Genomic DNA, 56,704 nt, shown 5'->3' with positions numbered 1-56,704 from the left:
CTCCCGCATCGACGAGCGGGAGATGCCCAGTTGCACCGCCAGATCGCGCTCCGTGGGCAGCCGTTGGCCCGGCTCCAGACGGCCGCCGCCGATCATCGCCTTGATCTGCTCGATCGCCCGCTCCGTGACAGTTCCCCGCTGGGGTGCGGTCTGCTCCACGATGACGTCCTCCCACACAGGATCCGCTGCCGGATGCCGCGCAGTCTAACCAGCCGAGTGGTCCGACCACTACCAAGGTGGTCCGACCTTTCCGCAGTCTCGGAGGCGTAAAAGCCGAGAAAATTGCCGCCGAAGGGTGTTGAGGAAGCGAAGTGGTCTGATAAATCTCTGGGCGCGGCCGGTGCCTGGACGGGCAGGAACCGGCCCGTCCCCCTGACCTCCGGAGCCGAGGAGCGGTCCGATGACTGGCACCACGAAGGGCACGAAGAGCACGAAGGGTACGAAGAGTTCAAGAGCCGCGACGAGGTCGGGCGGGCGGACGGTGCGCGCGGCGGCCGTCGCGGGCTGCATCGCCCTCGCGCTGAGCGCCTGCGGCAGCACGAAGGACACCGCGGCCGGTTCGGGTGGGTCGGGCGGCGACGGCACCGGCAAGGTCGGGGTCATCCTGCCGCTGCTGACCTCGCCGTTCTGGCAGTCGTACAACGACTACGTGCCGAAGATGGCGAAGTCCGAGGGCGTCGACGCGCTGAAGACGGTCAATTCCAACAGCGACCCCTCGCAGCAGATCACCGACATCAACAACCAGCTCAACCAGGGCGTCAAGGGTCTCGTCGTGGCACCGCTCGACAGCGCCGCCGTCGCCGCAGGCCTCGACCAGGCCGAACGCAAGGGAGTACCCGTCGTCGCCGTGGACGTCGCCCCCGAGAAGGGCAAGGTCGCCATGGTCGTGCGCGCGAACAACGTTGCGTACGGCGAGAAGGCCTGCGACTACCTCGGCGGACAGGTGAAGTCCGGCAAGGTCGTGCAGATCATGGGCGACCTCGCCTCCGTCAACGGACGCGACCGGTCCAAGGCGTTCCGCGACTGCGTGAAGAAGAAGTACCCGAAGCTGAAGGTCCTGGAGATTCCCGCCAAGTGGGAGTCGGACACCGCCGCCTCCAAGCTGGACACCCTCCTCAACGCCAACCCCGACATCAAGGGCATCTACATGCAGGCGGGCGGCGTCTACCTGGCGCCCACCCTGCAGACCCTGAAGGCCAAGGGGCTGCTCAAGAAGGCGGGCGCGGCCGGGCACATCTCGATCGTGTCGAACGACGGCATCCCGCAGGAGTTCGACGCCATCCGCAAGGGCCAGATCGACGCGACCGTCTCCCAGCCCGCCGACTCGTACGCCAAGTACGGCATGTACTACATCAAGGCGGCGATGAAGGGGAAGACGTTCAAGCCCGGGCCGACCGATCACGACTCCACGATCGTCAAGCTCCCCAACGGCATCCTGGAGGACCAGCTGCCCGCCCCGCTGGTCACCAAGGAGAACGTCGACGACCCCAAGCTGTGGGGAAACACGGTCAAATGACGTCTCCCACAGCGCCGTTGGTCGAAGCCGACGGCATCGCCAAACGGTACGGGCCCACGGTCGCCCTCGCCGACGGCCGGCTGACCGTGCGCGCGGGCGAGTCCCACGCGCTGGTCGGCCGCAACGGCGCCGGAAAGTCCACCCTCGTCACCGTCCTGACGGGCCTTCAGGCGCCGGACGCGGGAACCCTGCTGTTCGACGGCGAGCCCGCGCCGGCGCTCGGCGACCGCGCGGCCTGGCGGGCCAAGGTGGCCTGCGTCTATCAGAAGCCCACCGTCGTGCCCGAACTGACCGTCGCCGAGAACCTCTTCATCAACCGCCAGCCCGAGACCCGGTACGGCTTCTTCAGCTGGAAGAAGCTGCGCGCGGAGGCCGACCGGCTGCTGCGCACCTGGGACATCCGTGTCGACCCCGACGCGCGCACCGCCGACCTCAAGGTCGAGGACCGCCAAATGGTCGAGATCGCCCGGGCGTTGAGCGGCGGCGCCCGGTTCATCGTCCTCGACGAGCCGACCGCGCAGCTCGACAACAAGGAGATCGAGCGGCTCTTCGCCCGCATGCGGGCGCTCCAGGAATCCGGCGTCACCTTCCTCTTCATCTCCCATCACCTGCAAGAGGTCTACGAGGTCTGCCAGACGGTCACCGTGCTGCGCGACGCCCGCTGGATCACCACCGCGCCCGTCGCCGAACTGCCGCGCCCCGCCCTGGTGGAGGCCATGGCGGGGGAGGCGGTCGCGGAGCAGGCGGCCGCCGCAGCGGAGGCGGTCGTCGAACAGGACGGGGTGGACGCCCCGGTGGTCCTCTCCGTCGAAGGGCTCACCTCCGACACCTACGCCGATGTCGACCTGACCGTCCGCCGCGGCGAGGTCGTCGGCCTCGCCGGGTCCAGCGGCAGCGGCAAGATCGCGCTCGCCGAGTCACTGGCCGGACTGCACACCCCGGCCTCCGGCACGGCCCGGATCGACGGCGCCGAGCTGCCGTTCGGCGACGTCTCCGCCGCCCTCGGCGCCGGAGTGGGCTGCGTCCCCCGCGACCGGCACGACCAGGGCCTCGTCACCGGCATGACCATCGGTGACAACGCCACGATGTCCGTCCTCGGCCGCCTGGGCCGGTACGGATTCGTCGGCACCGACCGGCGGCGTACCGTCGCCCGGGACCTGATCGACCGGCTCGACATCCACGCCGAAGGCCCCGACCAGCCCGTCTCCGACCTCTCCGGCGGCAACGCCCAGAAGGTCGTCATGGCCCGCGCCCTCGCCTCCGAGCCGCACCTCCTCGTCCTCATCAACCCCACGGCCGGCGTCGACGTGAAGTCCAAGGAATCGCTGCTGCGCCGCGTCGACAGCGCCCGCGACGACGGCACCGCCGTGCTCGTGGTCTCCGACGAGCTGGATGATCTGCGGCGCTGCGACCGGGTGCTGGTGCTGTTCCACGGGCGGGTCGTCGCCGAGCATGCGGCGGGCTGGTCCGACCATGAACTCATCGCCTCCATCGAGGGAGTTGACCGTGACTGATGTCAGGCCGCGGGGCTCCGCCCCGGACCCCGCTCCTCAATCGTCGCAGAGGCTCGAAAAGCCCCCGACCGCCGCCCCCGCCGCCAAGGCCGTCCTGCTGCGACGCGCCCGCGAACTCGCCCTCGTCCCGGCCCTGTTGCTGATGCTCGTCCTGGGCTCGGTGCTCAACGACGCGTTCTTCACCGAGGCCAACCTCATCTCCATCCTGAGCGCGTCGGCCGCCATGTCGATGGTCGTCCTCGCCGAGTCCCTCGTCCTGATCAGCGGCAAGTTCGACCTGTCCCTGGAATCGGTCGTCGGCATCGCACCCGCGGTCGGCGCGCTGCTGCTCCTGCCCGTGGCGCAGTCCGGCTTCGGCACCGAGTTCCCCGCCTGGCTGGCGATCCTCGCGATCCTCGTCGTCGGCGCGGCCATCGGCGCCTTCAACGGCGTACTGGTGGTGAAGCTCAAGCTCAACGCCTTCATCGTCACCCTCGCCATGCTCATCATCATGCGTGGTCTGCTGGTCGGCGCCACGAAGGGCAAAACCCTCTTCGGACTGCCCGACTCGTTCTTCGCCCTGGCCACCACCACGTTCCTCAAGATTCCGATGTCGGTCTGGGGCGCCGGCGCCTGCTACCTCGTCGCCGGCCTGCTGCTCAAGTACCACCGCTGGGGCCGCTCCCTGTACGCCATCGGCGGCAACCGGGAAGCGGCCCGCGCCGCAGGCATCCGGGTCGACCGCGTGATGCTCGGCGTCTTCGTGCTCGCCGGAGCGCTCGCCGCCGTCGGCGGCATCATGCAGACCGGATACGTGGGAGCCATCGGAGCCAACCAGGGCAACAACTGGATCTTCACCGTGTTCGCCGCCGCCGTCATCGGCGGCATCAGCCTCGACGGCGGCAAGGGCTCCCTCCTCGGCGCGCTCACCGGCATCCTGCTCCTCGGTGTCGTCAAGAACATGCTGACCATGGCGCAGGTGCAGTCCTTCTGGATCGACGCCATCTACGGCGGAATCATCCTGCTCGCGCTGATCATCGCCCGCCTCACGTCCGGCAGAGCCCAGGACTGATCTCCGCCCCCGCCCCGAAAGGCAGCCCGTGCCCCCAACCACCGCTCGCGTCACCGCCGTCGACACCTTCGACATCCGCTTCCCGACCTCCCGGGAACTGGACGGCTCCGACGCCATGAACCCCGACCCCGACTACTCCGCCGCCTACGTCGTGCTGCGCACCGACGCCGCCGACGGACACGAGGGGCACGGCTTCACGTTCACCATCGGCCGCGGCAACGACGTCCAGGTCGCCGCGATCCACAGCCTGCGCCACCACGTCGTCGGCCGCTCCGTCGACGAACTGTGCGCCGACCCGGGCAGCCTCAACCGCGACCTGATCGGCGACAGCCAACTGCGCTGGCTGGGGCCCGAGAAGGGCGTGATGCACATGGCGATCGGCGCCGTCGTGAACGCGGCGTGGGACCTTGCGGCCAAGCGCGCCGGGAAGCCGCTGTGGCGCCTGCTCGCCGACGCCGAACCCGCATGGCTGGTCTCCCAGGTCGACTTCCGCTACATCGCCGACGCCCTCACCCCCGAACGGGCCCTGGAACTGCTCACGGCGGGCCGCGAGGGCGCCGCCGAGCGGACGGCGGACCTGCTGGCGCGCGGCTACCCCGGCTACACCACGTCCCCCGGCTGGCTCGGCTACAGCGACGACAAGCTCGGCCGGCTCGCCCGCGAGGCCGTCGCCGAGGGCTTCACCCAGATCAAGCTGAAGGTCGGCGCCGACCTCGACGACGACATCCGCCGCTGCCGCACCGCACGCGAGGTCATCGGTCCCGACATCCGGATGGCCATCGACGCCAACCAGCGCTGGAACGTCGGCGAGGCCATCGAATGGACCCGCGCGCTCGCCGAGTTCGACCCGTACTGGGTGGAGGAACCCACCAGCCCCGACGACGTCCTCGGCCACGCCGCCATCCGCCGCGCCGTCGGCCCCGTCAAGGTCGCCACCGGCGAACACGTCCAGAACCGCATCGTCTTCAAGCAGCTCCTCCAGGCCGGCGCCCTCGACATCCTGCAGATCGACGCGGCCCGCGTCGGCGGCGTCAACGAGAATCTGGCGATCCTGCTCCTCGCCGCCGAGTTCGGCGTGCCCGTCTGCCCGCATGCGGGCGGCGTCGGCCTGTGCGAACTCGTCCAGCACCTGTCGATGTTCGACTACGTCGCGCTGTCCGGCACCACCGAGGACCGCGTCATCGAGTACGTCGACCATCTCCACGACCACTTCACCGACCCGGTCGTCATGACCCGCGGCCACTACACGGCGCCCACCGCACCCGGCTTCTCCGCCACCATGAAAGCCGGATCCATCGCCGAATTCACCTTCCCCGACGGCGAGTTCTGGGCCCGCGACCGCGCCGGGAACCACGATCCGCACACGAACGGAGCCGCAGCATGAGCGACACCACCTTCAAGGACTTCACCGGGCTCAAGGCCCTCGTCACCGGCGGCGCCTCCGGGCTCGGCCGCGCCACCGCCGAACTCCTCGCCGCGCGCGGCGCCGACGTCGCCGTCCTCGACCGGGACATCACGGGCGTCGACAAGCCGCTGCGCGGATACGCCGCCGACGTCACCGACGACGAGACCGTGCGGGCCGCCGTGGCCGCCGCCGTCGCCGAACTCGGCGGGCTCGACATCCTGGTCAACAACGCGGGCATCGGCGCCCAGGGCACCGTCGCCGACAACGACGACGCCGAATGGCACCGGGTCCTGGACGTGAACGTCATCGGCATGGTGCGCGTCACCCGCGCCGCCCTGACCGCGCTGCGCGCCTCCGACCACGCCACCGTCGTCAACACCTGCTCCATCGCCGCCACCGCGGGCCTCCCGCAGCGCGCCCTGTACTCCGCGTCCAAGGGCGCCGTCCAGTCCCTCACCCTCGCCATGGCCGCCGACCACATACGCGAGGGCATCCGCGTCAACTGCGTCAACCCGGGCACCGCCGACACCCCGTGGATCGGCCGGCTCCTCGACAAGGCCGACGACCCGGCCGCCGAGCGCGCCGCCCTCGAAGCCCGCCAGCCCAGCGGCCGTCTCGTCTCCGCCGACGAGGTCGCGGGCGCCGTCGCCTACCTGGCGAGCCCGCTCTCCGGCGCCACCACCGGCACCGCCCTCGCCGTCGACGGCGGCATGCAGGGACTGCGGCTGCGCCCCGCGGGACAGTGACCCCGATGCGCACCCGCACTCTCGGCCGCACCCGCGTCCCCGTCACCGAACTCGGCTTCGGCGCCGCCGCGATCGGCAACCTCTACACCCCGGTCGGCGACGACGAGGCGCACGCCGCGCTCGACGCCGCCTGGGACGCCGGCATCCGCTACTTCGACACCGCCCCGCACTACGGCGTCGGCGTGTCCGAGCGCCGCGTCGGCGACTTCCTGCGGACCCGGCCCACCGCCTCGTACACCCTGTCCACGAAGGCGGGCCGGCTCCTGGAGCCCACCGGCGACGCGGGCGCCGGGGGAGACGACAGGGCTTCCGGCTTCGCGACCCCGGCCGCCCACCGCCGCGTCTGGGACTTCAGCGCGGCGGGCGTGCGCCGCTCCCTCGAGGACAGCCTGGAGCGGCTCGGCCTCGACCGGATCGACGTGGTCTACCTGCACGACCCGGACGACCACGCCGAGCAGGCCTTCGGCGAGGCCTACCCGGAGCTGGAGCGGATGCGCGGCGAGGGCCTCGTCGACGCCATCGGCGCGGGCATGAACCAGGCCGCCATGCTCACCCGGTTCGTGCGGGACACCGACGTCGACGTGGTGCTCTGCGCGGGCCGCTACAGCCTCCTCGACCAGCGCGCCCTGCACGAACTGCTGCCCGCGGCCGCCGAGCGCGGTGTGTCCGTCGTCGTCGGGGGCGTCTTCAACTCGGGGCTGCTCGCCGACCCGAAACCCGGCGCCACCTTCGACTACGCCCGCGCCCCGGCCGACCTGGTGGAGCGCGCCCTGAGCTGGCAGGCCCTCGCCCGGTGCCACGGCATCACCCTGCGGGCCGCGGCCCTCGCCTTCCCGTACGGGCACGAGGCCGTCACCGGCGTCCTCGTCGGCAACCGCTCGGCCGCCGAAGTCAACGACACCGTCGAGCAGTTCACCTCCTCGGTGCCCGCCGCGTTCTGGCAGGAGGCCCGCGAGGAGAATCTGCTGCCCGCCGACGTCCCGACCCCCACCGTCCCCGGAGAGGAACAGCCCGCGTGAGAGTCGCCCTGCACACCAAGGTCCGCGCCGACCGCGTCGAGGAGTACGAGGCCGCCCACCGCGAGGTCCCCGCCGAACTCGTCGCCGCGATCCGTGCGGCGGGCGCCGAGCGGTGGACGATCTGGCGCAGCGGCACCGATCTCTTCCACGTCCTGGACTGCGCGGACTACTCCCGGCTGCTCGCGGAACTCGACCGGCTGCCGGTGAACATCGCCTGGCAGGCCCGCATGGGCGAACTCCTCGACGTCGTCCACGACTACTCCGCCGAGGGCGCGGACGCCGGCCTGCCGGTCGTCTGGGAGCTGCCGTGACCGGGATCGTCGACGCCCACCACCACGTATGGGACCTCTCCGTACGCGACCAGGACTGGATCACCGGCCCCGAACTCGCGCCCATCCGCCGCGACTTCGGCCTTGACGACCTGCTGCCTCAGGCGCGCGCGGCCGGTGTGACGGCGACCGTCCTCGTGCAGACGGTCCCGGTCGCCGAGGAGACCCCCGAGTTCCTGGCCCTCGCCGCCGACAGCGACCTCGTCGCCGCCGTCGTCGGCTGGACCGACCTCACCCGCCCCGACGTCGCCGACGAACTCACCCGGCTGCGCCAACTCCACGGCGGGCAGCACCTGGTGGGCATCCGTCACCCTGTACAGGGCGAGCCGGACCCCGACTGGCTGCTCCGGCCCGACGTCGCGCGCGGCCTGTCGGCGGTCGCCGACGCCGGACTCGTCTACGACCTCCTGGTGCAGGCGCACCAGCTGCCCGCCTGCGTGAAGGCCGCCGCCGCGCACCCCGAACTCACCTTCGTCCTGGACCACTTGGGCAAGCCGGAGATAGCGGCCGGCCGGCTCGACCCGTGGCGCGCCGAGGTCCGCGCGCTCGCGGCGCTGCCGAACACCGTCTGCAAGCTCTCCGGCATGGTCACGGAGGCCGACCCGGCCGCCTGGACCGTCGACACCCTGCGCCCCTACGCCGACACGGTCCTGGACGCGTTCGGCCCCGAGCGCGTCCTGTTCGGCTCCGACTGGCCGGTGTGCACCCTCGCCGCGACGTACGGGCAAGTCGTCGACACGGCGGTGGAGTTGGTGGGCGGCCGCGACGAGGACGTGTTCGCGCGCACCGCCGAACGGATCTACCTCAGCCGCGTCGGCGGCAGGAACTCCCGCACATAGGTCCGCTCCCACCAGGCCCCCGACGCCCGCCGCTCGGCCCAGGTCGTGTACCGGTAGCGGAACACCCGCGCCCGCACGTACAGCGGCGGCGCGTCGGGGAACGGGCAGGTCCGCAGCAGCCGCAGCGTGTCCCGGTCACCCGCGAGCAGCCGCTCCACGAACGGCTCGAACCAGGAACGGGCGTACGCGGGCGACAGCGCGGCGAACCACATCATCCAGTCGAGCCGCAGATGGTACGGGGCGAACTGCCGTGGCATCCGGCGCGGATCACCCGGCTTGCCCTTGAACTCGTAGGCCCGCCACTCGGACGCGGGCCCCGGCTCCGGGTCCGCCGTGCCCTCCACCACGATCTCCTGCCGGACCCGGCCGACCGTGCCGAACGCCCCGTACGTGTTCACCAGGTGCAAGGAGTCGTACGAACGGTTCATGGACTGGCGCCGGGAGAGCAGATTGCGCACGGGCCGGCAGCTCAGCACCGCGACCAGGAGCACGAGCGCCAGGACCACGACCTCGTACCAGAGCGGGGCGGCGGGCAGCGCGGGCGGCGTGTGCGGGGGCGACAGGTCCAGGACGGAGGACGCCAGCACCACGGTCAGCCAGTTCAGCCAGGCGAAGTTCCCGGACAGGATCAGCCAGAGCTGGGTGACGATCATCAGCGCGGCCGCGGCGGACGCCACCGGCTGCGGCGCGAACAGCAGGAACGGCACCACGAGCTGCGTGACATGGTTCGCCGCCGCCTCCGCCCGGTGCAGCGGCCGGGGGAGCCGGTGGAAGAACCAGCTCAGCGGACCGGGCATCGGCTGCGTCTCGTGATGGAAGTACAGGCAGGTCAGCTTCCGCCAGCAGGCGTCCCCGCGCAGCTTGATCAGCCCGGCCCCGAACTCCAGACGGAACAGCACCCAGCGCAGCAGGAACAGCACGAGCACCGGCGGCGCGACGTCGTCGTTGCCGAGGAAGACCGCGAGGAAGCCGACCTCCAGGAGCAGCGACTCCCAGCCGAAGCCGTACCAGGCCTGCCCGACGTTCACGATCGACAGATACAGCGCCCAGGGCACCAGCCACAGCGCCATGGCGCCCCACAGCGGCAGCAGCCCGTCCACCCCGGCAAGGAGCGCCGCCGCGACGGCCGCGCCGCCCCACGCGCACCCCGCGAAGAACCGGTCCGAGAAGCGCAGCCGGAACACCGTCGGCGCCCGCCGCCACGGCACCCGCTCCAGGAACCGCGGCACCGGCAGCATCCCGCGCTCCCCGATCAGCGCCCGGAACTGGAGCGCCGCCCCGGCGAACGCCACCAGGTACAGCGCCGCCAGACCGCGCTGGAACACCAGGCGGCCCAGCCAGGCGGAATCGGACGCCGGGAACCAGTGCACGCCCTCAGTGTGGGCCCGCGCACCGCAGGGTTCACGACTTGCGGCTCCCGCGCGCCGGGCCCAGACATGGAAGGGACATATCGCTGGTGCACAGGTGGGAGAGCTGCGTGCGCGCACGGAACAGGACCAGAACCTACGTCACGGCCCTCGGCATATCGGCGGCCCTGCTGCTCGCCGGATGCTCCGGGGACGGGGAGAAGAACACCGCCGACGGCAAGGGCGAGCTGTTCCTCCAGCCCGTCGCCGCGCAGGGCCCCGACCCCTTCACCGACTCCACCGCGACCTCGGACGCGAGCAGCCCGCCCGTCACCCGAACGCCGCAACCCTCCCCGACCGGCACCCCCTCGGCCACTCAGCAGGGCGCCCGCGAGATCTCCGGCGCCACCCCCGGCCTCTACGGCGGCACCCACGCCCTGGGCAGCTGCGACGTCGAGGCGCAGGTCCGCTTCCTCGTCTCGGACCAGGCCAAGGCCGGCGCGTTCGCCGACGCCTCCGGGATCTCCCGGGCCGACATCGCGGGCTTCCTGCGCGGGCTCACCCCCGTCGTGCTGCGCGCCGACACCCGGGTCACCAACCACGGCTACCGCGACGGCCGCGCCACCACGTTCCAGTCGGTGCTCCAGTCCGGCACCGCCGTCATGGTCGACGGCCACGGCGCGCCGCGCGTGCGCTGCGCCTGCGGCAACCCGCTCAGACAGCCCGTCGCCCTCAAGGGCAGCCCGAGCAGGCAGGGCCAGGCGTGGAACGGCTACGAGCCGACCAAGGTCGTCGTCGTGACCCCGGCGCCGACGGTCATCGAGAACATCACCATCGTGAACGTCGTCAACAACACCTGGATCGAGCGGAAGGTCGGCGACGACGGGCACAAGGACCGCGTGGTCCCGGCGCCGCCCCGAACGCCCACCCCGACCCCCACCCCGACCCCCACGCCGAGCACCACATCTCCGAGTGCCACGTCGCCGAGTGCCACGTCACCGAGCGCGAGCGACTCGCAGTCCGAGAGCGCCACCGACACCGGCACGCCCAGCGAGTCCACCTCCAGCACCGCCTGCCCCACGGCCACCGCGACGGACAGCAGCGGCAGCCCGTCGCCGTCGCCCTGGCCGTCCGGCTGCCCCACACCCACCCCGTCGACGTCGGAGCCCACGAGCTCCGGGACGGACGTGTCACCGGACGACTCCAGCGACGTACCCACCGGTGACAGCCCGAGCCTCGACGAGCCGTCCGACACCACCGGGGACACGTCGGGCAGCGGTACGACGGACGAGGACACCGGCCCCGGCACGGTCCCCGACACCCCCGACCAGCCCGACAGCGGCGGCCTCGTCCCGGACGCCTCGGACGGCACCTCCCCGTGACCGGGCGCAGACGTGCGGCCCCCCGGACCTGCGCATAGCGTGGCTTCATGGACGCGGACAGCGGGGACGACTCGCCGCGCGGATTCCTGGAGGCCTACGGGCGGGGCTTGCGCATGGGCAGCTTCGAGTGGGACCTGGCCAGCGGTCTCATGCACATGGACAGCAACGCCCACGACGTGTTCGACCTGCTGCCGCAGGAGTACGACGGGCACCCCGAGAGCCTCGGGGTGCGCGTCCCGACCGCCGACGGAGGCCGCCTCGACGCGATCGTCTCGCAGGCGCTGAAGAACGGCGACGAGAACTACGGCGCCTACTTCCGCATCCGCACCCGCGACGGCGAACTGCGCTGGACCCACACCCGCGGCTACATCCGCCGCGACGACGACGGCCGCCCGCGCCGCATCGTCGGCGTCATCCGCGACGCCACCGACGAGCTGAACGACGCCACCGTGCAGCACGAGCGCGCCGCCCGCGCGGCCGTCCGGCGGCGCGAGACCAGCGTCGTACAGAACACCACCGCCGCCCTCGCGCACGCCCGCACCGTCCGCGACGTCATCGACGTGCTGCGCGAGACCCACGGCATCGAGCACCTGGGCGCCACCAGCTTCGTCATGGGCCTGGTGCGCGCGGGCCGGATCCATCTCGTCGCCGAGGGCCCGCGCGGCAGCTTCGTGCCGGGCACCCACGTCACCCGCGTCGACGACCCCTACCCGATGAGCGAGGTCGTGCGCACCCTCACGCCCCGGTTCATCGAGTCGCCGGAGGACTTCGCGGCCTCGTACCCGGTGCTGTGGCCGCACATCACCCACCTCGGCATCCGCTCCGCCGCCTACCTGCCGCTCATCGCGCAGGCCCGCCCCATCGGCGTCGTCGGCCTGCTCTACCACGACCGCAAGGGCTTCTCCGAGTCCGAGCGCAACGTCCTGGTCGCCCTCGGCAGCTCCATCGCGCAGAGCCTCCAGCGCGCCATGTTCTACGAGCAGGAGAAGGACCTCGCCCAGGGGCTGCAGCAGGCCATGCTGCCGCGCACCATCCCCGACGTGCCCGGCGCGGACATCGCCGTCCGCTACCGCTCCGCGTCGCTGGGCCGGGACATCGGCGGCGACTGGTACGACGTGATACCCCTGCCCGGCGGCCGGGTCGGCGCGGTCATCGGCGACGTCCAGGGGCACGACACGCACGCCGCCGCCGTCATGGGACAGCTGCGCATCGTGCTGCGCGCGTACGCCGCCGAGGGCCACACCCCCGCGACCGTCATGGCCCGCGCCTCCGTCTTCCTCCACGAACTCGACACCGAACGCTTCGCGACCTGCCTGTACGCGGAGACCGACCTGTCCACCGGCGTCGTGCAGTTCGTGCGCGCCGGCCACCTCGACCCGATGCTGCGCCGCACCGACGGCATGTGCCGCAAGGTGCCCGTCGAGGGCGGCCTCCCGCTCGGCCTGTCCGCCGAGTTCGGACGGCTCGACTACCCCGTCACGACCGTCGAGCTCGACCCGGGCGAGATGCTGCTGCTCTGCACCGACGGCCTCGTCGAACAGCCCGGCACCGACCTCGACGACGGGATGCAGGCCCTCACCACGCTCGTCGGCAACGGCCCCGCCGACATCGACCGGCTCGCCGACCGGCTGTGCGGCTCCGTCGACGAACGCGGCGGTGACGACGACGTGGCACTCCTGCTGCTGCGCCGCCGCGGCGCGGGCGCGGCCCGCAGCGGCGGCCGGCTCACCGAGCACGTGCCGCCCGGCGACCCCGAGGCCCTCACCGCGGCCCGGCACATGATCCGCGCCGCCGTCCGCGCCTGGGGCGCGGCCGAACGCGCCGACGAGATCGAACTCGTCGCCGACGAACTCGTCACCAACGCCCTCATGCACACCGAGGGCCCCGCCGTCGTCACCCTGCGCGTGCTGACCGGCACCGACCGGCGGCTCAGGGTCGACGTCGAGGACACCTCCAGCGCCCTGCCGCGCCGCCGCGAGGCGGGCGAGGACGGCGTCTCGGGGCGCGGCCTGCTCCTCGTCGACCGGCTCGCCGACGTGTGGGGCGTGGAGGCGCGCGGCGTGGGCAAGTGCGTGTGGTGCGAGTTCGTCGTGCGGGCCCGCGGCTGACAGGAGGAGGAACCCCGTGCCGGAACTGCCCGAGGTCGAGGCCCTGAAGGACTTTCTCACCGAACACCTGGTGGGGCGCGAGATCGTGCGCGTGCTGCCCGTCGCGATCAGCGTCCTGAAGACGTACGACCCCGGGCCCACCGCCCTCGAGGGCCGCACGGTCACCGCCGTCGCCCGGCACGGCAAGTTCCTCGACATCGACGCCGACGGGCTCCACCTCGTCACCCACCTGGCACGGGCGGGCTGGCTGCACTGGAAGGACCGCCTCCCCGACGGCCCGCCGAAGCCCGGCAAGGGCCCGCTCGCCCTGCGCGTCGCCCTCGCCACGGGGGAGGGCTTCGACCTCACCGAGGCCGGCACCACGAAGAAGCTCGCGGTGTACGTCGTCCAGGACCCCGCCGACGTCCCGGGCGTCGCCCGCCTCGGTCCCGACCCGCTCGCCGACACCTTCGACGAAGAGGCCTTCGCCGCGCTGCTCGACGGTGAACGGCGCCAGATCAAAGGGGCGTTGAGGGACCAGAAGCTGATCGCGGGCGTGGGTAACGCCTACAGTGACGAAGCCCTGCACGCGGCCAAGATGTCCCCCTTCAAGCTGGCCGCCACCCTCACCCCCGACGACGTGCACACCCTCTACGAGGCGCTGCGCACCACCCTCACGGACGCGGTGGAGCGCTCGCGCGGGGTCGCCGCGGGCCGCCTCAAAGCCGAGAAGAAGAGTGGCCTGCGCGTGCACGGCCGCACCGGCGAGCCGTGCCCGGTCTGCGGCGACACCATCCGCGAAGTCAGCTTCAGCGACAGCTCGTTGCAGTACTGCCCGACCTGCCAGACGGGCGGCAAACCGCTGGCCGACCGCAGGATGTCACGCCTGCTGAAGTAGGCGTCGGCGACAGACAGGCGTCAGGACGGCACCGGAAGGGACAGCAGCCGTCCGCCGCCGACCGCCCGCACCTCGAACCGTGCGATGGCGTCCGGCCGTTCCGCCGCCCCGCCCGTCACCGTCACCCGGTCCGTGCCGTCGCCGCGCACCGCCCAGCTCGCCACCGTCTGCTCCGTGCCGTCCCGCCCCACCGCGACCAGCCGGCACACCCGCGGTCCGCCCGGATCCCTGACGTCCAGGGCGACCTGGCTGCCCCAGCCGCGCTCGTCCGCCGTGAGGGCGGCCGCCACCCCGGACGACATGTCGCGCCCGTGCAGTGCAAGGTCCTCACCGCCCGTGGCTGGATGCCGGAGCACGGCGCCCGCCCCGGCCGCCGCCACGAGCAGCGCCAGCGCGGCGAGCGCCGCCCACGCCCGTCGGCGCCCCGCGCGGTGCAGCGCGCCGAGCCGGTCCACGGCCCGCTCCACGAGCGTCGGCGCGGGCCGTGCGCACCACTCCACGCACGGCGGCGTCGACCGCGCGTACATCCCCAGCAGGCCCGTGGTGGGCCGGTGTTCACCCAGATATGCCGCGCACGCGGCGCAGTCCACCAGATGGTCCTCGAAGCGGAACCGGTCCGCCGGGTCGAGAACCCCCAGGGCGTAGGCGCCCGCGTCGCGATGCCGTTCCAGGGACCTCATGCGTTCCTCCCGCTCTCGACCACCGGTACGCACGGGGCAGCCGATTCATTCAAGCGACCGCGCGATTACACTCCGCCGCATGCTGCGCGTACTGGCCGTCGACGACGAGGAACCCGCCCTCGCCGAACTCCTCTACCTCCTGCGCGCGGACCCCCGCGTGCGCGCCGCCGAGGGCGCCACCGATGCCACCGAGGCGCTGCGCCGCATCGGCCGCGCCCTGGAGGAGGGCCCCGGCGGCGACGGCGCCATCGACGTGCTCTTCCTCGACATCCAGATGGCGGGCCTCACCGGCCTCGACGTGGCCCGCCTCCTCGCCGGGTTCGCCCGCCCGCCGCTGGTCGTCTTCGTCACCGCCCACGAGGACTTCGCCGTCCAGGCCTTCGAGCTCAAGGCCGTCGACTACCTCCTCAAACCGGTGCGCCGCGAGCGCCTCGCCGAAGCCGTCCGCAGAGTCGCCGAACGCGTCACCCTGGCGCCGCCCCCGGCCACCGTCGCCGACCGGATACCCGTCGAACTCGGCGGCGTGACCCGCATGCTGGCCGTCGCCGACATCACGTACGCGGAGGCGCAAGGGGACTACGCCCGCCTGCACACCGCGGACGGCGCCAGCCATCTCGTCCGCATCCCGCTGACCACCCTGGAGGAGCGCTGGCAGGCCCTCGGCTTCGTCCGCGTCCACCGCAGCCATCTCGTCGCCCTGCACCGCATCGACGAACTCCGCCTCGACGGCGCCGGGATGACCGTGCGCGTCGGCACCGCGCAGATCGCCGTCAGCCGCCGCCACACGGGCCGGGTGCGGGAGCTGCTGATGCGCCGCTCCAGCGGCTGACCAGCCCCCTTCCTCAGACACGCCCCTGATGCCTACACTCCGCCCGTGTCCGAACCACGACGTCAGGTGGTGACCGGCGAGCCGCGCACCGTGCACGGCGCGACCGGTCCGCCCGGCCTGCGCACCCAATGGGAGATCGACGAACAGACGACGCTCGGCGCCGCGTACGTCCGCTCCCTCATGCGCAGCCAACTGCGCGCGGGGATCGCCGCCTTCGTCGTCCTCGCCGCCCCCGTGGCGATCCTCCCGCTCTTCTTCGGCGCCCTGCGCAACGCCACCGTCGAATGGCTCGTCCTCGGCTTCGGCTGCTACCCGTTCCTCGTCCTCATCGCCTGGTGGTACGTCCGCCGGGCCGAACGCAACGAACGCGACTTCGCGGCCCTGGTCCGCGGCCGGGACACCACCGACCCCGGAGCACCGTGAACGAGGCGTACGCGATCCCCGCGGTGGCCGTCGTCGTCCTCGCCACCGTCCTCATCGGCGGCTTCGGCCTGCGCATCTCCCGCACCACGTCCGACTTCTACGTGGCCTCGCGCACCGTCGGACCCCGTCTCAACGCCGCCGCCATCAGCGGCGAGTACCTGTCGGCCGCCTCCTTCCTCGGCGTCGCCGGTCTCGTCCTCGTGCACGGCCCCGACATGCTCTGGTACCCGGTCGGCTACACGGCGGGCTACCTGGTGCTCCTGGTCTTCGTCGCGGCCCCGCTGCGCCGCTCGGGCGCGTACACCCTCCCGGACTTCGCCGAGGGCCGCCTGGAGTCCCGTCAGGTCCGCCGGGTGGTGAGCATGTTCGTCGTCGGCGCCGGCTGGCTCTATCTCGTGCCCCAGCTCCAGGGGGCCGGCCTGACGCTGCAGATCCTCACCGGGGCGCCCCGCTGGTTCGGCGCCGCGCTCGTCGCGACCGTCGTCGTCCTCGCGGTCGCCGCCGGCGGCATGCGCTCGATCACCTTCGTCCAGGCCTTCCAGTACTGGCTGAAGCTGACGGCGCTCCTGGTGCCCGCGTTCTTCCTGCTGCTCGCCTGGCGCGGCCAGGGCGGCCACCCGCCCGCCCCGGCGGCCACGGACCTGCCCACGGCGGGCGCGGGCGCCGGGCAGCCGCTCGCCACCAGCCGCGCCGACCACCCGCTCTACGCCACGTACGGCCTGATCGTCGCCACGTTCCTCGGCACCATGGGCCTCCCGCACGTCGTGGTCCGCTTCTACACCAGCCCGCACGGCCGCGCGGCCCGCCGCACGACGGTCGTGGTCCTCGCCCTCATCGGCGTCTTCTACCTCCTGCCGCCGCTCTACGGCTGGCTCGGCCGCCTCTACGTCCCCGAACTCACCTCGGCCCAGGACGCGGACGCCACCGTGCTGCTCCTGCCGGGGCGGATGATCGACGGCGTCGCGGGGGACCTGCTGGGCGCGCTGGTCGCCGGGGGCGCCTTCGCCGCGTTCCTCTCCACGGCGTCGGGCCTGACCATGGCGGTGGCCGGCGTGGTCAGCCAGGACGTGCTGCCCACCCGGGGAGTGCGGCACTTCCGGCTCGGCGTGGTGCTGGCCATGGCGGTGGCCCTGGGCGGCGCCCTCCTCGTCGACGGCGTCCCGGTCGCGGACGCCGTCGGCATGGCCTTCGCGGTCTCGGCGTCGTCCTTCTGCCCCCTGCTGGTCCTCGGCATCTGGTGGCGCCGCCTCACCCCTCCCGGCGCGCTCGCGGGCCTGTTCCTGGGCGGCGGCTCGGCCCTCCTGGCCGTCACCCTCACCGTCTCCGGAGCGGCCACCTCGGGCTGGCTCCACACCCTCCTGGCCTGGCCCGCGGTCTGGTCGGTCCCGGTCGGCTTCCTCGCCATGACCCTGGTCTCCCTGGCCACCCCCGACGCGATCCCCCCGCACACGACGGCGACGATGACCCGCCTCCACCTCCCGGAGTCCCTGAACTCCCTGCGGGCAAGCGTCCCGAAGGGGCGCGGGGAACTGCGCGAGCACCCACGCCCGGCCGTCACCCGCGAGACGTCACCACCCCCCACGGCGAGAGGCGACGACCAGTGACAGCGACCGGCACGGTCACAGCGACCCTCCTGGCCCTCTGCCCCCTGCTCCTCGGCGCGGGCTTCCTCCTGGGCCGCAGAACGGCCCACCCCACCGGCCGCAGCGACGTGGGCACCCCCGTGGAGCGCGCCACCTTCGAGACGCTCCACACGGCGTCGCTGGCCGCCCCGGCCCTGCGCGCGGGCCTCAACCAGGACACGGCCCGCAAATCGGCCCGCCGCCTGCGCAGCCTCCTCGGCACGGAGGCCCTCGCCCTGACCAACCGCTCCGCGGTCCTCGCCTGGGACGGCACGTCGGAACACCCGCACGCCAAGAACGTCATGCCGCAACTGGAACCCCTGCTGGCCGGCGGCCGCACCGTCGCGTTCGACTGCGGCTGCGACACCCTCGACTGCCCCCTGCGCTGGGCGGTCGCCGCCCCGGTGGTGGCCGACGGCCGCGTACGAGGCGCCGTCGTCGCCTACGCGCCCCGCGAGTCCGCGGTCCTGGCCCGGGCCACCGACGAGGTGGCCCGCTGGGTCTCGGTCCAGCTCGAACTCGCCGAACTCGACCGCTCCCGCACCCGCCTGATCGAGGCCGAGATCAAGGCCCTGCGCGCGCAGATCTCGCCCCACTTCATCTTCAACTCCCTGGCGGCGATCGCGTCCTTCGTCCGCACCGACCCCGAGCGCGCCCGCGAACTCCTCCTGGAGTTCGCCGACTTCACCCGCTACTCGTTCCGACGGCACGGCGAGTTCACGACCCTGGCCGACGAACTCCACTCCATCGACCAGTACTTGGCTCTCGTCCGGGCCCGCTTCGGCGACCGCCTCACCGTCACCCTGCAGATCGCCCCGGAGGTCCTCCCGGTCACCCTCCCGTTCCTGTGCCTGCAACCGCTCGTGGAGAACGCGGTCAAGCACGGCCTGGAGGGCACCGTCACCCGCAGCCGCATCTCCATCGGCGCCACCGACGCCGGAGCGGAGGCCGAGGTCGTCATCGAGGACGACGGCGTCGGCATGGACCCCGACCGGCTGCGGGCCATCCTGCGCGGCGAGGGCGACCGTTCGACGGGCATCGGCCTGTCGAACGTGGACGAACGTCTGCGCCAGGTGTTCGGCGACGCGTACGGCCTCGTGATCGAGACGGCGGCGGGCGCGGGTACGAAGATCACCGTCCGCATCCCGAAGTACCGGGCCGGTGTCTACGCACCCTGACCGACCCGCGCCGGAACACGTGATCAGAACACATGGTCAAACAAATGGTCAGAACAGATGGATCGCCAAATGACCAAGAGGCAGCCCGAGTTGCCACGCGGGCGTCCACACCTGCGGTCCGTCCTCCTCCTCGGGCACCGGAACGGCGTCGAGGTCGGGTGCCAGCAGCTCGGTCTCCTCCAGCCATCTCCACGCCGCGACGGCGAGCCGCAGATCCGGCGACCGGTGCCCCGCGCCGCGCGCCCGCGCCTCACGCTCCCTGAACCGCGCCCGCACCCAGGCCTGCCACGGCTGGTCGTACGCGGTCAGCGACGACCAGGTGTCCAGCTGCGACACGACACGGATCCCGGACAGCTCGTCACCCGCGTCGGACAGGAAGATCGTCAGAGCGAGCGCGTCCCGGCCCGCCCGGAACTCGAAGGACGTGGGCGGCATCAGATCGCCGGTCCGCAGCAGCTCGTCGGCGATGTACTCGGCGTACAACCAGGCCATGGGAACGGTGAGTTCACCATTGGCGGCACCCGATGCGCCGCCCTCGTTTCCGTGCAACATCCCTTCCTGCCTTCCTCCGGTCCGTGCGCTTCGCCGGCCCCCGGGTCCCACCCGTCCAACTCACCGGGGAGGACAGCGGATTACTCAACCGAGGAAACGGCACCCCGAGCAAGGCGCTTTGCCGATGCTTGACTTACGGTACGGTTTCAATGCAGGTCAGGTGCGTAACCCGGCAAAACCCTCCGCAACGCCCGCAACGCGTAGTACGCACGGGACTTAACGGTACCTGGGGGGATGCCGAGTGTTCGTGCGGCCTCCGCCACACTGGCGCCCCTGAAGTAGACCTCCATGAGCACCGCCCGGTGATCGGGGCTGAGTGTCGCCACGGCATCGCGCACGTCGAGCGCGGCGGTGGACCGCTCGGCGTGGTCGGCGGACACCCGGGCGTTCTCGAGCACCGCGTCGCCGACCTCCGCCGGACGGGCGAGCCGGGCCCGCCGCGCGTCGATGGCCAGCCTGCGGCCGACCGTGAACAGCCAGGGCCGCACCGACCCGTACTTCGCGTCGAGCGCCTCCGGGTGCTGCCAGGCCCGTACGTACGTCTCCTGGACCAGGTCCTCCGCGCGCTGGCTGTCCCCGTCGCACAGCCGCAGCAGGAACGAGAACAGCGGTGCGCCGTGCTCCCGCTGAACCTGGGCGAGGTCGTCCTCCGTGGTGGTGGGTGTGGTGAGCGCCGTCGTCATGCGCGTATGGCAGCGCACGCCCGTGCGCCCGCCCAGAGGCCGCGTGCGGCTCTGCGGCAGGCGGTCGAAGCGGTCGACGAACGGTGCGGCGAACGGGCCGTACGGCAGCGGCGCCTGACGCCATTTCAGGGACCGCCCCGGTATGGGGCCTTGACTCCCCTCTGTCCCCGCACATGGATACGTATCACGAAAATCGCCGCGAAAACAGGAGAACCCGACGATGCTGCCGACGCCGGACCGGAGCACACACCGCAGGGCCCGGCGGGGAGTGACAGCCCTCGCCGCCCTTCTCGCCGCACTCGGGGCCGCGTCCTGCGACGCGCCCGGGCGCGGGAGCGCACCCCCGTCATCGGCTCCCGGCGCGCACGCCGCCGCGCACGCCTTCACGCTCGTCGCGTCCGGCGACGTGCTCCCGCACACCTCGATCATCGCCCGCGCCGAGGAGGACGCGGGCGGCGACGGGTACGACTTCCGCCCGATGCTCGCGGGCGTCAGGTCCGTGGTGTCCAAGGCCGATCTCGCGATCTGCCACATGGAGACGGTGTACGGCGCCCCCGGCGACTACAGCGGCTACCCGGACTTCAAGTCCCCGCCCCAGGTCGCCGCCGGGCTCCGGGCCACCGGCTACGACTCCTGCTCGACGGCCTCGAACCACACCCTCGACGACGGCGCGGCCGGCATCGCCCGCACCCTCGGCGCCCTCGACCGCGCGGGTGTCGCGCACGCCGGCTCGGCCCGCACCGCCGAGGAGAGCCGCGCGCCCGCCCGGCTGCGCGCCGGTGGCGCCACCGTCGCCCAACTCGCCTACACCTACGGCACGAACGGCTACCGCCCGCCCCACGGCAAACCTTGGTCCGTCAACCTGATCGACCGCCGCCGCATCGTCGCCGACGCCCGCGCCGCCCGCCGCGCGGGCGCCGACGTGGTGGTCGTCTCGCTCCACTGGGGCACGGAGTGGCAGGACGAGCCCGACACTCGGCAACTGCGCCTCGGGCGGCAGCTCACCGCGTCCCGTACGTACGGCCGCCCCGACATCGACCTGATCCTCGGCACCCACGCCCACGTCCCGCAGGCCTACGAGAAGGTCAACGGGACGTGGATCGTCTACGGCATGGGCGACCAGATCGCGGGCGAGATGTTCAACCCCGACGGCGACCAGGACGACCGCGGCAACATGAGCACCCTCGGCCGCTTCACCTTCGCACCGCCCGCCCGCGCGGGGGAGCGGTGGCGGGTGACGAAGGCCGAGTTCGTCCCGCAGTGGTTCGACCTCGGCTCCGGCCGCGTCGTCGATGTGCCCCGCGCGATCGCGGACGGCGCCGACCTGACGGCCGTCCGCGACCGGATCCGCCGGGTCGTCCTCAGTCGCGGGGCGGCCCAGGACGGCCTCGTCATGGCGCGCTAGGCCCGGCTCCGGTGTCCTGCCGCTCCGGTACCTGGTTGAGCGCGGAGCGCTTGTACGAGTACCCGAAGTAGATGACCAGCCCGATCAGGAACCACACGGCGAACCGCACCCAGGTCTGCCACTGCAGGAACGTGATCAGCCAGATGGAGAAGACCACCCCGACCGCGGGCACCACGGGCATCCCCGGTGTGCGGAAGGTGCGCGGCAGTTCCGGCTGGCGGTAGCGCAGCACGATCACCGCGACACACACCACGACGAACGCCAGCAGGATCCCGATGTTGGTCAGTTCGGCCGCCTCGCCGATCGGCAGGAACCCGGCGATGGCGGCCGACGCGAACCCGACGATCCACGTCACGCGGGTCGGCACGTGCCGCGTGGGGTGCGTCTTCGCGAACCACTTCGGCAGCAGCCCGTCGCGGGACATGCTGAACCAGACACGCGTGACACCCAGCATGAACGTGAACATGACAGTCAGAATGCCGATGATCGCGCCCACCGCGATCACATCCGCGAGACCGCTCAGCCCGACCGCCTTGAACGCCGTCGAGAACCCGCTCTCCGGGTCGATGTCCTTGTAGTTCTGCATCCCGGTGAGCACCAGGCACGCGAGCACGTACAGCACCATCGAGATCGCCAGGGAGTACAGGATCGCCTTCGGCATGTGGCGCTGCGCGTCCTTGGACTCCTCCGCCGCCGTCGACATGGCGTCGTAGCCGAAGACCGCGAAGAACACGGTCGCCGCACCCGTGAACGCCCCGCTGACACCGAACGGGAAGAACGGTGTGTAGTTGCCCGTGTTGATGTGGAAGAAGCCCACACCGATCACCAGCAGCACCACGAGCACCTTGAGCACGACGACGACCGTCTCGAAGCGGGCCGCGTTCTTGATGCCGAGGGTGAGCAGATACGCGATCAGCAGACACAGGGCCGCCGCGAACAGGTCCACCTTGTGGCCGCTGCCGGTCCCCGGCGCGCCCAGCATCCACTTCGGCAGGTCGAGGCCCATCTCGCCGAGCAGGAAGCTGAAGTACCCGGAGATGCCGATCGCCACCACCGCGACGATCGCCGTGTACTCCAGGAGAAGGTCCCAGCCGATGAACCAGCCCACCAGCTCACCGAGGACCGCGTACCCGTACGTGTAGGCCGATCCGGCCTTCGGGATGAGCCCGGCGAACTCCGCGTAGGACAGCGCGGCCGCCGCGCTCGCCACACCCGCGATCAGGAACGAGATGAGCACCGCGGGCCCGGCCGTGCCGTTGGCCACCGTGCCGGCGAGCGTGAAGATGCCGGCCCCGATGATGCCGCCGACGCCGATCGCGGTGAGCTGCCACAGGCCGAGCGACCGGGTGAGGCCGGAACCGTCCCCGCCCCCGGCCGCCGAGTCGTCGATCTGTTCGATGGGCTTGCGGCGCAGTACGCCCTGTCCCATCCGCAGTTTCGGTGGAGCTGTCATGAGCGCACCTCTTCGCATATGCGACGTCGGCTGATGGCCGATCATGATGCACCCATGACGACACCGACGGAAGAAGGCGCGCGCCCCGACACGGGGCCTACGGCACGACGGTGACCGGCCAGCGGCCCGCCTTCACCAGGCGCACGGCGACGGAGCCGACGATGCGGTGCCCGGCCTGCTCCGACGCGCCGACGACCACGGCGTCCGCCGTGAGCTCGTCCGCCGCGGTCACCAGACCGTTGAAGGGATCGCCGCGGAAGGTGTGGAACTCCCAGCGGACGTCGTATATGTCCTTGACCCGTTCGGAGGAGGCCCGGATCTCCGCGACGAGACCCTCCGCGATCTCGTCGGTCGTCTCGGCCACGGACACCCCCAGGGCGGCCCCGGCCGCCAGCACGGGCTGTACGTACACCACGGCGAGCAGGGCGTGCTGGCGTCGGGCCAGGCCGCCGGCGTAGGCCGCTGCCCGGAACGACGAGTCGGAGCCGTCGACACCGACGACGATCACCTTCGGGCCGTCCGTGCCGCGCTCGAACTGATGGGGCTGCTGTTCGGTCACGGCCAGAGGCTAACGGAAAGCGCTGGTAGGGACGGCGGCGGGGCAGGGGGCGCGGGGCCGGACGGGTGCTTTCGCACGTCTCATCCGGTGGTGGTGTGCGCGGTGACCCCGACACCGTGCGACGGATGAAACATGACCAACCATCAGATCGCGCCCGGCCGCCGGGCGTTGCTGCGCGGATTCACCGCCGTCGGACTGGCCGCCCTCACCGGCTGCGCCGCCGCCGACCCGGCCGGCGCCCCGTCGGCGGCGAGCCCGAGCGCGGCGCCCGCCGCCGGCGGCCCGCCCGCGGCCCGCCCCCTGAAGCCGTCCGCGTACCGGCTCAGACCGATCACCGGATACGGAGCGCAGCGCACTGCCCGCAGCCCGCTGAAGGCCCGTCACCGACCCATCCTCGAATGGGACTTCGGACGCGGCGAGCGCGCCATGGTGCTCACCTTCGACGACGGTCCCGACCCCCGCTACACCCCCGACATCCTGCGCACCCTGCGCAAGCACGACGTCCGCGCGATGTTCTTCGTGTGCGGCGAGATGGCCGTGGACAACAAGGACCTGCTGCGCGAGATGGCCGACGACGGGCACGTCATCGGCAACCACACCTGGACCCACCCGCTGCTGACCCGGATGACCCGCTCGGGGATGCGCCCCGAGATCGAGCGCACCTGCGAGGTCGTCGAGGACGCCGTCGGCGAGCCGCCCGCCTGGTTCCGCGCCCCCTACGGCGCCTGGAACCGGGCCGCCTTCCGGCTCGGCGCCGAACTCGGCATGGAGCCCCTCGCCTGGACCGTCGACACCCTGGACTGGAACACGCCCGGCACCGGCACCATCGTCTCCCGGGTGCTGTCCGGCGCGGCCCCCGGCGTCGTCGTCCTCAACCACGACGCCGGCGGCAACCGGTCGCAGAGCGTCGCCGCGCTGCGCGAGTACCTGCCCGCGCTGCTCGACGACGGATACCGCCTCACCGTGCCGCCGCGCCGCCCCGTCTGACCCGGACCGCGGCCGGGCGCCCGCCCGGACCGTGCGCTCAGCGCACGGACACCAGGCGGGCGAAGACCACGACGTTCCCGTCGTAGCCGTGCTGCTTGGAGAAACCGCCGCCGCAGGTGATGACCCGCAGCTCCGGCGCGCCGGTCGAGCCGTAGACCTTCTTCCCGGGGAAGTCGGACTTCGCGTAGACCTCGATCCCGTAGATCTTGAACACGGCCGTCTTCCCGTCCTTCCGCTTCACCTCGACGTGGTTGCCCTTCTTGAGGGAGCCGAGGCCGTAGAAGACCGCGGGGCCCTGCATGTTGTCGACGTGCCCGACGACGACGGCCGTGCCCTTCTCGCCCGGGGACACCGCGCCCGAGAACCAGCCCGCCAGGTTCGGGTCCTGCGGCGGCGGCGCGTCCACCCAGCCCTCGGCGTCCAGACCGACCGGCATCACCGGCGCGTCCACCTGGATCGCCGGGATGCGCACCCGGTCCACGGCGGAGAACGGCAGCGGATCGGGCGCCTTCGAGGTGGCCCAGACCGGCGTACGGCTGTCCGCGGCGGCGGCCGAGGCGGGCTGCGGCGGACCGATGTCGAATTCCCCCGAACCATTGCGGATCAGGGCGAGACCGGTGAGCAGGACCAGCGCCATCACGCCCCAAGGGGCGCGCTTTCTCGGCTGCTCCTCCTCTTCCAGCATTGCATCGGACATTCGCTCATCCCCTCTGGAAACGGCGGCGGGACCGTATCCGTTGCGCGTATCAGCACGCTAAGTCGGCAGGGCGCGCCCAGCGACGGGGCAAAGGCGAACGGGTGGCCCCGACATCGCAGCTCAGAGGCCCGGTGAGCCATCCGAGTCGCCTGCTCCAGGAATTTTCTGACGGTCCGTGACCTGCGGTGATATCCCTCTTTACGGAATTCTGACGGTGTGTCGCCTCACCAGGACGGCCGATTCCCGAAATGCGGCTCTGCGCACGGCATCTGAGGGTTCGTCTGGGAGGCGTTCTCGCCCAAATTCCCGGGGACCGTTCCCCGGGGGCGTCTTCCGCGGAGGATTTCCATGCGTACCACCCGTGCCCTGGCGGTGTCCGCCGCCGCGGTCCTGGCCGTCGGACTCGCCGCCCCCACCGCGTCGGCCTGGGAGGACCCGACCAATCTCTCCGTCTCGCCCAGCGTCGTCCCGCGCGGTGGCGAAGTGACCGTGTCGGTCGACGGGACCAAGTGCCAGTCGAGCGGCACGGCGTCCTCGGACGCCTTCGGCACGATCAACCTCAGCGCGGTCCCGGGCGGCAGCCAGGCCAGCGGAACGGCCATGATCAAGGAGAACGCCGCCGTCGGCGCGCACGACGTGAGCGTCAGTTGCCAGGGCGCCCCGCTGATGAGACCCGCGGCCTTCACCGTCATCCACGGCGGTGTGCGCGGCGGCCTCGGCGGCTCCACCCAGACCGGCGCGACCCCCACCGACATGGCGATCGGCGGGGCGCTCGTCGCCTCGGCGCTGATCGGCGGTGGCGTGTTCTGGATGCGCCGCCGCGCGGAGGGCAAGGCGTAGGACACACCCCATGACAGCGGGCCCCGTCCCCCCTTCGCGGGGCCCGTGCACGGGAGAGGGCCGGTGCCCCGAGGACCGAGCGGTCCTCGGGGCACCGGCCCTCGACGGGCCCGTCAGGCGTCACCCTCGCCGGTGCGCCGCCGCGAGAAGTAGTACGCGCCGCCCAGCGCGCCCACGATCAGCGCCGCGCCGAGACCGATCTCGTGCAGATCGAACCCGGCGAAGCTGCCGCCGACGCCGGCCTTCACCCCGTGCGGCACGGGCTGTGGCACCGGTGTCTCCTGTCTGCCCGACGCGATCGTCAGGTCGGTGCTCCGGCTGGGCCCGCCGTCGCACTTGAACTTGACCGTGTACAGGGCGGCCTGCTTGGCGTCCCAGTCGACGGTCGCGGTCGCCTGACCGCTGCCGCCGCGGATCGTGACCGTGTCGAAGATGCCGGCCGAGACCGTCGTGTCGCCGTCGCACCCGCTCGCGTAGAGCGTGACCTGACCGCCCGCCGCGATCGTCGTGGGCGCGACGCTGACCTGGAACGAGTCGTTGTCGCCCGCCATCGCCGAGGGCGCGGAGAGCAGGAGTGCGGTGAGGCCGAGCGCGGCTGCCGAAGCGGTGCGTATCGCGGTCATGATGGGGTCCTCCGGGTCCACGAGGAGCAGCTGCGGACCGGTTCCGCTCGCTTGGGACAAGCACCTCGATGCCCGAAACGCTAGGGACACCCCCTTATGGGCGCGATCGGTGTCGTACGAACGGGGCACAGTTGTGGGCCGGACAGGGGACACGACGGCCCGTCGGCGTCACCCGGCGCCGGGGAACAGCATCAGGAACGGCGCGGCCGTCGCCGCCACCCCGCGGCTGTAGGGCGCGTCGAAGTCCCAGATGAGGAAGAGCAGGAACGCGATCAGCGCGGAGAACAGCCCGGCGAGGAGCAGCTCGCGTGGTGTGCGGCGGATCTGCAGGGCGAAGATCATGCCGATGGTCACCAGGGCGCCGGTGACGAGGCCGAACCAGACCACACCCGGCATGGTGGCGCCCGTGGAGTCGGCGCGGGCGTTGCGGGCGTCGTCGGCGGCGGTCACCTGGTCGAGCAGCGGCTGGTACGCCTGGGCCTCGAAGTCGTTCTTCGGCTCGTAGTCGGTGACGTCGTGGCGGACCTTGTCGAGCAGCTGCGTGCCCTTGGCGGTCAGCTCGCCCTTGGTGCGCATGGTGTGCCACTCGGTGGTCACGACATGGCTGACATATGCGTCGACATCCGCGCGGATCCGGTCCCGGACGGCGGGCGGGTAGACCCGGACGCGTTCGTGGACCTCGTGCAGCGCCTGCGCCTCGTTGCGGACGTGGTCCTGGGCGGCGCTGCGGGCCTCCCAGACGCCCGCGATGGCCAGACCCAGGACGATCGCGTAGACCACCCCGATCATCATCGTCATGTACTCGATCACGTCCGGGGTCTCCGACGGATCGTCGTCCTCGCCGATTCTGCGCTGTTGCAGGACCTGGACGGCGAGCACGATGGCGCACGCGGCGACCATGGCGAGGGCGAGAACAAGCCATTCCGACATCGTTTACCTCACGAGAAATCAGCGGGGGCGCAGTGCGGCGACCGCGAGCACCGCGGGCGCGGTGATGAGCAGGGTGAGCGTGACCAGGGACGGGCCGCTCTGCGGCGGCGCGCGATGGACCGCGGGGCGGTAGGCGGGGTAGTGCACGGGCGCCGGGGTCGGGGTCGGCCTGGGGGTGGGGCTCTTGGTGGGTGTGGGGGTGGGCTTCTTCGGCGGGGGTGTGGGTGTGGGTGTGGGCGTGGGTGTCGGGGCCGGAGGCGGCGCCGGGACCGCGCGCGACGGTTTCGGCGCCGGGGCCGGCGGCGGCGGTGGTGGAGGGGGCGGTGGCGGTGCGGGCTTCGGGGGTGGCGGCTTGGGTGTGGGTGTGGGCTTCTTGGGCGGGGGCGTGCTGGGGCCCGCGCTGCAGACGACACCGTCGCCGGAGACCGCCACGGCGCCGCCCGTCGCGCCGCCGTCGACGGACGCGTAGGCGCAGCTGTCGGACGGGACGAGGGCCGACGCCGCCGCGGCGGGCACACCGCACAGCCAGGCGGTGAGCAGCACCGCGAGGACGCGTGGGACCAGGCCGGAGACGCGATGTCCGGCCCGCTGGGTTCGATGCACGACCGAGAGCATGAGCACCGGCGGACTCCGGCACGCCGTCATCGGCGCGGATTGCCCCGAAGGTGGGGCGTGGGAGCACTCGGGTTTGCGTCTCTCATAGCGGTGTTCGGGAGAAATCTTGGGCCGCGTTGAACACACGGGACACCTCCGCGCGTAACTAGGGCCATGTGCGAACCCGGCCGGGATCGCACAACACCCAAGTAATCAGCGGGAGTTGACAATGAAGACCTCCTGGCGGAGCGCCTCGCTCGTAGCGACAGGTGCGGCCTTGCTGGCGCTGACGACGGCGTGCGGTCAGGACAAGGGCGCCCAGAGCACGACGGGGCAGAACGTGGGCAACGCGTCGAAGGCGCAGGGCGGTTACGGGTCCGGCTCCGACGCGTACGGCTCGTCGGGCGACAGTTCGGCGAGCCCCGCCGCGAAGGCGAAGACGGCCGGTCAGCTCGCCGCGTGGAACAGCGAGAAGCTCGGCAAGGTGCTGACCGACAGCGCCGGGATGACGCTCTACCGCTTCGACAAGGACACGGCGAAACCGCCCGCGTCGAACTGCGACGCCGCCTGCCTGAAGACCTGGCCGGCCGTGCCCGCGAGCGGGGCGAAGGCCGCCACCGGGGTCGACTCGTCGCTGCTCGGCTCGGTGACCGCGGCGGACGGCACGAAGCAGCTCACCGTCGCCGGCTGGCCCATGTACCGGTACGCGATGGACGCCTCTCCCGGAGACGCCAAGGGGCAGGGTGTGGGCGGGACCTGGTACGCGTCCGCCCCGGACGGAAAGAAGGCGAGCCCGGCCCCGGCCGCCGCCGCACCGGCGGACCTGAAGGGCCTGTCCACCCGCAACGACCCGAAGCTCGGCGAGATCGTCGTCGACAAGAACGGAATGACCGTCTACCGCTTCCTCAAGGACTCCGCGTGGCCCATCAAGTCCAACTGTGTGGGCGCGTGCGCGACGAAGTGGCCGGCCGTCCAGCCGGTCGAGAAGAACGACACGAAGAACATTCCCCTGAAGGGATTCATGGCCTTCACCAGGCCCGATGGCGGCAAGCAGCAGACACTGAACTGCTGGCCGGTCTATACGTTCTCGGGCGACAAGAAGCCGGGGGACACCAACGGCCAGGGAGTGGGCGGCACGTGGTACGCGGCCTCTCCCCAGGGAAAGCCGGTGGGCGCGCCCAAGTGACGCGGCACGCAGTGCACTGGGTAACAACCCAGGAGGGGCCGGTGCGTCCGGCGCGCGGCTCACAGTAGAGTCGTCAAGGATTTGGCGAATCGCCGGTCCGTTCCCGCGTGGCCAAGTGAGGGTCGCGCGAGGGGAACGGACCGGTTCTTTTCGGTTGGGAAAGAGATGGTTTCGGGGTGGTTTCGGATCGCCGCCAATTGGCTCGTGCCGCAGGTAGTGACCGAGAACGGACGGTCAATTTCCGTTTTGGCTCGCTCCTTTGTCGGTTGATCAGTAGCCTCGCCTCGAACACCGGATCGCCTACGCCTTGGAGAGTTTGATGGAGCGTCCTGCCTGGGCCCCGCAGGGCATTGACATCACGGTGCCCAGTGTGTCCCGGATCTACGACTACTACCTGGGCGGTTCGCACAACTTCGAGGTCGACCGGGAAGCCGCCCGCAAGGCCATGGAGTTCCTGCCGGGCCTTCCCAAGATCATGCAGGCGAACCGGGCGTTCATGCGGCGGGCGGTGCGCTACGCCGCCGACCAGGGCGTGACCCAGTTCCTCGACATCGGCTCGGGCATCCCCACCTTCGGCAATGTGCACGAGGTCGCCCAGCGGACCCGGCCGGAGGCCCGCGTCGTCTACGTCGACCACGACCCGGTCGCCGTCGCGCACAGCAAGGCAGTCCTGGAGGGGAACCCCGGCACCGCCGTCGTGGCCGCCGATCTGCGCGGGCCGCGCGAGATCCTGCACAGCGCCGAGGTCACCGAACTCCTGGACCTGGAGCGGCCGGTGGCGCTGCTCCTGGTCGCCGTACTCCACTTCATCGAGGACGCCGACGACCCCTACGGCGCGGTGGCCGAACTCAGCGAGGCGCTCGCACCCGGCAGCCTGTTGATCGTGACGCACGCCTCCTATGAGGGAATGCCCATATCGACGGAAGAGGCCGGCGGCGCGGTCGACGTCTACCGGGACGATGTCCGCAATCCGCTGATCATGCGGAACCGCCAGGAGATCGAGCGGTTCTTCAAGGGGTACGAGGTGGTGGACCCCGGCATCGTCCCGATACCGGAGTGGCGGCCGGAGAACGCGCGGCAGGACATCGAGGACGCGGACCCGTACACATTCGCGGGCTATGTGGGAGTGGGGCGCAAGGCGTGAGCGAAGAGCCGGGCGGACCGGAAGACAGACTGCGCAGGTTCGCCACGATCTGGAGCCGGGCTGTCTTCCCGGTGACAGCGACGTCCCTGACCAGGCCCGAGTTCGAGGAGGAACTCGTGCCGCTGGCCCGCTCGCTGCGGGCGGCGCTGGCCGCAAGGACCCTGAACGCGCGAGAGGCGCAGGCCGTCGGAGCCGCGCTCGTCGACGCGCACTGCACCGACCCCGATGCGCTCAGCCGCACCCTCGGCGTGGTCGACTCCTATCTCGTCCTGTACTGCGGCGAAGAGGCGGACACCCCCGAGCGCGAGGACGATCTGCGGGCCCGCTGCGCCCGCATCCAGCACGCGGTCGCCGCCGGTTTCGCCGCCGCGCTGCGCGAGCGCACCCTCGTCGAGCAGGAAGCCATCTCGCGGGCCGCGCTCAACGCGCGCAGCGCCGTCGCCGAGGCCCTGCACGCCAGTGAGGCCCGGTTCCGCGCGGTGTTCCACGGCGCCGCGATCGGTATCGCCATCGCCGCGCTCGACGGCACGGTCCTCGAGGTGAACGACGCGCTGGTGCGCATGTTCGGCGGCAGCGAGGGCGCCCTGCGCGGCCGTAACCTCCGCGACTGGACACACCCCGACGACGCCCCGCAGGTCTGGCACCTCTACCAGGAACTGGTCCGCGGCGACCGCGAGCACTACCGGGTGGAGAAGGCGTTCTACCGTCCCGACGGCACCGCGCTGTGGACCAACCTGACGATGTCGCTGCTGCGCGACAAGGACGGCGAGCCGCAGTACCAGCTGGCGCTGATGGAGGACACGACCGAGCGCCGGCTGCTGAATCTGCGGCTGCGCTACGAGGCCACGCACGACGCGCTGACCGGCCTGCCCAACCGCACCCTGTTCTTCGAGCGTCTGGAGAAGGTGCTCGGCGCGGGCGAGGGCAGGCGCTTCGGCCTGTGCTACCTCGACCTCGACGGCTTCAAGACCATCAACGACAGCCTCGGCCACGCGGTCGGCGACCGGCTCCTCGTCGAGGTCGCCGACCGTCTCCAGGCCTGTGCCACCGCACGCGGTGAGATGGTGGCCCGGCTCGGCGGCGACGAGTTCGTGGCGCTGACCACGGGCCCCGACACCCAGACCGAGGTCGACGAACTCGCCGGCCGCATCATGAACGCGCTGGCCACCCCCATCCGCATCGACGGTCGCGAACTCACGGTGCGCGGCTCGATCGGCATCGTCGAGGGCCCGGCCGCCGACCGCAGCCCCGCCGAGGTGCTGCGCAGCGCCGACATCACGATGTACCGGGCCAAGTCCGCCGGCGGCAACCGCTACGAGCTGGCCGACCCGGAGGCCGACGCCCGCGCCATCACCCGGCACGGGCTGACGACGGCGCTGCCCGCCGCCCTGGACCGGGGCGAGTTCTTCATCGAGTACCAGCCGCTGGTCCACCTCGGCGACGGCAGCGTGCGCGGCGCCGAGGCCCTGGTCCGCTGGCTGCACCCGCAGCACGGCGTGCTCGGCCCCGACCGCTTCATCCCGCTCGCCGAACACACCGGGCTCATCGTGCCGCTCGGCCGCTGGGTCCTGGAGGAATCGGTCCGCCAGGCCTGCGTCTGGCAGGACCGGTACGAGGACGCGGGGCAGCTGCGCATCAACGTCAATCTGTCGCCGAAGCAGCTCACGCACCCCGGGCTCGTCGCCGACACCGTCGACATCCTGGAGCGCTCCGGACTCGAACCCGGCGCGCTCTGCCTCGAAGTCACCGAGTCGGCGCTGATCGGCGCCGACGACGACCTGCTCAAGCCGCTGCGCAGGCTCTCCGAGATGGGCGTCGACATAGCGCTGGACGACTTCGGCACCGGTTACTCGAACCTCGCGAACCTGCGCCGTCTCCCCGTCAACGTCCTCAAGCTGGACCGCTCCTTCACCCAGGGCATGCAGCAGTTCCCCGCGGACCCCGTCGACCTGAAAATAGTGGAGGGCATCGTCTCGCTCGCCCACAGCCTGGACCTCGCCGTCACCGTCGAAGGGGTGGAGACCGGCGCCCAGGCCGAGCAGCTCAGGGAGCTGGGCTGCGACACCGCCCAGGGCTGGTACTACGCCCGCCCGGGCCCGCCGGACCGCCTGCACGAGCTGGCGCTCGCCGACGCCACGGGGTGAGCCGGTGACCGTCCGCTGGGCCTACGCGTTCATCGACCGGCCGTACGAGGAGTTCGGCGCGGCCTGTGACTTCTGGGCACGGGTGACGGGAGCGCGCCGCTCCGAACTCCGTGGCGAGCGCGGGCAGTTCGCGACCCTTGTGCCGTACGAGGGTGGGGGCGACCCGTGCGTCAAGGTGCAGGGGGTCGCGGGCGGGCCGGGTGGGGCGCACATCGATCTCGCGGTGGAGGATGTGCCGGGGGAGTCGGCGCGGGCGCTCTCTCTCGGTGCCGAACTGGTCTTCTCCGAGGAGGGGTTGGCGGTACTCCGGTCGCCGGGCGGTCATCTGTTCTGCCTGGTGTCGTGGCTGGGGGAGCGGGCGGTGCCCGGGGCCGTCGATCCGGCGGGGCGGCTCGATCAGGTGTGTCTGGACACGGCGCCCGGGGTGTATGCGGCGGAGGTCGATTTCTGGGCCGCGCTGACCGGCTGGCCCGAAGTCCCGTGCTCCAGCCCGGAGTTCCGCCTCCTGGAGGCTGCGCCGATCCAGCTGTTGCTCCAACGCCTCGACTCCGATTCTCCGCCATCGGCCCACCTGGACCTGGCCTGCGCGGATCGGGCGCGGGCGCGGGCCTGGCATGTTGCGGCCGGGGCGGTGCCGGTACGGGACGGTCGGGCCTGGACCGTCATGCGGGACCCCGCGGGCGGCCTGTACTGCCTCACCGACCGCTCGCCGTAAGGCCCCCCGTCTCGTCGTGGCTGGTCGCGCAGTTCCCCGCGCCCCTGGGTTGTCGTTCGTCTGCGGCCCGGTGGCCGCTTCTCGCGCAGTTCCCCGCGCCCCTGAGGCAGGCGCTGCGCGCCGCCTCCCCTGAGGCTGCGCTTCGCGCGCCTCTACACGGGGCAGGGGCCGCGCCTTCGCCTTGGATGGGTGGCGCACCTTTGATGAGATGACGCACGAAGTGCGCATCTCAGGGGCGCGGGGAACGGCGCGAGAAGCCCCACCGGGCCGCAGATGACGACGCTCTCAGGGGCGCGGGGAACGGCGCGAGACGCGGCCACCGGCCGTCGGCCGACCGTCAATCCATCAGGGGCGCGGGGAACCGCCCGACCGGCCGCACCATCACTCGCCCCGTTCCACCAGCATCCGCTGAAGCTCCCGAGCGGCCCGCGGCGGCGCCACGTCCGATCGGTGGGCCAGGGCGATGGTCCGGTGCAGCCCGGGCCGGGCCAGAGGCGTGACCCGGAGATTGGCCCCGGCCCGCATCGCCACCATGGACGGCACCACGGCCACCCCGAGCCCCGCCCGCACAAAGCCCAGCACGGCATCCATCTCCCCGCCCTCCACGGCGAAGTCCGGCTCGAACCCCTCGGCCCGGCACGCCGCGACGGTCAGCTCCCGCAGGTCGTACCCGTGCCGGAACATGACGAGCCGGTCCCCCTCCAGGTCGGAGATGCGTACGGACCGCCCCCCGTGCCCCGGCCGAGGCGCGCTCGGCGACGACACCACGACCAACTCCTCGCGCAGCAGCTCCACGGTCGTCAGCGCGGGCGCCGGCGCCGGAAGCGGCAGCACGACCAGCGCCAGATCCAGCGCCCCGCGGGCCAGCTCACGTACGAGATCGTGCGAGCCGCCCTCCTCGATCAGCAGCTGGATCCCCGGATAGCGGTCGTGGAAGGCGCGCAGCACGTCGGGGAGCAGCCCGGTGCACAGTGACGGCGTCGCCCCCAGACGCACCCGCCCGCGCCGCAGCTGGGCCAGTTCCTGCACCTCGTGCCGGGCCGTGTCCGCGTCGGCCAGGATCCGCCGGGCCAGCGGCAGCAGCGCCTCACCGGCGTCCGTGAGCGTGATGTTGCCGCGCGCCCGCTGGAAGAGATCGACCCCCAGCTCCCGCTCCAGGGCCCTGATCTGCTGGGACAGCGACGGCTGGGCCACATGGACCAGCTCGGCGGCGCGGGTGAAGTGCCGGGTCTCCGCGACCGCGACGAAGTACTGGAGCTGCTGGAACTGCATACGGGCCACTGTACCGCCACGATAGGCACAGGCTATGGAAATGAGCTGTTCCATGTCTTGGACCGATCGGGTCTTCGGGCCCTACCGTCTTGGCTCATGGCTCTGGCAACGCGGACGGACCGACGACCGTCCATGGCACGCTCGGTGTGGGACAGCTCCGTCGGGAAGAAGACCGTGATGGCGGTCAGCGGCATCGTGATGCTGCTCTACCTGGTCGCCCACATGATCGGGAACCTCAAGATCTTCTTCGGCCCCGAGGAGATCAACCACTACGCGCGCTGGCTGCGCACCATGGGCGGCCCGGTCCTGCACTACGAGTGGGGCCTGTGGATCGCGCGCATCGTGCTCGTCGTCGCCGTGGTGGCGCACGCCACGTCCGCGTACCAGCTCAGCCGCCGCGACATCAAGGCGCGCCCCAGCAAGTACGTGCACAAGAAGCCGGGAGCCTCCTACGCCACGCGCACCATGCGCTGGGGCGGCATCATCCTCGGCCTGTTCATCGTCTGGCACATCCTCGACCTGACGACCGGCACGGTGCACCCCGGCGGGTACCAGCACCTGCACCCGTACCAGAACATCATCGACACGTTCTCGACCTGGTACGGCAACGTCATCTACATCGTCGCGATGCTCGCCCTCGGCCTGCACATCCAGCACGGGTTCTGGAGCGCCGCGCAGACCCTCGGCGTCGGCAGCCGGACCCGTGACCGTGTCCTGAAGACCGTCGGCAACGCCCTCGCCGTACTGCTCACGCTCGGTTTCATCGCCGTGCCCGTGGGCGTCATGACCGGATTGGTGAGCTGAAGACATGACCTCCTCCCACGAGTACGCCGACTACTCGACCGGTGAACCCGTCGTCGACGCCAAGGCACCGAACGGCCCCGTCCACGAGCGCTGGGACACCCGGCGCTTCGAGGCCAAGCTGGTCAACCCCGCCAACCGCCGCAAGCACACCGTCATCGTCGTCGGCACCGGCCTCGCGGGCGGTTCGGCCGGCGCGACGCTCGCCGAGCAGGGCTACCACGTCGTCCAGTTCTGCTTCCAGGACTCGCCGCGGCGCGCCCACTCGGTCGCCGCGCAGGGCGGCATCAACGCCGCGAAGAACTACCGCAACGACGGCGACTCCGTGCACCGCCTCTTCTACGACACGGTGAAGGGCGGCGACTTCCGAGCCCGTGAGTCGAACGTGCACCGCCTCGCGCAGATCTCCGTCGAGATCATCGACCAGTGCGTGGCGCAGGGCGTGCCGTTCGCCCGTGAGTACGGCGGACTGCTCGACAACCGCTCCTTCGGCGGTGTGCAGGTGTCGCGCACCTTCTACGCGCGCGGGCAGACGGGGCAGCAGCTCCTCCTCGGCGCCTACCAGGCCCTCAGCCGCCAGGTCGCCGCGGGCAACATCGAGCTGCATCCCCGTACCGAGATGCTCGACCTCGTGATCGTCGACGGGAAGGCGCGCGGCATCGTCGTCCGTGACCTCGTCACCGGAAAGATCGACACGTACTTCGCGGACGCCGTCGTGCTCGCCTCCGGCGGCTACGGCAACGTCTTCTACCTGTCGACGAACGCCATGAACAGCAACGCGACCGCCATCTGGCGGGCGCACCGGCGCGGCGCCTACTTCGCCAACCCCTGCTTCACCCAGATCCACCCCACCTGCATCCCGCGCACCGGCGACCACCAGTCGAAGCTGACGCTGATGAGCGAGTCGCTCCGCAACGACGGCCGCATCTGGGTGCCGAAGGCCAAGGGCGACGACCGGCCCGCCAACCAGATCCCCGAGGACGAGCGCGACTACTACCTGGAGCGCATCTACCCCGCGTTCGGCAACCTGGTCCCGCGCGACATCGCCTCGCGCGCCGCCAAGAACGTGTGCGACGAGGGCAAGGGCGTCGGGCCCGGCGGACAGGGTGTCTACCTGGACTTCGCCGACGCCATCCAGCGGATGGGCCGCAAGGCCGTCGAGGCCAAGTACGGCAACCTCTTCGACATGTACCAGCGGATCACCGACGAGGATCCGTACCAGGTGCCCATGCGGATCTATCCGGCCGTGCACTACACGATGGGCGGCCTCTGGGTCGACTACGACCTCCAGACCACCGTCCCGGGACTCTTCGCGATCGGCGAGGCGAACTTCTCCGACCACGGCGCCAACCGGCTCGGCGCCTCCGCGCTGATGCAGGGCCTCGCCGACGGCTACTTCGTGCTCCCGGCCACCATCAACGACTACCTGGCGAAGAACCCGCACCACGACGAGGTGAACGCCGACCACCCGGTCGTGCAGGAGGTCGTCGCGGAGACCGAGGACCGGCTCAATCTGCTGCTGTCCGTCGACGGCGACCGCACCCCCGACTCCTTCCACCGCGAACTCGGCGAACTGATGTGGGAGTTCTGCGGCATGGCCCGCACGGACTCCGGGCTGCGCAAGGCGCTGGAGCGGATCCCGCAGATCCGTGAGGAGTTCTGGCGCCGCATCAAGGTGCCGGGCGTCGGCGAGGAGTTCAACCAGTCCCTGGAGAAGGCGAACCGCATCGTCGACTACCTGGAGCTGGCCGAGCTGATGTGCCTCGACGCGCTGCACCGCGCCGAGTCCTGCGGCGGCCACTTCCGCGAGGAGTCGCAGACCCCCGACGGCGAAGCGGCCCGCGTGGACGAGGAGTTCTCCTACGCGGCCGCCTGGGAGTTCACCGGCACCGGCGACGCCCCCACCCTGCACAAGGAAGACCTGGTCTTCGAGTACGTCCACCCCACTCAGCGGAGCTACGCATGAAGCTCACCCTGCGCGTCTGGCGCCAGAAGAACGCCGACGCCGAAGGCGCCATGTCCACGTACGAGGTGGACGGGATCAGCCAGGACATGTCGTTCCTGGAGATGCTCGACACCCTCAACGAGGAACTCATCACGGGCGGCGAGGACCCCGTCGCCTTCGACCACGACTGCCGCGAGGGCATCTGCGGCGCGTGCAGCCTCGTCATCAACGGCGACGCCCACGGCCCCGAGCGCACCACCACCTGCCAGTTGCACATGCGGTCCTTCGAGGACGGCGACACGATCGACATCGAGCCGTGGCGCGCCTCCGCCTTCCCGGTCATCAAGGACCTGGTCGTCGACCGCACCGCCTTCGACCGGATCATCCAGGCCGGCGGCTACATCACCGCCCCGACCGGCACGGCCCCCGAGGCGCACGCCACGCCCGTGCCCAAGCCGGACGCCGACTTCGCCTTCGAGCACGCCGAGTGCATCGGCTGCGGCGCCTGCGTGGCCGCCTGTCCCAACGGCGCGGCCATGCTCTTCACCTCGGCGAAGATCAACCACCTGAACGTGCTGCCGCAGGGCGCCCCCGAGCGGGAGACCCGCGTCCTGGACATGGTGGCGCAGATGGACGACGAGGGCTTCGGCGGCTGCACGCTCACCGGCGAGTGCGCGACGGCCTGCCCCAAGGGCATCCCGCTGTTCTCCATCACGAGCATGAACAAGGAGTGGCTGCGCGCCAACCGCAAGGTCAGCCGCTGAGCCGCACCACCACACGTCCCGCGGACAGCGCGGGGTGGGCGGGACCGGGAGCAGGTGCTCTCCCGGTCCCGTCATCGTGTTCCGGGGTCTGACGCCGCGTCACCTGTGCGCGGTACCGTCCCCTCCATGTATCCGGGAACGTACGACCGAGCCAGGCCGGCCGTCGTCACGGCCGACGGCGACACCACCCTCACCTACGGCGAGCTGGAGGAGAACTCCCTGCGCCTCGCCGACCATCTGCGCACGCGGGGACTGCGCCGGGGCGACCATCTCGCCCTGCTCTGCGGCAACGAGCCGCGCGCCATGGAGGTCTACTGGGCCGCGATGCGCTCGGGCCTCTACCTCACCGCCGTCAACCACCATCTGACCGCCGACGAAGCCGCCTACATCGTGCGCGACTGCGGGGCGAGCGCCCTGATCGTCTCCGGACCGCTGAGCGAACTCGGCTCCGCCGCGGCCGAGTTGTCGCCCGGAGTCACCCATGTGCTCGGCCTCGACGACGGGACCTACGACGCCGCGTTGGCCGCCGCGTCCGCCGAGCCGCCCGAAGTGCAGCCGCGCGGCACCGACATGCTCTACTCGTCCGGGACCACCGGCCGCCCCAAGGGTGTGGAGCCCGCCCTGCCGGAGGGCGACGTGCGCACCGAGCCGTCGACGGTGCAACTCCTCTTCCAGCCCATGTACGGCTTCGACGAGCAGACGGTCTACCTCTGCCCCGCGCCCCTCTACCACGCGGCGCCGCTGCGCTTCTGCGGCACGATCACCGCGACCGGCGGCACCGTCGTCCTCATGAACTCCTTCGACGCGCAAGGGGCGTTGGCGGCCGTCGAACGGCACCGGGTCACCCACAGCCAGTGGGTGCCGACCATGTTCGTCCGGATGCTGAAGCTGCCGGAGGCCGTCCGCGCGCGCTACGACACCTCGTCGATGAAGGTGGCCGTCCATGCCGCGGCGCCCTGTCCCCTGGAGGTGAAGCGGCGGATGATGGAGTGGTGGGGACCCGTCCTGTACGAGTACTACTCGTCCACCGAGGGTAACGGGATCACGTTCATCGGCCCGGACGAGTGGCTGAGCAAGCCGGGTTCCGTCGGACGCGCCGGTCTCCTCGGCGAGTTGAGGATCTGCGACGAGGAGGGGAAGGTCCTGCCGCCAGGGGAGACCGGCACCGTCTACTTCGAGCGCGACGAACTCCCCTTCCGCTACCACCGCGACGACGGCCGCACCCGAGAGGCCCAGCACCCCGAGCACCCGGCGTGGACCACCACCGGGGACATCGGCCATGTCGACGAGGACGGCTACCTCTTCCTCACCGACCGCAAGGCGTTCATGATCATCTCTGGTGGGGTGAACATCTACCCGCAGGAGATCGAGGACTGCCTCGTCCTGCACCCGGCGGTCGCCGACGTGGCCGTCGTCGGCGTGCCGGACGAGGAGATGGGGGAGTCGGTACGGGCGTATGTGGAGCCTGCCGAAGGCGCCCCTCCCGGACCGGGGCTGGCGGCCGAGCTGATTGCTTACGTCCGTGACCGGATGGCGCACTACAAGGTGCCCAGGGACGTCGAGTTCGTCGGTTCGCTGCCGCGCACGCCCACCGGGAAGCTGGCCAAGGGCAGGCTCCGTCAGGGCAGCAGTCGCCGGAGATAGGGGGCGGTACGGCTGTCGGGGCAGGCGGCCACCGCCGAGGGCGGTCCCGCGACGACGACGTGGCCGCCCGCGTCCCCGCCGCCCGGCCCCATGTCGATCACCCAGTCCGCGCCCGCGACGACCGCCATGTCGTGCTCCACGACGATCACGGAGTGCCCCGCGTCGACGAGCCCGTTCAGCTGCCGCAGCAGTACCTCCACGTCGGCCGGGTGCAGTCCGGTGGTCGGCTCGTCCAGCAGGTACACGGTGTGTGCGCGCCGCGCCCGCTGCAACTCGCTCGCCAGCTTGATGCGTTGGGCCTCGCCGCCGGACAGCTCGGTCGCGGGCTGGCCCAGCCGCAGATAGCCGAGGCCGACGTCGAGCAGCGTGCGCAGGCTGCGCTCCACGGTCGTCGCCGCGGGGTCGTCCGCGAAGAACGCGGCCGCCGACTCCACGGTCAGGTCGAGGACCTCGGCGATGTTCAGCCCCCGGTGGGTGACCTCCAGCGTCTCCTTGTTGTAGCGGGCGCCGCCGCAGGTCGGGCACGGCGCGTACGTGCTCGGCAGGAAGAGGAGTTCGACGCTGACGAAGCCCTCGCCCTGGCAGGTCTCGCAGCGTCCGCCGGTGACGTTGAAGGAGAACCGCCCCACGCCGTAGCCCCGGGCCCTCGCCTCGTCGGTGGCCGCGAACACCTTGCGGACGACGTCGAACAGACCGGTGTACGTGGCCAGGTTGGACCTCGGCGTGCGCCCGATCGGCTTCTGGTCCACGAACACCAGGCGCCCCACACCCTCCCGGCCCTCCGTGATCTCACCGATCAGCGTCGACTTGCCGGAGCCCGAGACACCGGTGACGGCCGTGAAGGCGCCGAGCGGCACGTCGACCGTCACGTCCCGCAGATTGTGCCGGGTCACCGGACCGAGCGTGAACCAGTCACGTGGCGTACGGATCTGACGCCCGGTCACCGGTACTTCGTCGAACAGGAAGCGGGCGGTTGCCGAGCCCTCGACGCCCTTCAGCGCGGCCACCGGACCGCTGTGCAGCACCTCCCCGCCGTGCTCGCCGGCCAGCGGGCCCACATCCACCAGCCAGTCCGCGTGCCGCATCACGTCCAACTGGTGCTCGACCACGAAGACCGAGTTCCCGGCAGCCTTCAGCCGGTCGAGGACCGTGAGCAGCGACTCGGTGTCGGCGGGATGCAGACCCGCCGAGGGCTCGTCGAGGACGTACACGACACCGAAGAGCCCCGACCTCAACTGGGTCGCCAGCCGCAGGCGTTGCAGTTCACCGGAGGAGAGGGTGGGGGTGGCGCGGTCCAGGCTCAGATAGCCGAGACCGAGTTCCGTGACCGTGCCGATCCGGGCCCGCAGATCCTCGGTGAGGACGCGCGCGGTCTCGGAGGGGTCGGAGGTGTCCAGGATGCGGGCCAGCTCCGTCAGCGGCAGCCGGGCCAGCTCCGCGACGTTCTTCCCCGCGAAGGTCACCGCCAGCGACTCGGCCCGCAGCCGCGCCCCGCCGCACACCGGACACGGCGTGCTGTGCAGGAACTTCTCCGCCTTCGCCCGCAGCGACTGGCTCTTGGAGTCCGAGAAGGTCTTCAGCACGTACCGGTTCGCGCTCATGTACGTGCCCTGGTAGGGGCGTTGGATACGGTCCGCGTCCCGCACCGGGTGCACGGTCACCACCGGCTGCTCGTCCGTGAACAGGATCCAGTCCCGGTCCTCCTGCTCCAACTCCCGCCAGGGGATGTCCACGTCGTAGCCGAGCGCCGCGAGGATGTCCCGCAGGTTCTTGCCCTGCCAGGCGCCGGGCCAGGCCGCGATCGCGCCCTCGCGGATCGACAGCGCGGGATCGGGGACGAGGAGTTCCTCCGTGGTGCGGTGGACCCGGCCCAGACCGTGGCACTCCGGGCAGGCGCCGGCCGCCGTGTTCGGCGAGAACGCGTCCGAATCGAGCCGCTCGGCGCCCCGCGGGTAGCTGCCGGCCCGCGAGAACAGCATCCGCAGCGAGTTCGAGAGCGTGGTGACCGTGCCGACCGAGGACCGGGAGGTCGGCGCCGACCGGCTCTGCTGCAGCGACACCGCAGGCGGCAGTCCGCTGATCTCGCCGACCTTCGGCGCGCCGACCTGATGGATGAGGCGGCGCGCGTACGGGGCGACCGACTCGAAGTAGCGGCGCTGCGCCTCCGCGTAGATGGTCCCGAAGGCGAGCGACGACTTGCCCGACCCCGACACCCCGGTGAAGACCGCGAGGACATCCCGGGGGACGTCGACGTCGACACCCTTGAGGTTGTGCTCACGGGCGCCACGCACCCGCACGAGGCCGTCGTGGCGGGGATCGGACGGGGCGGGGTGGTGCATGGGGCGGGCTCCCGGTCGTACAGAGGTCACTCTTGCGTGCTCCATGATCCACCCATGGGGTGCGGTGGCGCGCGCCCGGCGGCGCGGCGGCGGACGCCCCGGAGAACGTCCGATGAATGATGTGCACATGCCTTGACGGGCCGTCGCGGGCCCACGCACCGTTACGGGGTCTCCTTTACGGGGTTTCCTTTTTACGGGTCTCCTTCGGTCGAGCGTGGGGTTGGGGTACGTGAACAGCAGACTGTTCGGCGTCGGCGCGGCACTGTGCGCCCTCGCCCTCGTGGGTGCGGCACCGTCTCCGGCCACGTCGGCGCCCCGGCACGGGCTGCCGCTCGGCGCCGCGGGCCTGTCCGAGACCCGGACGACACGGACGCTCCAGCCCGGCGTGACGCTCACCCGCATCGTGCGCGGCGCCGACGCCCCGGCGATGGACTGGACCGTGGAGCTGTCCATCCCGGGCGGCGCCGGATCCCCCGACCCGGACGCGCCGCCGACCGCGCTCAAGGACGAGGAGAGCGCGGGCGAACTCAGCGCCGCGCTGCGCGCGAAGGGCTTCGACGCCCGCTCGGAGAACGTCACCACCCCGGCGACCGCCGACTACGCGGGCGGCACGCTCGGCTGGCGGGTCCGCGTCGGCGCCTTCCCCAGCGAGAGCGCGGCCACCGCCGAACGCACCCGGCTGCGCACCGCCGGATACACCGGGTCCGCCTGGTACACCGGCTGGGACGGCGACGCCGGGGACCGCGGCCCCTGGCACGTCGACGTCCTCACCATCGACCCGAAGAAGTTCCACGGCGACCTCAGAGCCAGTTACGGCCCCGACCTGGAGAACCGCGAGACGACCAGCGCGCTCGCCGCCGCCGACGGAGCGACCGCGGGCGTCAACGCGGGCTTCTTCGTCCTCGACCCCAAGGCGGGCGCCCCCGGCGACCCGGCCGGTGTCGGCGTCTACGACGGACGGCTGCTCAGCGAGCCGGTGAACGGCCGCCCCGGGCTCGTCGTCCACGACTCCGCGCGCGGCACCGCCGTCACCCGCTTCACCTGGAGCGGCACGGTCACCGCGGGCCGCACCTCGCTGCCGCTGGACGGCATCGACCGCGTCCCCGGCCTGATCCGCAACTGCGGCGGCACCGCCGACGACCTCCCGACGGCCCGTCCGCTGCACGACACCACCTGCACCGACCTCGACGAACTCATCGCGTTCACAACCGAGTTCGGCAAGGAGACCCCGAAGGGCGAGGGTGCCGAGGCCGTGCTCGACCGGCACGGCAAGGTCGTCGAGGTCCGCCCGGCACGCGGCGGCGTCCTGCCCGCCGGAGGCCGCAGCGTCCAGGCGACCGGCAGCTACGCAGCCAGGCTCACGGCGCTCGCCGAAGTCGGCCGGTCCCTGCGCGTCCAGAGCGGACTGAAGGACACCAGGGGCCGCCCCGTCACCACGTCCCGCACCACCAGCGTCCTCAATGGCGGCCCCGAACTCGTCCGCGACGGCCGCCTCCACGTCACCCCGGCCGCCGACGGCATGGTGCAGCCCGGCAACCCGAGCTTCTACTACGGCTGGGTGCACAAGCGGAACCCGCGCACCATCGCCGGGACGGACACCGCCGGCCGGACCGTGCTCATCACCGCCGACGGCCGCGGCACCGGGTCGCTCGGCCTGAGCATCCCGGAGAGCGCGGCCGTCGCCAAGGCGCTGGGGCTGAAGGCCGCCATCAACCTCGACGGCGGCGGCTCGACCACGATGGTCGTGGACGGCCAGGTGATCAACGACCCGTCCGATGCCACCGGTGAACGCCCGGTCGGGGACGCCCTGTTGGTGCTCCCCGCCAAACGCTGAAGCAGACCCGGCACCACGGAAGAGGCACGATCCGCCGACGACCCACGGGAGCCGCCATGACCGCCGCCCTGACCCGCCGCGCCAGACCGCTGCTGCTCGTCCTGGCCGCGCTGCTGCTCACCCTCGGAGCGGCGCCGTCGGCCGTCGCGGCCCGGGCGCGGCCCGCCGCCGAGGTCGTCGCCGTCACCCGGGTCGCCGAGCGGCAGGTGGACCTCTCGGTACGCGCGTCGGCGCTCGGCGGCCGGACCGTGAAGGTCCGCCTGCTCACCCCCGACGGCTGGGACCCCGCCGACCGCCGCAAGCACTGGCCCACCCTCTGGCTGCTCCACGGCTGCTGCGGCGACTACACGTCCTGGACGGGCCAGACCGACGTCGCCTCCCTCGACAGCCTGCGCGACGTCCTCGTCGTCATGCCCGAGGCCGGCTGGAACGGCTGGTACAGCGACTGGTGGAACCACGGCCAGGGCGGCGACCCCGCCTGGGACACCTTCCACACCCGCGACCTGCGCCGCCTCCTGGAGCGCGACTGGGGCGCCGGCTCCCGCCGGGTCGTCGCCGGACTGTCCATGGGCGGTCAGGGCGCGCTGCTCTACGCGGCCCGGCACCCCGGCATGTTCAAGGCGGCGGCCGCCTACTCCGGCTCCGCCCACCCGCTCCTGAACGACGAGTCCACCACTCGCATCCTGGGCTTCTTCGCCGGACAGGGCACCGACCCGCTGCGCGTCTGGGGCGACCCCGTCGCCCAGCGCGCCGTCTGGGCGGCCCACGACCCGTACTACCTGGCCGAACGCCTGAAGACGCTGCCGGTCTACCTCTCCAGCGGCGACGGCACGGCAGGACCGCTGGACCCGCCGGGCGCCACCAACGCCCTGGAGGCCGACTTCAACCGGCAGAACCACGCACTCGCCGACCGGCTGAGGGAACTGGGCGCCAAGCACCTCACCACCCACTTCTACGGCCCCGGCACCCACACCTGGCCCTACTGGCAGCGCGAACTGCACGCCTCGCTGCCGATGCTGCTCCGCGGTCTCGGGCTCCGCTGAGCCGGCGTCAGGCAGGCGTCAGGCAGGCGTCAGGCAGGCGTCAGACGGGCGATCCGGGCCAGGCGGCGGTACGACTCCAGCAGGCCCTCACGGTCGTACGTACTGGTCGTGACCAGTACCTCCTGCGCCCCGCTCTCCTTGATGACCGTCTCCAGCTCGTCGGCGACCTGCTGCTCCGTGCCCGCGATGTGGCCGCGCAGGCCCGCCTCGTAGAACTCGCGCTCCTTCGCGGTCAGCTCCAGCGACGCCACCCGTTCGGCGGGCGGCAGCGGCGGGAACGTGCCGTGCGTGCGCGAGTGCGCCATCGACCACGCCTCGGGGATCAGCAGCCGGCGGGCCTCCGGCTCGCTGCCGGCGACCGCGACCGTCCCGGAGATCACCACATACGGCTCGGCCGCCCAGACGGAGGGACGGAACTCGGCGCGGTAGGTGTCGATGCCGCGCAGCATCTTCTCCCGGCTCCGCAGATCGCCGATGACCATGGGCAGACCTGCCCGGGCCGCGATCGAGGCTCCCTCGCCCATCGCCAGGACGAACGGCGGCACGGTCAGCCCCTCGGACGGGCGGGCGTGGGCGCGCGTCGCCGACGTACCGGTGAAGAACGCGAGGAGTTCGTCGAGCTGGCCCGCGAAGTCGTCGGCGACGTCCTTGTCCCGGCCGAGCGCCCGGCGCACCCCGTCCGTGAACCCGACCGAACGGCCCAGACCCATGTCGATGCGGCCCGGGAACAGCGACTCCAGGACCCCGAACTGCTCGGCCACCACGAGCGGCTGATGGTTGGGCAGCATGACACCGCCGGTGCCGACGCGCAGCTTGCGGGTGGCCGCCGCGACGGCCGCGGCCAGCACGGTCGGAGCCGATCCGGCCACGCCGGGCACCCCGTGGTGCTCGCTGACCCAGAACCGGTGATAGCCGAGTCGCTCCAGGTCCTGGGCGAGGGCGACGGTGTCGCGCAGCGCGTCGGGGCCCGAGTGGCCCTCGCGGGTGCGGGAGCGGTCCAGGACGGAGAAGCGGGTCGTTTCGATCACGGTGGTCACGTCCTGTTCAACGCGCAGCCCCGCCGAGGATTCCCGGTCGCGCCCCTTAGGGTGCTGTCCGTGACCGGTGACTCGCAGCCGCTGGCTGTTTTCGATCTCGACGGGACGCTTGCCGACACCGCGCACCGGCAGCGGTTTCTGGAGCGCAAGCCGCGGGACTGGGACGGATTCTTCGGCGCGGCCCCCGACGATCCGCCGCTGGCCGAAGGCGTCGCCCTGGCGCGGGGGAGCGCCGAGGAGTGCGAGGTCGTGTACCTGACCGGACGTCCCGAGCGGTGCCGTGCCGACACCGTGGCCTGGCTCGCCGCGCAGGGCCTGCCCGCCGGGACGCTGCACATGCGGCGCAACGACGACCGCAGGCCCGCCCGGCGGACGAAACTGCAGATCCTGCGGCGTATGGCACGCGGCCGCACCGTGCGGATGCTCGTCGACGACGACGAACTGGTCTGCGACGAGGCGGAGCGCGCCGGATTCACCGTCGTACGGGCCCGCTGGGCGAGCACGTCGACGGCCCTGAAGGACGCGCAGGAACGCGAGGGCCGTACCTGACCGCGGGCGGGGCCCGACAGCGCGGCGGGGCCGGGCGGTTCAGGCTCCTCCGTCGCCGTCCTCCAGCCGGAAACCCACCTTCAGGCCCACTTGGTAGTGCTCGACCTCCCCGTCCACGATCTGGCCCCTGACCTGGGTGACCTCGAACCAGTCGAGGTTGCGCAGGGTCTGCGAGGCGCGGCTGACGCCGTTGCGGATCGCCTGGTCGATCCCCTCGTGCGAGGTGCCGACGATCTCCGTGACGCGGTACGTGTGATTCGACATGGTTCCACCGTGCCCCAGGCCGCCCACTTCCGCGAGGGATCGCGTGTTCGACTTACTTCCCGGTAACTCTTGACCGCGGCAATGGTCCATACCAAAATCCAGCCACACCCGTACGAGCGTCGTGCTCGGTCCCCCACGTCGGGCCGATCCTCCCTGTCCGCAGGCAGAAAGTGACCCTCGTGATCTCCCGCCGTGCCGTGTTGTCCTCCGGTTTCCTCGTCGCCGCGTCCGGCCTGCTGACCACGGCCTGCAATGTACTGCCGGGTGGTGACGGGGGTCGCACCACCATCACGGTGTGGCTGATGCAGGGCAGCGCGTCGGACGCGTTCATCAAGCGGTTCACCAAGGAGTTCGAGGCCGAGCACGGCGATCTGCGGCTCGATGTCCGGATCCAGGAGTGGACGGGCATCGGCGACAAGGTCACCAAGGCGCTCGCCGTCAAGGGCGGGGCGGACGGCGCCCCCGACGTCATCGAGGTCGGCAACACCCAGGTCCCCGGTTACGCCGATGGTGACGGGCTGCTCGAACTGTCGCTGGAGTCCGCGCGCGACCTCGGCATGGACGACTGGCTGCCGGGTCTCGCCGAGCCCGGCGCCGACAACGGCCGCCAGTTCGGCATCCCCTGGTACGCCGCCAACCGCGTCGTCATCTACAACAAGTCGCTCTTCGACGCGGCGGGCGTCAAGAAGCCGCCGAAGACCCGGGACCAGTGGCTCGACATGACGCGCCGCCTCGACTCAGGCGGCAAGCAGGGCATCTACCTCGCCGGGCAGGACTGGTACACGCTGTCGGGCTTCATCTGGGACGAGGGCGGCGAACTCGCCCACGAGTCGGTCGGTACCTGGACCGGCGCCCTCCACAGCGACGCGGCCCTGCGCGGCATGGCCTTCTACGCCCAGCTCCAGCAGCTCGGCGACGGCCCCAAGGACGCCGACGAGGAACACCCCTCGCAGGCCGACCGGTTCGCCGAGGGCGACGTCGCCCAGATCATCTCGGTGCCGGGCGCCACCACGCGCATCCTGCAGAAGAACCCGTCCCTGAAGAACAAGCTGGGCTTCTTCCCGATCCCGGGGAAGACCGCGGCGCGGGCGGGCGCCGTCTTCACCGGCGGTTCGGACCTCGTCATCCGCGCGAACACCGCCCACCGCAGGGGCGCGGTCGCCGTGGTCGAGGCCCTGGCCGGCAAGAAGTGGAACACCGAGCTGGCCAGGGCCATGAACTACGTACCGAACAAGACCACGCTCGCCGCCGCGGTGGCCGGCGAGCCGGGTGTCGCCGCGATGGCCGTGGGCGCCGCCCACGGCAAGGCGACCCCGGCCTCCCCCCTCTGGGCGACCGTGGAGGCCGCCGACAACCCCATCAAGGCCTACATGTCCCAGGTCCTGCTGGGCGCCGACCCGAAGACGGAGGCCGAGAAGGCCTCGAAGGAGATCACGAAGCGCCTGGACGACAGCGCGGAGTAGCCCCGTAAGGGGCGCGGGGAACTGCGCGAGCAACCACGACGCACCGTCACTCTGACAACCGCTCACCCCCGACGGCGCTCAGGGACAACGCGAACCGCCCCGCGTCATCGGTCCACCAGTGCGTCAACTCCATCCCGGCAGAACGCAGTTCCCCCGCAACCCCGCCCCGCCGGAACTTGGCGGACACCTCGGTCCGCACCTCCTCACCCGCCCCGAACTCGACCACCAGATCCACCCCCGGAATCTTGACGACCTGCTCCCGAGCGGAGCGCAACCGCATCTCGATCCACTCGGCCCGCCCGTCCCAGAGCGCGACATGCTCGAACGCGGCCGGGTCGAAGTCGGCGCCCAGCTCCCGGTTCATCACGGCCAGCACGTTCTTGTTGAACGCGGCCGTGACCCCGGCCGCGTCGTCGTACGCGGCGACCAGCTGCGCCTCGTCCTTGACCAGATCCGTACCCAGCAGGAAGAAGTCGCCGGGCGACAGCAGCCCGCGCACCGACGCGAGGAACGCCGTCCGCTCCTCGGGCAGCAGATTGCCGATCGTGCCCCCGAGGAACGCCACCAGCCGCGGTCCCGGCGTCGCGGGCAGGACCAGGTCCCGGGTGAAGTCGGCGACGAGCGCGTGGACGGCGAGCCCGGGATGCTCGGCGAGCAGCGTGCGGGCGGCGCCCCGCAGCGCGCTCTCGCTGACGTCCACCGGCACGTACGCCGCCAGGTCCGGCAGCGCGTCCAGCAGATGGCGGGTCTTGTCGGACGAGCCCGAGCCCAGCTCGACCAGGGTGCGCGCCCCGGTCGCCGCCGCGATCTCGGGCGCGCGGGCCAGCAGGATCTCCCGCTCGGCCCGGGTCGGGTAGTACTCGGGCAGCGTCGTGATCTCGTCGAACAGTTCGCTGCCGTGCGCGTCGTAGAACCACTTCGGCGGCAGTGTCTTGGGGGTGCGGGTCAGCCCGTGCAGGACGTCGGCCCGCAGGGCCGCGTCGGTCGCGTCCGCGGGCAGGGTGCGGGTGACGTCAAAAGTGGGGTTCGTGGTCACGCGGCAGGCTCCTTGAGCGGGGTGAGCAGGACGTCGGTGCGACTCGCGGCGAGCAGGGTCCGATCGGGCACCTCGGTCCAGCGCGGATCGTCGTCGTAGGGCTCGGAGGCGACGACGGTGCCGCGACCGGGGTCCGCGAAGTACCACAGGGTGTCGCCCCAGGCCGTCGCGGTGATCGTCTCGCCGTCGGTGAGCAGGAGATTGAGCCGGGCCGCGGGCTGGGCCGCGGCCACGTCGAGCACGGTGTCGGCCAGCGCCTGGGCGGGCTCGTCCCCGGTGCGCAGCCGGTGCAGGGTGAGCGCCCACAGGAACGCGGCGTCGCACCGCGCCTCCATGGACAGCAGCTCGGCGGGCGGCAGCGCGGGCACGAGCGCCGCCAGCGACCCGGGCCAGCCCGGCACCGCCCCGTTGTGGCTGAACAGCCAGGGGCCCGCCGCGTACGGCGCCGCCGCGGCCTCCCCGTCCGCGCCCGCGAGCGTCGCGTCCCGTACGGCGGCCAGGAACGCCCCGGAGCGGACGACCCGGGTCAGATCCGCGTACGCGGCATCACCCCAGACCGGCCCGAAGCGGCGGTAGCGGGCCGGCACCGGATCGCCGTCCGCGTACCAGCCCACACCGAAGCCGTCGGCGTTCACAGTCCCGTGCCGCTGTCTGCGCGGCTCCCACGACTGCCGGAACAGGCTGTGCGGCGGCGCGTTCAGCACCTCGCCGAGCGCCACCGGCGTTCCCAGATAGGCAAGATGACGGCACATCAGGAACCGTCCTCCCGCTGCTGGGCGTCCCGCGCCGTGCGGAACCCGGAGAAGATCTGGCGGCGCACCGGATAGTCCCAGTTGCGGAACGTGCCCCGGCACACGACCTGGTCCACCGCGAACGAACCGCCGCGCAGCACCTTGTGGTCGGAGCCGAAGAAGACCTCCGAGTACTCGCGGTACGGGTACGGGGCGAAGCCCGGGTAGGGCAGGAAGTCGCTGGACGTCCACTCCCACACGTCCCCGATCAGCTGGCGCACCCCGAGGGCGGACTCGCCGAGCGGATAGCTGCCGGCGGGGGCCGGGCGCAGATGGTGCTGGCCCAGGTTCGCGCGCTCCGGAGTCGGATCGGCGTCGCCCCACGGGTAGCGCGTCGAGCGGCCCGTCGCCGGGTCGAAGCGGGCCGCCTTCTCCCACTCCTCCTCCGTCGGCAGCCTGCGCCCCGCCCAGCGGGCATAGGCGTCGGCCTCGTACCAGCTCACGTGCAGCACCGGCTCGTCGGGCGGTACGACCTCCGTGACCCCGAACCGCCGGCGCAGCCACTGGCCGCCCGCGTCGCGCCGCCAGAACTGCGGTGCCTGGAGGCCGTGGTCGCGCACCATGGCCCAGCCCGCCGGCGACCACCACTCGGGTGTGCCGTAGCCGCCGTCGGCGATGAACTCCAGATACGCCCCGTTCGTCACCGGCGTCGTGTCGATGTGGAACGGCGGCACCAGGCGGGTGTGGGCCGGCCGTTCGTTGTCCAGCGCCCAGGGCTCCACGGACGTACCCATGGTGAACGGGCCACCGGGGACGAGGACTTCGGACGGTCCGGAGAACGGTTCGGTGAGCGGTCCGGGGTCCGGAGCGGTCAACGCGGTGGCGCCGGTACGGAGCTGATGGGTGATCAGCATCGTCTCGTCGTGCTGCTGCTCGTGCTGGGCGATCATGCCGAAGGCGAAGCCCGACCGGGTCAGCCGCTCCCCGCCCTCGGCGCCGAACGACGCGCCCGCCAGCACGTCCAGGGCCCGCCCGCGCACCTCGGCCGCGTAGCCGCGCGCCTCTTGTGGCGCCAGCAGCGGCAGGCTGGGGCGCTCGGAGCGCGGATGCTCGAACGCGTCGTACAGCGGGTCGATCTCGGGCCGGATCGCCTCACGGCCGCCGACGGCGCGCAGCAGCCACTGCTCCTCCTGATTGCCGATGTGCGCGAGATCCCACACCAGCGGAGACATCAACGGCGAGTGCTGCGCGGTCAGTTCGGGTTCCTCGACGCAGCTCGTGAGCAGGGTCGTGCGCAGCCGTGCGGTCTCCAGCGCGTCGACCGCGCGGCGCCTGAGCGCCTCCGGATCCACGGCCCCGTTCTCTGTGTCCTTCGGGGGGTGCTGAGCGTTCATGAGCGGACGGTCCTCCCCTGTGCGGGTGCGGTCGCGTTGTCGCGGAGCAGGTCGAGCACGTCGTCGGCGGGGCAGCGCCCACGCAGCACGTAACGCCGTGTGAAGTCGGCGACGGCCCGGCACACCTCGGGCTCCGCGCCGATCCGGGGGAGCGCGTCGAGCGCCGCGGTGAAGCAGGCCGCGGCCGCCTCCCGCAGCTCCGGATCGGTGAGGGCGAGGCGGGCCGCGTCCTGCCACAGCGGGTTGTGCGGCGGGGGCAGCGGCCCGGAACGCTCCGCGAGGCGTTTCACGGCCCGGTACGCGGTCTCGGCGGCCTGCGGGTCGTCGAACAGGGCCGTCGTCACGGCGAGCGGAATCAGCCAGCCGTCGTCGCCGGGCTGCGCGTCGATCATCCGGAGTTCGAGGTGGCCGCGCGGGCGCACCGGCGGAAACAGCGTGCTCAGGTGGTAGTCGAGATCGGACCGGGTCGGCGGCCGCGGGTCACCCGTGCTCACCCACTCGCGGAACGTCAGCCGCTCGGGCACGTCCCACGGCCCGCTGTCCCGGCGCACGCACATCACCGGTGCGTCGAGGACGTGCCGCGCCCACGCCGTGCGCGGCTCCGCGGCCGGGCCCGGCGCGCCGGAGCGCCCCGGGTCGATGCGCTCCCACAGCAACTGCCGGGTCGAGCGCCAGCCGGTGGCCCGCCCGGACAGCATCGGAGAGTTGGCGAACGCGGCGACCAGGACCGCGCCGAGCAGGTGCGAGAGCACCCAGCGCCTGCCGTGCCCCAGCGGGCCGGGCTCCTCGTGTCCCGCGTCCAGGCACACCTGCACGGACGCCGACGAGCACATCATGGAGCGGCCGGCGGGTCCGGCCCGGTCGAGGGACGCCTCCAGAGCGTCGTAGCGGGGTTCGTGCAGCACCCGCCGCGGCGGCCGCCACGGGTCGGTGCCCTCACCCGAGAGGACGAGCCCGTGGTCGCGGAGCACGGTGCGGACGGCGGTCAGATCGGCCCGCATGACCGAGACACATTCCGTCAGGGTGGCGGCGGGGAGCGAACTGAGCTCCAGCTGGCCGCCGGGTTCCACGGTGAGCGCCGACCGCAGGGGTACGGCGCGCAGCGCGACATAGGCCGCGTCGAGTCGTTCGGGAGCCAGCGGGTGCCAGGGCGCCCCCTGCGGGCGCGGCTCGTGCACCATCCATTCCAGCTCGACACCGACCGCGCGGGGCGGGCCGGTCTTGAAGCAGATGCCCCGGATCAGGGCCTCCACCTCGGCAGCCTCGGTGAGCAGCGCACCGGGGCTCGTACAGTCTGCCTCGCTCATACCGGGATTCCTCCTGGTCCTCACCCGTCCCATGGTCCCCGGTCGGGGCCACGGCGTCGATTCGGCCCGGGTCGGGCCGTTTCGGGCAACGCTCGTCCTACCCAAAACCCTCGCCGGGAATCGCACAAGGGTGCGCCTGCGGGTGGGTGCGGCGGGGCGGGCCCGGCGAAAACCTGTTGTCCCCGCGGCCACCCGACGCACACGATGAGTTCATGGATTCGACGGTGGAGAGCACGGGGGAGCGCGCGTGAGTGCCCGGTTGCGGGAGATCGCGCAGCGCACGCAGGACATCGTCGCCACGGGGGAGTACGTCACGGGGGACGGACGCACGGTCGTCCTCGCCGACGCGGTGGCGCGGGCCCGGGAGGGCACGCGCGTGTACGGTCCCGAGCCGGTGGCCGTGCCGCCCGCGCCGGCCGTGGCGGCGCCGTCCGTCGAGGTCACGGGGGAGAGCAGCCTCGACGCGGCGCGCCGCATGACGGGGGAGCGGGCGGAGCGGATCGCGGTGCTGAACTTCGCGTCCGCCCGCAACCCCGGCGGCGGTTTCCTGAACGGGGCGCAGGCCCAGGAGGAGGCCGTCTGCCGCGCCTCGGCGCTGTACACCTGCCTGCTCCAGGCGCCGGAGTTCTACGACCACCACCGCGCCGACCGGGACGTCTTCTACAGCGACCGGGTCATCCACACCCCCGGCGTACCGGTGTTCCGGGACGAGCGCGGCCGACTCCTCGACGAGCCCTACCAGGTGGGTTTCCTGACCTCCCCCGCGCCGAACGCGGGGGTGATCGCGAGCCGCACCCCGGAGCGGGTCGCCCGGATCCCCGCCGCGCTGGCGAGCCGCGCCGAGCGCGTCCTGGAGGTCGCGGCCCTGCACGGCTACCGACGCCTCGTGCTCGGGGCGTGGGGCTGCGGTGTGTTCCGCAACGACCCGGAGCAGGTCGCGCGGGCGTTCGCGGACCTGCTGGACGGCCGCTTCCACGGCCGCTTCGAGCAGGTCGTCTTCGCGGTCCTCGACCGCACGAAGGACGCGGCGACCCGCTCGGCGTTCGAGCGGGTCCTCACCGGTCGGCAGGCCGCTCAGCGCCAGCCGTAGCGCTCCCGGAGCCGCAGCACCACCGTGTTGAAGCGGCCGCGGTCCAGGGCGCACGCCTCGCGCCGCATCCCCTGGTCGTGCACCCGCAGTACCCGGTCCAGATCCACCCACGAGTCGCGGCCGTCGCGGTCCCAGGGGCCGGAGCCGAGCGCGATCCACTCGCGGTCGTGGTCGTGCCGCTTGCTCGACAACTGCACGGCCAGCAGCGTCCCGGCCGCCTCGCGGGCGACGACGAGAACGGGACGGTCCTTGCCGCGTCCGTCGTTCTCCTCGAAGGGCACCCACGTCCAGACGATCTCGCCCGGGTCGGGGTCGCCGTCGTGCGCGGGCGCGTACTCGGTGCGCACCGGGCCCACCCGGCGCGGCTCGGCCTCCACCGTGGCCGTCGCTCCGAAGCGGCCGGGGTGCTCGTGCGGGGAATCATCCGTAAAGGCAGTCACGCGGGTCACGTTAGAGCCTGGACGGCCCAATCCGCGCGGCGGGTCCGCCTGATGACCCGCAGGCTCGGCACATGGCACGACGACGCATACACCTCACCGCCCTGACCGCACTTCCCGCGCTGCTGCTCCTGACCGGCGCCCTCGCCCCCGGCGCCGCACGGGCCGACGCCACGGACGCACCGGCCCCGCCGCGCACCGTTTCGGCCTGGCTGCCGTACTGGGACCAGGAGAACGCCTACCAGGACGCCCTCGCGCACGCCGCGCAGCTGCGCACCGTCAGCCCCTTCTGGTACGAGACGAAGTCCGCGACCCGTGTCGACGGCCACCCCGGGGCGGGCGAGCGCCGCATCGTCAACGGCCTGCACGCCAAAGGCATCCAGGTCGTCCCGACCGTGATGGAACAGATGAAGCCCGGCGCACTCGGCGCCGTCATGACCAGCCCCGCCCGCCGCGCCGAACACATCGACGCGCTCCTCGCCGTCGTCCGCAGCCGGGCCTACGACGGCATCGACCTCGACTACGAGACCATCGCGCCGAGCCCCGACGACACCTACCGCGCCGTGCGCACCGGATACGCCGACTTCGTCACCGACCTCTGCGCCCGCCTGCACGCCCTGCGCAAGCAGTGCTTCGTCACCGTGACCCCCAAGACCCGTACCAGCGGCCGCGTCTGGGACTACGAGCGGCTGGGCGCCGCCGCCGACCGGGTCCGCGTCATGGCGTACAACCTGCACTGGGCCGAGGGCGCGCCCGGCCCGCTCTCCACCCCGCAGTGGTACGACGAGATCCTGGCCACGGCCACCGCCCAAGTCCCCCTCGCCAAGCTGGAGATGGGGCTGCCGGCCTACGGCTGGAACTGGGCGGTCGGCAAGAAGGGCCGCGCACAGCACGTGACATGGAAGGACGCCGAGGCGCTGCGCCGCAAGGAGAAGGCGCCGTACACCCTCGACCCCGGCTCCAGCACCCCGCACTTCACGTACAAGGACGGCACGACCCGCCGCACCGTCTGGTACCAGGACGCACGCGGCACCGCGGCCCACCTGGCCGTGCTGCGCGCCTACGGCGTCCCCCACACGGTGCTGTGGGCGCTGGGCTTCGAGGACCCGGCGGTGTGGAAGGTGCTCGCAGACGGCTAGGGCGCGCGACGCCCCAAGTACCTTGACGGATAACTGTGTTGACCACCCGGACGGCACGGAGTGCCCGCCCGGCGCCCGGCGCGGACACTCCTTCTGGAAAGATGCCGTACGCCATGGTGCAGAAACCGCAGATACCCAGTCAGCAGCCCGTGCCCGCCGATCCCACGACGGGCCCGGCCCGTGGCTCTGCGCCCACGAGCGCGGACGTCGCGCGCCGGGCCGGGGTCTCGCGCGCCACCGTCAGCTATGTCCTGAACAACACCAGCGCCGTACGGATCAGCGAACCGACCCGGCGCCGCGTCCACGAGGCCGCCAAGGAACTCGGCTACGTCCCGCACGCGGCCGCCCGCAGCCTGCGCGCCGGACACACCCGCATCGTCCTCATGCCGACGCCCGACGTGCCGGCCGGCACCCTGTACAGCGAATTCCTCAACGAGTTCCAGTGGGCGCTCAGCCGGTTCGACTACACCGCGGTGCAGTACGGGAGCGTGGGCATCGTCGGTGGCGACGCGGCCCGCGCCTGGGCCGAACTGCGGCCCGTCGCCGTGCTCGCCCCGGTCGGCATGGGCCGGCGCGGCATCGACATCCTCCAGCGGTCCGGCGCCAAGGCCGTCATCACCCTCGGCGCCGAGCCGGTCGAGGGCGCGCACGCCCTGATCACCGACCATCGCGCGGTGGGCCGGGTCGCGGCCGGACATCTGCTGGAGCGCGGGCACCGCCGCATCGGCGTCCTGATGCCGCGCGAGGACGGCCTGGCCGCGTTCGCCGAGCCACGCCTCGCGGGCGTCCGCGAGGCCGGCGCCGAGGCGGTCGCGCTGCCGGTGGCCTACGACGAGGAGCACGCGGCTCAAGTCGTCGAACGGATAGGCGAGTTGGGCCTCGGCGCCGTGTTCGCCTACAACGACGAGTACGCGATGCTGCTGATGCGCGCGCTGCAGGATGCTGGCGTCGACATCCCCGGTGAGGTCGCCGTCGTCGGCGCCGACGATCTGATGCTGGGTCGGCTGCTGCGGCCCCGGCTGACGACCGTACGCCTCGCCCGGCCCTCGGGGCAGGAGCTCGCCGAGTTCGTCGACCGGCTCGTGCGCACCCCGACGGCCGAGCCGGAGATCAGGGAAGTACTGGGCGCGAGCCTGGTGGGGGGGGGGGGGGACCGACCCGCGCCGCCACCCCCCCCCCCGGGGTCCGGCCTCTTCTGTCGGCTTCCCCCTCTTTCCCTTCTGGGTCCTTTTCTTCGCC

At 72.0% G+C, this 56,704-nt stretch carries 53 protein-coding genes (1 of these 53 cut by a window edge); 33 read left to right on the top strand and 20 right to left on the bottom strand.

Translation table 11 applies throughout. From position 1 onward, the window contains the following. On the bottom strand, positions 1-159 hold the start of the coding sequence (locus ACFVDP_RS04545) for a FadR/GntR family transcriptional regulator (protein WP_383483075.1). 540 nt of this gene lie to the left of the window's left edge; only the first 159 of its 699 coding nucleotides appear in the window; its start codon is at positions 157-159; its stop codon lies beyond the left edge, outside the window. Positions 160-400: 241 nt separating this feature from the next. On the opposite strand from ACFVDP_RS04545, the gene ACFVDP_RS04540 reads away from it, so the two are divergent. The 8 genes from ACFVDP_RS04540 to ACFVDP_RS04505 all read left to right on the top strand — a co-directional run bounded on the left by ACFVDP_RS04540 (position 401) and on the right by ACFVDP_RS04505 (position 8,419). Beyond that, complete coding sequence (locus ACFVDP_RS04540) at positions 401-1,516, top strand: sugar ABC transporter substrate-binding protein (RefSeq protein ID WP_383483072.1); 1,116 nt, start codon at positions 401-403, stop codon at positions 1,514-1,516. Then, a complete protein-coding gene (locus tag ACFVDP_RS04535; RefSeq protein WP_383483069.1) occupies positions 1,513-3,030 on the top strand; it encodes a sugar ABC transporter ATP-binding protein in 1,518 nt (505 codons plus the stop codon). Before ACFVDP_RS04540 ends, ACFVDP_RS04535 begins: the two co-directional genes overlap by 4 nt. 94 nt (positions 3,031-3,124) lie before the next feature. Then, on the top strand, positions 3,125-4,081 hold the full coding sequence (locus tag ACFVDP_RS04530; RefSeq protein WP_383484335.1) for an ABC transporter permease: 957 nt from the start codon (positions 3,125-3,127) through the stop codon (positions 4,079-4,081). A 28-nt stretch (positions 4,082-4,109) separates the two neighbouring features. Beyond that, positions 4,110-5,465, top strand: coding sequence for an L-fuconate dehydratase (locus tag ACFVDP_RS04525; protein ID WP_383483066.1), 1,356 nt, complete (start codon positions 4,110-4,112; stop codon positions 5,463-5,465). Further along, positions 5,462-6,232, top strand: coding sequence for an SDR family NAD(P)-dependent oxidoreductase (locus ACFVDP_RS04520; protein WP_383483064.1), 771 nt, complete (start codon positions 5,462-5,464; stop codon positions 6,230-6,232). The genes ACFVDP_RS04525 and ACFVDP_RS04520 overlap by 4 nt, the downstream gene beginning before the upstream one ends. Before the next feature lie 5 nt (positions 6,233-6,237). Then, entirely contained in the window at positions 6,238-7,251 is a 1,014-nt protein-coding gene (locus ACFVDP_RS04515) for an aldo/keto reductase (RefSeq protein ID WP_383483061.1), read from the top strand. Then, entirely contained in the window at positions 7,248-7,562 is a 315-nt protein-coding gene (locus ACFVDP_RS04510) for an L-rhamnose mutarotase (protein ID WP_361549338.1), read from the top strand. Before ACFVDP_RS04515 ends, ACFVDP_RS04510 begins: the two co-directional genes overlap by 4 nt. Further along, entirely contained in the window at positions 7,559-8,419 is an 861-nt protein-coding gene (locus tag ACFVDP_RS04505) for an amidohydrolase family protein (protein WP_383483056.1), read from the top strand. The genes ACFVDP_RS04510 and ACFVDP_RS04505 overlap by 4 nt, the downstream gene beginning before the upstream one ends. On the opposite strand, the gene ACFVDP_RS04500 is transcribed toward ACFVDP_RS04505, so the two are convergent. Continuing rightward, positions 8,380-9,789: a lipase maturation factor family protein gene (locus ACFVDP_RS04500; protein ID WP_383483053.1), complete on the bottom strand. Its 1,410-nt coding sequence runs from the start codon at positions 9,787-9,789 to the stop codon at positions 8,380-8,382. The genes ACFVDP_RS04505 and ACFVDP_RS04500 overlap by 40 nt on opposite strands. Positions 9,790-9,896: 107 nt before the next feature. Here ACFVDP_RS04500 and ACFVDP_RS04495 point away from each other — a divergent pair, with 107 nt between their 5' ends. From ACFVDP_RS04495 to ACFVDP_RS04485, 3 genes are read left to right on the top strand one after another with little or no spacing between them, the layout of a single operon-like run. Beyond that, positions 9,897-11,147, top strand: a complete 1,251-nt coding sequence (locus tag ACFVDP_RS04495) for a DUF6777 domain-containing protein (RefSeq protein WP_383483050.1) — start codon at positions 9,897-9,899, stop codon at positions 11,145-11,147. 47 nt (positions 11,148-11,194) lie between these two features. Then, on the top strand, positions 11,195-13,255 hold the full coding sequence (locus ACFVDP_RS04490; RefSeq protein WP_383483047.1) for a SpoIIE family protein phosphatase: 2,061 nt from the start codon (positions 11,195-11,197) through the stop codon (positions 13,253-13,255). Positions 13,256-13,271: 16 nt separating this feature from the next. Next, entirely contained in the window at positions 13,272-14,132 is an 861-nt protein-coding gene (locus ACFVDP_RS04485; protein ID WP_383483044.1) for an Fpg/Nei family DNA glycosylase, read from the top strand. Positions 14,133-14,152: 20 nt separating this feature from the next. On the opposite strand, the gene ACFVDP_RS04480 is transcribed toward ACFVDP_RS04485, so the two are convergent. Then, positions 14,153-14,812 (bottom strand): zf-HC2 domain-containing protein, encoded by a 660-nt coding sequence (locus ACFVDP_RS04480; RefSeq protein ID WP_383483041.1) that lies wholly within the window; start codon positions 14,810-14,812, stop codon positions 14,153-14,155. A gap of 79 nt (positions 14,813-14,891) precedes the next feature. Here ACFVDP_RS04480 and ACFVDP_RS04475 point away from each other — a divergent pair, with 79 nt between their 5' ends. From ACFVDP_RS04475 to ACFVDP_RS04460, 4 genes are all read left to right on the top strand, one after another. Beyond that, on the top strand, positions 14,892-15,641 hold the full coding sequence (locus tag ACFVDP_RS04475; RefSeq protein ID WP_383483038.1) for a LytR/AlgR family response regulator transcription factor: 750 nt from the start codon (positions 14,892-14,894) through the stop codon (positions 15,639-15,641). 69 nt (positions 15,642-15,710) lie between these two features. Next, complete coding sequence (locus ACFVDP_RS04470) at positions 15,711-16,064, top strand: hypothetical protein (RefSeq protein WP_383484332.1); 354 nt, start codon at positions 15,711-15,713, stop codon at positions 16,062-16,064. Next, the gene (locus ACFVDP_RS04465) at positions 16,061-17,668 is read left to right on the top strand and encodes a cation acetate symporter (protein ID WP_383483035.1); all 1,608 of its coding nucleotides are present in this window, start codon (positions 16,061-16,063) and stop codon (positions 17,666-17,668) included. Before ACFVDP_RS04470 ends, ACFVDP_RS04465 begins: the two co-directional genes overlap by 4 nt. Further along, complete coding sequence (locus ACFVDP_RS04460) at positions 17,665-18,864, top strand: sensor histidine kinase (protein WP_383483032.1); 1,200 nt, start codon at positions 17,665-17,667, stop codon at positions 18,862-18,864. The genes ACFVDP_RS04465 and ACFVDP_RS04460 overlap by 4 nt, the downstream gene beginning before the upstream one ends. Positions 18,865-18,912: 48 nt before the next feature. Here the strand turns inward: ACFVDP_RS04460 and ACFVDP_RS04455 are convergent, their stop codons facing one another. Together ACFVDP_RS04455 and ACFVDP_RS04450 are read right to left on the bottom strand one after the other, a co-directional pair. Continuing rightward, complete coding sequence (locus tag ACFVDP_RS04455; RefSeq protein WP_383483029.1) at positions 18,913-19,416, bottom strand: hypothetical protein; 504 nt, start codon at positions 19,414-19,416, stop codon at positions 18,913-18,915. Positions 19,417-19,562: 146 nt separating this feature from the next. After that, a complete protein-coding gene (locus ACFVDP_RS04450; RefSeq protein ID WP_383483026.1) occupies positions 19,563-20,099 on the bottom strand; it encodes a sigma-70 family RNA polymerase sigma factor in 537 nt (178 codons plus the stop codon). Between the two features lie 220 nt (positions 20,100-20,319). Between ACFVDP_RS04450 and ACFVDP_RS04445 the strand changes: the two genes are divergently transcribed. Then, on the top strand, positions 20,320-21,504 hold the full coding sequence (locus tag ACFVDP_RS04445) for a CapA family protein (RefSeq protein ID WP_383483023.1): 1,185 nt from the start codon (positions 20,320-20,322) through the stop codon (positions 21,502-21,504). On the opposite strand, the gene ACFVDP_RS04440 is transcribed toward ACFVDP_RS04445, so the two are convergent. Continuing rightward, the gene (locus tag ACFVDP_RS04440; protein ID WP_383483020.1) at positions 21,491-22,957 is read right to left on the bottom strand and encodes an amino acid permease; all 1,467 of its coding nucleotides are present in this window, start codon (positions 22,955-22,957) and stop codon (positions 21,491-21,493) included. The genes ACFVDP_RS04445 and ACFVDP_RS04440 overlap by 14 nt on opposite strands. A gap of 97 nt (positions 22,958-23,054) precedes the next feature. Continuing rightward, positions 23,055-23,516 (bottom strand): universal stress protein, encoded by a 462-nt coding sequence (locus ACFVDP_RS04435; protein ID WP_383483017.1) that lies wholly within the window; start codon positions 23,514-23,516, stop codon positions 23,055-23,057. A gap of 132 nt (positions 23,517-23,648) precedes the next feature. Here ACFVDP_RS04435 and ACFVDP_RS04430 point away from each other — a divergent pair, with 132 nt between their 5' ends. Next, positions 23,649-24,503, top strand: a complete 855-nt coding sequence (locus ACFVDP_RS04430; protein WP_383483014.1) for a polysaccharide deacetylase family protein — start codon at positions 23,649-23,651, stop codon at positions 24,501-24,503. A gap of 37 nt (positions 24,504-24,540) precedes the next feature. Here the strand turns inward: ACFVDP_RS04430 and ACFVDP_RS04425 are convergent, their stop codons facing one another. Continuing rightward, positions 24,541-25,200, bottom strand: a complete 660-nt coding sequence (locus ACFVDP_RS04425) for a class F sortase (RefSeq protein ID WP_383483011.1) — start codon at positions 25,198-25,200, stop codon at positions 24,541-24,543. 348 nt (positions 25,201-25,548) lie between these two features. Here ACFVDP_RS04425 and ACFVDP_RS04420 point away from each other — a divergent pair, with 348 nt between their 5' ends. Continuing rightward, complete coding sequence (locus ACFVDP_RS04420) at positions 25,549-26,040, top strand: hypothetical protein (protein WP_383483008.1); 492 nt, start codon at positions 25,549-25,551, stop codon at positions 26,038-26,040. 113 nt (positions 26,041-26,153) lie between these two features. Here the strand turns inward: ACFVDP_RS04420 and ACFVDP_RS04415 are convergent, their stop codons facing one another. The 3 genes from ACFVDP_RS04415 to ACFVDP_RS04405 form a co-directional block, all read right to left on the bottom strand. Then, positions 26,154-26,663 carry a hypothetical protein gene (locus ACFVDP_RS04415; RefSeq protein ID WP_383483005.1) on the bottom strand — a complete coding sequence of 170 codons (510 nt, stop codon included), beginning with the start codon at positions 26,661-26,663 and terminating at the stop codon, positions 26,154-26,156. A gap of 168 nt (positions 26,664-26,831) precedes the next feature. Next, positions 26,832-27,593, bottom strand: coding sequence for a hypothetical protein (locus ACFVDP_RS04410; protein WP_383483002.1), 762 nt, complete (start codon positions 27,591-27,593; stop codon positions 26,832-26,834). A gap of 18 nt (positions 27,594-27,611) precedes the next feature. Beyond that, positions 27,612-28,196: a hypothetical protein gene (locus ACFVDP_RS04405; RefSeq protein WP_383482999.1), complete on the bottom strand. Its 585-nt coding sequence runs from the start codon at positions 28,194-28,196 to the stop codon at positions 27,612-27,614. 220 nt (positions 28,197-28,416) lie between these two features. Between ACFVDP_RS04405 and ACFVDP_RS04400 the strand changes: the two genes are divergently transcribed. From ACFVDP_RS04400 to ACFVDP_RS04385, 4 genes are all read left to right on the top strand, one after another. Next, a complete protein-coding gene (locus tag ACFVDP_RS04400) occupies positions 28,417-29,373 on the top strand; it encodes an SCO0930 family lipoprotein (protein WP_383482996.1) in 957 nt (318 codons plus the stop codon). Positions 29,374-29,692: 319 nt separating this feature from the next. After that, the gene (locus ACFVDP_RS04395; RefSeq protein ID WP_383482993.1) at positions 29,693-30,517 is read left to right on the top strand and encodes an SAM-dependent methyltransferase; all 825 of its coding nucleotides are present in this window, start codon (positions 29,693-29,695) and stop codon (positions 30,515-30,517) included. After that, the gene (locus ACFVDP_RS04390; RefSeq protein WP_383482990.1) at positions 30,514-32,661 is read left to right on the top strand and encodes a putative bifunctional diguanylate cyclase/phosphodiesterase; all 2,148 of its coding nucleotides are present in this window, start codon (positions 30,514-30,516) and stop codon (positions 32,659-32,661) included. Before ACFVDP_RS04395 ends, ACFVDP_RS04390 begins: the two co-directional genes overlap by 4 nt. A 4-nt stretch (positions 32,662-32,665) precedes the next feature. After that, the gene (locus ACFVDP_RS04385; protein ID WP_383482987.1) at positions 32,666-33,376 is read left to right on the top strand and encodes a VOC family protein; all 711 of its coding nucleotides are present in this window, start codon (positions 32,666-32,668) and stop codon (positions 33,374-33,376) included. Positions 33,377-33,757: 381 nt separating this feature from the next. Here ACFVDP_RS04385 and ACFVDP_RS04380 read toward each other — a convergent pair whose 3' ends face one another. Continuing rightward, positions 33,758-34,648, bottom strand: a complete 891-nt coding sequence (locus ACFVDP_RS04380) for a LysR family transcriptional regulator (protein WP_383482984.1) — start codon at positions 34,646-34,648, stop codon at positions 33,758-33,760. Positions 34,649-34,780: 132 nt separating this feature from the next. On the opposite strand from ACFVDP_RS04380, the gene ACFVDP_RS04375 reads away from it, so the two are divergent. The 4 genes from ACFVDP_RS04375 (at position 34,781) to ACFVDP_RS04360 (ending at position 39,802) form a co-directional block, all read left to right on the top strand. Further along, positions 34,781-35,452: a succinate dehydrogenase gene (locus tag ACFVDP_RS04375; protein ID WP_383484329.1), complete on the top strand. Its 672-nt coding sequence runs from the start codon at positions 34,781-34,783 to the stop codon at positions 35,450-35,452. 4 nt (positions 35,453-35,456) lie between these two features. Continuing rightward, positions 35,457-37,415 (top strand): fumarate reductase/succinate dehydrogenase flavoprotein subunit, encoded by a 1,959-nt coding sequence (locus tag ACFVDP_RS04370; protein ID WP_383482981.1) that lies wholly within the window; start codon positions 35,457-35,459, stop codon positions 37,413-37,415. Further along, entirely contained in the window at positions 37,412-38,158 is a 747-nt protein-coding gene (locus ACFVDP_RS04365) for a succinate dehydrogenase/fumarate reductase iron-sulfur subunit (protein WP_383482978.1), read from the top strand. The genes ACFVDP_RS04370 and ACFVDP_RS04365 overlap by 4 nt, the downstream gene beginning before the upstream one ends. Before the next feature lie 126 nt (positions 38,159-38,284). Further along, the gene (locus ACFVDP_RS04360) at positions 38,285-39,802 is read left to right on the top strand and encodes an acyl-CoA synthetase (protein ID WP_383482975.1); all 1,518 of its coding nucleotides are present in this window, start codon (positions 38,285-38,287) and stop codon (positions 39,800-39,802) included. Here the strand turns inward: ACFVDP_RS04360 and ACFVDP_RS04355 are convergent. Continuing rightward, positions 39,778-42,141 carry an ATP-binding cassette domain-containing protein gene (locus ACFVDP_RS04355; protein ID WP_383482972.1) on the bottom strand — a complete coding sequence of 788 codons (2,364 nt, stop codon included), beginning with the start codon at positions 42,139-42,141 and terminating at the stop codon, positions 39,778-39,780. The two genes, ACFVDP_RS04360 and ACFVDP_RS04355, sit on opposite strands and share 25 nt — an antisense overlap. Before the next feature lie 229 nt (positions 42,142-42,370). On the opposite strand from ACFVDP_RS04355, the gene ACFVDP_RS04350 reads away from it, so the two are divergent. Together ACFVDP_RS04350 and ACFVDP_RS04345 are read left to right on the top strand one after the other, a co-directional pair. After that, entirely contained in the window at positions 42,371-43,975 is a 1,605-nt protein-coding gene (locus tag ACFVDP_RS04350) for a phosphodiester glycosidase family protein (RefSeq protein WP_383482969.1), read from the top strand. A 56-nt stretch (positions 43,976-44,031) separates the two neighbouring features. Next, positions 44,032-45,018, top strand: a complete 987-nt coding sequence (locus ACFVDP_RS04345; protein WP_383482966.1) for an alpha/beta hydrolase — start codon at positions 44,032-44,034, stop codon at positions 45,016-45,018. A gap of 29 nt (positions 45,019-45,047) precedes the next feature. Here ACFVDP_RS04345 and ACFVDP_RS04340 read toward each other — a convergent pair whose 3' ends face one another. Next, the gene (locus tag ACFVDP_RS04340) at positions 45,048-46,055 is read right to left on the bottom strand and encodes an LLM class flavin-dependent oxidoreductase (protein WP_383482963.1); all 1,008 of its coding nucleotides are present in this window, start codon (positions 46,053-46,055) and stop codon (positions 45,048-45,050) included. A gap of 60 nt (positions 46,056-46,115) precedes the next feature. Between ACFVDP_RS04340 and ACFVDP_RS04335 the strand changes: the two genes are divergently transcribed. Then, the gene (locus ACFVDP_RS04335) at positions 46,116-46,604 is read left to right on the top strand and encodes a hypothetical protein (RefSeq protein ID WP_383482960.1); all 489 of its coding nucleotides are present in this window, start codon (positions 46,116-46,118) and stop codon (positions 46,602-46,604) included. A 39-nt stretch (positions 46,605-46,643) separates the two neighbouring features. On the opposite strand, the gene ACFVDP_RS04330 is transcribed toward ACFVDP_RS04335, so the two are convergent. Next, on the bottom strand, positions 46,644-46,868 hold the full coding sequence (locus ACFVDP_RS04330; RefSeq protein ID WP_383482958.1) for a dodecin: 225 nt from the start codon (positions 46,866-46,868) through the stop codon (positions 46,644-46,646). A 179-nt stretch (positions 46,869-47,047) separates the two neighbouring features. Here ACFVDP_RS04330 and ACFVDP_RS04325 point away from each other — a divergent pair, with 179 nt between their 5' ends. After that, positions 47,048-48,331: an extracellular solute-binding protein gene (locus ACFVDP_RS04325; protein WP_383482954.1), complete on the top strand. Its 1,284-nt coding sequence runs from the start codon at positions 47,048-47,050 to the stop codon at positions 48,329-48,331. Between the two features lie 46 nt (positions 48,332-48,377). Here ACFVDP_RS04325 and egtD read toward each other — a convergent pair whose 3' ends face one another. From egtD to egtA, 4 genes are read right to left on the bottom strand one after another with little or no spacing between them, the layout of a single operon-like run. Continuing rightward, complete coding sequence (egtD, locus tag ACFVDP_RS04320) at positions 48,378-49,367, bottom strand: L-histidine N(alpha)-methyltransferase (protein ID WP_383482951.1); 990 nt, start codon at positions 49,365-49,367, stop codon at positions 48,378-48,380. Beyond that, on the bottom strand, positions 49,364-50,119 hold the full coding sequence (gene egtC, locus ACFVDP_RS04315; protein WP_383482948.1) for an ergothioneine biosynthesis protein EgtC: 756 nt from the start codon (positions 50,117-50,119) through the stop codon (positions 49,364-49,366). The genes egtD and egtC overlap by 4 nt, the downstream gene beginning before the upstream one ends. After that, positions 50,119-51,492 carry an ergothioneine biosynthesis protein EgtB gene (gene egtB / locus ACFVDP_RS04310; protein WP_383482945.1) on the bottom strand — a complete coding sequence of 458 codons (1,374 nt, stop codon included), beginning with the start codon at positions 51,490-51,492 and terminating at the stop codon, positions 50,119-50,121. The genes egtC and egtB overlap by 1 nt, the downstream gene beginning before the upstream one ends. Next, on the bottom strand, positions 51,489-52,799 hold the full coding sequence (egtA, locus tag ACFVDP_RS04305; RefSeq protein WP_383482942.1) for an ergothioneine biosynthesis glutamate--cysteine ligase EgtA: 1,311 nt from the start codon (positions 52,797-52,799) through the stop codon (positions 51,489-51,491). Before egtA ends, egtB begins: the two co-directional genes overlap by 4 nt. Positions 52,800-53,046: 247 nt before the next feature. Here egtA and ACFVDP_RS04300 point away from each other — a divergent pair, with 247 nt between their 5' ends. After that, entirely contained in the window at positions 53,047-53,889 is an 843-nt protein-coding gene (locus tag ACFVDP_RS04300) for a TIGR02452 family protein (RefSeq protein WP_383482939.1), read from the top strand. Here the strand turns inward: ACFVDP_RS04300 and ACFVDP_RS04295 are convergent. Then, the gene (locus tag ACFVDP_RS04295) at positions 53,874-54,329 is read right to left on the bottom strand and encodes a type II toxin-antitoxin system PemK/MazF family toxin (RefSeq protein ID WP_383482936.1); all 456 of its coding nucleotides are present in this window, start codon (positions 54,327-54,329) and stop codon (positions 53,874-53,876) included. The two genes, ACFVDP_RS04300 and ACFVDP_RS04295, sit on opposite strands and share 16 nt — an antisense overlap. A 71-nt stretch (positions 54,330-54,400) precedes the next feature. Here ACFVDP_RS04295 and ACFVDP_RS04290 point away from each other — a divergent pair, with 71 nt between their 5' ends. Continuing rightward, positions 54,401-55,465, top strand: coding sequence for a glycosyl hydrolase family 18 protein (locus ACFVDP_RS04290; protein ID WP_383482933.1), 1,065 nt, complete (start codon positions 54,401-54,403; stop codon positions 55,463-55,465). A gap of 101 nt (positions 55,466-55,566) precedes the next feature. Next, the coding region (locus ACFVDP_RS04285; RefSeq protein ID WP_383482931.1) for a LacI family DNA-binding transcriptional regulator at positions 55,567-56,704 on the top strand (1,138 nt) is incomplete at its 3' end.

Source organism: Streptomyces sp. NPDC057694 (genome assembly GCF_042799415.1).
Taxonomy (GTDB): Bacteria; Actinomycetota; Actinomycetes; order Streptomycetales; family Streptomycetaceae; genus Streptomyces.
Note: the sequence above shows the minus strand (reverse complement) of the source record. Positions and strands in the feature narration are given on the sequence as shown.

What these genes read in the sequence shown, in the direction of transcription:
- ACFVDP_RS04540 (WP_383483072.1), top strand. Translation starts at nt 401, where the DNA reads ATGACTGGCACCACGAAGGGCACGAAGAGCACGAAGGGTACGAAGAGT.
- ACFVDP_RS04535 (WP_383483069.1), top strand. Translation starts at nt 1,513, where the DNA reads ATGACGTCTCCCACAGCGCCGTTGGTCGAAGCCGACGGCATCGCCAAA.
- ACFVDP_RS04520 (WP_383483064.1), top strand. Translation starts at nt 5,462, where the DNA reads ATGAGCGACACCACCTTCAAGGACTTCACCGGGCTCAAGGCCCTCGTC.
- ACFVDP_RS04515 (WP_383483061.1), top strand. Translation starts at nt 6,238, where the DNA reads ATGCGCACCCGCACTCTCGGCCGCACCCGCGTCCCCGTCACCGAACTC.
- ACFVDP_RS04490 (WP_383483047.1), top strand. Translation starts at nt 11,195, where the DNA reads ATGGACGCGGACAGCGGGGACGACTCGCCGCGCGGATTCCTGGAGGCC.
- ACFVDP_RS04480 (WP_383483041.1), bottom strand. Translation starts at nt 14,812, where the DNA reads ATGAGGTCCCTGGAACGGCATCGCGACGCGGGCGCCTACGCCCTGGGG.
- ACFVDP_RS04475 (WP_383483038.1), top strand. Translation starts at nt 14,892, where the DNA reads ATGCTGCGCGTACTGGCCGTCGACGACGAGGAACCCGCCCTCGCCGAA.
- ACFVDP_RS04455 (WP_383483029.1), bottom strand. Translation starts at nt 19,416, where the DNA reads ATGTTGCACGGAAACGAGGGCGGCGCATCGGGTGCCGCCAATGGTGAA.
- ACFVDP_RS04450 (WP_383483026.1), bottom strand. Translation starts at nt 20,099, where the DNA reads ATGACGACGGCGCTCACCACACCCACCACCACGGAGGACGACCTCGCC.
- ACFVDP_RS04445 (WP_383483023.1), top strand. Translation starts at nt 20,320, where the DNA reads ATGCTGCCGACGCCGGACCGGAGCACACACCGCAGGGCCCGGCGGGGA.
- ACFVDP_RS04440 (WP_383483020.1), bottom strand. Translation starts at nt 22,957, where the DNA reads ATGACAGCTCCACCGAAACTGCGGATGGGACAGGGCGTACTGCGCCGC.
- ACFVDP_RS04430 (WP_383483014.1), top strand. Translation starts at nt 23,649, where the DNA reads ATGACCAACCATCAGATCGCGCCCGGCCGCCGGGCGTTGCTGCGCGGA.
- ACFVDP_RS04425 (WP_383483011.1), bottom strand. Translation starts at nt 25,200, where the DNA reads ATGTCCGATGCAATGCTGGAAGAGGAGGAGCAGCCGAGAAAGCGCGCC.
- ACFVDP_RS04420 (WP_383483008.1), top strand. Translation starts at nt 25,549, where the DNA reads ATGCGTACCACCCGTGCCCTGGCGGTGTCCGCCGCCGCGGTCCTGGCC.
- ACFVDP_RS04415 (WP_383483005.1), bottom strand. Translation starts at nt 26,663, where the DNA reads ATGACCGCGATACGCACCGCTTCGGCAGCCGCGCTCGGCCTCACCGCA.
- ACFVDP_RS04410 (WP_383483002.1), bottom strand. Translation starts at nt 27,593, where the DNA reads ATGTCGGAATGGCTTGTTCTCGCCCTCGCCATGGTCGCCGCGTGCGCC.
- ACFVDP_RS04400 (WP_383482996.1), top strand. Translation starts at nt 28,417, where the DNA reads ATGAAGACCTCCTGGCGGAGCGCCTCGCTCGTAGCGACAGGTGCGGCC.
- ACFVDP_RS04395 (WP_383482993.1), top strand. Translation starts at nt 29,693, where the DNA reads ATGGAGCGTCCTGCCTGGGCCCCGCAGGGCATTGACATCACGGTGCCC.
- ACFVDP_RS04380 (WP_383482984.1), bottom strand. Translation starts at nt 34,648, where the DNA reads ATGCAGTTCCAGCAGCTCCAGTACTTCGTCGCGGTCGCGGAGACCCGG.
- ACFVDP_RS04375 (WP_383484329.1), top strand. Translation starts at nt 34,781, where the DNA reads ATGGCACGCTCGGTGTGGGACAGCTCCGTCGGGAAGAAGACCGTGATG.
- ACFVDP_RS04370 (WP_383482981.1), top strand. Translation starts at nt 35,457, where the DNA reads ATGACCTCCTCCCACGAGTACGCCGACTACTCGACCGGTGAACCCGTC.
- ACFVDP_RS04365 (WP_383482978.1), top strand. Translation starts at nt 37,412, where the DNA reads ATGAAGCTCACCCTGCGCGTCTGGCGCCAGAAGAACGCCGACGCCGAA.
- ACFVDP_RS04360 (WP_383482975.1), top strand. Translation starts at nt 38,285, where the DNA reads ATGTATCCGGGAACGTACGACCGAGCCAGGCCGGCCGTCGTCACGGCC.
- ACFVDP_RS04355 (WP_383482972.1), bottom strand. Translation starts at nt 42,141, where the DNA reads ATGCACCACCCCGCCCCGTCCGATCCCCGCCACGACGGCCTCGTGCGG.
- ACFVDP_RS04345 (WP_383482966.1), top strand. Translation starts at nt 44,032, where the DNA reads ATGACCGCCGCCCTGACCCGCCGCGCCAGACCGCTGCTGCTCGTCCTG.
- ACFVDP_RS04330 (WP_383482958.1), bottom strand. Translation starts at nt 46,868, where the DNA reads ATGTCGAATCACACGTACCGCGTCACGGAGATCGTCGGCACCTCGCAC.
- egtC (WP_383482948.1), bottom strand. Translation starts at nt 50,119, where the DNA reads ATGTGCCGTCATCTTGCCTATCTGGGAACGCCGGTGGCGCTCGGCGAG.
- egtB (WP_383482945.1), bottom strand. Translation starts at nt 51,492, where the DNA reads ATGAACGCTCAGCACCCCCCGAAGGACACAGAGAACGGGGCCGTGGAT.
- egtA (WP_383482942.1), bottom strand. Translation starts at nt 52,799, where the DNA reads ATGAGCGAGGCAGACTGTACGAGCCCCGGTGCGCTGCTCACCGAGGCT.
- ACFVDP_RS04290 (WP_383482933.1), top strand. Translation starts at nt 54,401, where the DNA reads ATGGCACGACGACGCATACACCTCACCGCCCTGACCGCACTTCCCGCG.